Below are 55,005 nucleotides of genomic sequence, written 5' to 3'. Positions count from 1 at the left end.
GCGTCGGCGCGAAGAACGGCTCCAGCACCGCGCGCATGCCGGCAGGCCCGGTCACCGTGCCGATGGGCGGCGGGTTGGTGTATTCGCAGGTCTCGGCCACGTACTGGAGCGCCGTATCGTAATCGAGCGGCTCCATCGCCTTCATGAAGGCCTTGATTGTCTCGAGTGGGGTCATGGGTTCTCTCCTTGTCCTAGATGAGACCATGAACCGGCCAGGGAAGGCTGCCAATTACGCGGGAGGTTATTGCAGGAGGTATTCGCCCTGCGCGGGCGGTAGCGGCAGGTTGCGGAATAGCGCTTCGGTCTCGGCGTCGGCGGGAAACAGCGTCTCGATCCGCAGTTCGTCGGTCGTCACATCCTGCGCCGTGCCGAAAGTGGCGATCACCGCGAACAGGGCGATCCGCTGATCGCCCACCGCCAGCTTGAACGGCACCACGGGCAGCAGTGCGCTGTCCATCGCGGACCACAGCACCTCGGGCTCCTGAAACGGCGCGAGTTCATCGAGCACGGCCAGCATGTCGGCGCCGCCCAGCGCATGCGCCTCGCGCGTCGCGCGCTGCCACAGCAGGGGGCCGACTGCCGCCCAGTTCGTCACCAGCGAACGGATGCCCTGCGGGTGGAAGAACAGGCGCATGAGATTGCGCTCGCCCCCTGCTTCCGCGCCCGCCACACGCTCCCAGATATCGGCGCCGAGCAGCGCAGTGAGCGCGTCGAACGGCCGATTGGCGATCAGCACGTTCCATGCCCGGTCGAGCGCCAGCGCCGGGTAAGGCTCGTGCGCGCCGAGCATCATGCGCACCGCGCCCATGACCTGCGCCATCTGCGGATCATCCAGCGTGCGCGCGGCGTAGAGCGGCGCGAAGCCCGCCGCCGTGAGCCACAGGTTGCGTGTCCGCAGCGGAACGTCGAGCGCCTCGCTCAGTTGCAGGATCATCGCCCGGCTGGGATTGGACCGTGCGGATTCAAGGAAGCTGATATGGCGCTGCGAAACGCCCGAAGTCAGCGCGAGGTCGAGCTGCGACCAGCGCCGTTTCTGCCGCCACTCCCGCAACAGGCGCGCGAATCCATCAAGGCACATATCCATGCGCGCTAGTGTCGCAGCCCGGCGGGGCCGCTTCAATAACCCCGGAGGTAATTGATTTGCCGCTGCCACCTCTGCCACCAGACCGCCAGATACGAGGAGATCATCTGCATGAGCCCTTTCTGGCAAGCCTGGTTCCAGTTCTGGCTGGTTTCGATGGTGCTGTTCGCGCTGCTTGTGGCGGGCGGCGCGCTACCCGCCACCGATGCGCCGCTGCGAATGGGGCTGGCGCTGATCAGCATGGGGCCGCCGACCGATCTCACCCCCGCCGGCCGGTTCATGATCGGGGTCCTCGGCGGCGTGTTCCTGGGCTGGATGGTGATGCTCTGGCTGGTCATCCGGCAGGCCATCACGATGGGGCCCGCCGGGCAGCCGCTGTGGCAGGCCGCCACGATCGGCATGCTGGCGTGGTATGCGCTCGACAGCACGCTTTCGGTGCTGACCGGCTTCGGTCTCAATGTCGTGCCCAACACCTTGGCGCTGGCCATGTTCCTGATCGGCATCGCGGGGAGCAAGGCGCTCGCCCCCGACGCGAGAGGGTGATCAGTTCGGCTTGGGGGTGGCGACTGGCTTCGGCCGGGGACGCGGCGCCGGATCAGCCTGCTTGCCGGTGGCGCGGCTGAGGAAATCGTCTCCGGCAGCTGGCGGGCCTTCGGGCACCGGAACGCCCTGCTCACCGCCCGGCAAGGCGCCATCGGCCACCGGCGGCTTGGGCTGGGTCCCCGGCTCGATGATGTTGCCATCGGGATCGGCATAGAAATAGCCATCCGGATTGGCCTGCATCACCTCGTCATCGGGCTCCAGCTGCCACTGCGGCATCTTGAGATCGGTATCGAACTTCTCGGGCGGGCGCTTGGCGGTAGCGATCTTCATGTAGGCGGCAAAGGCGCGCGCGGGCGCGGTGCCGCCCTGCAGCCCGGGCACCGGATGCGCATCGTCGCGGCCCATCCACACGCCGGTGGTGATCCCGCTCGAGAAGCCGAGGAACCAGCCGTCCTTGTTAGAACTCGTCGTGCCGGTCTTGCCTGCGACCGGGCGCCCGATCTGCGCGGCGCGGCCGGTGCCGATGCTCACGGCAGACTGCAGCAGGTCGGTGATCCCCGCCGCCACGAAGTTGGGCACCAGTTGCTGCGCCGGATCAGGCCGATGGCTGTAGAGCACTTCACCCTCGGTCGAGGTGATCTTGCGAATGCCGTAAGGCGTCACTGCCGTGCCCTTGGCCTGCACTGCGGCGAAGGCGCGCACCATGTCGATCACGCGCACGTCGGACGAGCCCAGCACCATCGAGGGCAGCGTGTTGATCGGCGTGGTGATGCCGAAGCGGCGCGCCATGTTGGCTACTGCGCCGAAGCCAACTTCGTTGCCGAGTTGCGCTGCCACAGTATTCTTCGAATAAGCAAAGGCGCTGCGCACATCGATCTCGCCGGCATAGGTTCCGCCCGAATTGCGCGGGCTCCAGCCGTCGATCGTCACCGGCTCGTCCTTGACCTTGGCATCCGGGGTGTACCCGGCTTCCAGTGCGGCGAGGTAGACGAACAGCTTCCAAGCCGAACCCGGCTGGCGCACCGCGTTGACTGCGCGGTTGTAGTTCGAGGTCACGTAGTCGGTGCCGCCGACCATCGCCAGCACCGCCCCGTCGCGGTCAAGGCTGACAAGCGCCCCCTGTGCGCCCTTGGGCACGTTTGCCTGGATCGAATCGGTCGCCGCATGCTGCGCGGCAGGATCGAGCGTGGTCCACACCTCGATTGGCTGGTCGTTGTCGGGCAGCAGCAGATCGAGCTGCGGCAGCACCCAGTCGGTGAAGTAGCGCGCCGAATTCTGGCCCTGCTCCTCGGCAAGCTTGACCGTCTTGAAATCGGTCGCAGCCGCTTCTGCCGGGGTGATCTTGCCGGCTTCCTGCATTGTCTGCACGACGACCTTGGCGCGGCCGACGGCTGCTGCGGCATCGGCGGTGGGCGAATAGTGCGAGGGCGCCTTGACGAGGCCGGCAATGATCGCCGCTTCGGCGAGGCTCAGCTGCTCGCCCGAGTGGCCGAAGAACTTGCGCGCGGCGGAATCGACGCCATAGGCGCCGCCGCCGAAATAGACCTTGTTGAGGTAAAGCTCGAGCACCTGATCCTTGGTGAACTTCTGCTCGATCGCCATGGCCAGCAGCGCCTCGCGGATCTTGCGATCGAAGGTGCGGCTGTTGTTGAGGAAGATGTTGCGCGCCAACTGCTGCGTGATCGTCGAGCCGCCCTGCCGCCAGTGCCCGCTCTGGATGCGCACCACGACCGAGCGGATGATGCCGATGGGATCAACGCCCCAGTGGTCGCGGAAGCGCCGGTCTTCGACCGAGATCATCGCGTCCTTCAGCGTCTGCGGAATGCGCTCATAGGGCACCCAGCGCCCATAGCTCGGCCCGAGCGTGACGATCTCGGACCCGTCACTCGCGCGGACCACGATGGTCTGCCCGGTCTGGGTCGATTTCATCCGCTCGTAGCTCGGCAGCGAACGCTCGGTGACGAAGACCGCCACAGCCAGCGCCATCGCGCCCAGCAGGGTCAGTGCCGTGCCCCAGATGAGCAGGCGGCGCAGCCAGCGGCGGAGGAACGAAGGCTCCTGCGGATCGCGCTGCCGCCGTGAGGAGGAGCGCTCCGGTTCGGAGCGGCCCTGCTTCGAGCGGTTGGGGGAATCCCGTCTGGCCATCAGCTTTGCGTCAGCTCCCTCATGCAGCCCGGCCCCTCGTTGCGGCGGGCATGCGTCCTCGCGGCGCGTGATGCATAGGCGATTCGGAACACAGGGTTAACCCGGAAGGTGCGATTGCACCGGGGACAATCCGAATGCGGCCTTTTCAGTCTTCGGGCGTGAATTCGAGCGAGGCGCTGTTCATGCAATAGCGTAGACCGGTCGGCCCGGGGCCATCGGGGAAGACATGGCCGAGATGCCCATCGCAGCGCGCACAGCGCACTTCGGTGCGGATCATGCCGTGGCTCACGTCGCGGTGCTCGTCGACCGCCTCGGGATCGACCGGCGCGGTGAAGCTCGGCCAGCCCGAGCCGCTGTCATACTTGGTGCCGGATTCGAACAGCGGCGCGCCGCAGCCGGCACAGTGATACTGGCCGGTGAGCTTGTTCTTCTCGTACTTGCCGGTGAAGGCCCGCTCGGTGCCGCCCTGGCGCAGGACCTGGTACTGCTCGGGCGAAAGCCGCGCGCGCCACTCGGCGTCGGTCAGGTTCATCTTGTCGGGCATGGATCGGATCGTCCTGTCTCGGGGAGGAAAACGGGGTTTGAGGCGAATATGGGAACCGCCTGCGCAGTCGGCAAGCGGGCCATCAAGGCATGTGCCCTGCACCGGGCACGATCAGTGCAGATGTTCGACCAGCAGCACGGTGCCATCGGCCCCGGTCACCCGCATCCGTGTGCCGGGCTGCGCATCGGGTCCGCGTGCCAGCCATTCGGTATCCCCGTGGCGCACGCGTCCGCTGCCGCCCTCGATCACATGGGTGACGACCACGCTCTGGCCGATGATCTGCCCGCCCCGGTCGTTGAGCATAGGATCGGCGCTAGCAACCGGATGGCGCAGCACCCAGCGCCGCCCTGCCGCCAGCGCAAGCGCGCAGAGTACCGCGAACAGGATGATCTCGGCCTCGATCCCCACCGGCATCACCGCAGCGACCAAGCCGGTCAGGAGCGCTGCCGCTGCCAGCCAGATCAGGAAATAGCCCGGCGCCACGATCTCGGCGATGGCCAGCGCCACGCCCAGCGCCATCCAACCCCAGTGAAGGCCGAAAAGGTCGGTCAGCGCGGCCACTGGTTCAGCCCTGCACCGGCGGCGGAGGCGGCGCGACGCGCGGCACGCGCGGTCCGGCTGGCGGTTGCGGCGGCGATCCCGGCTTGCCCACCGCATCGCTGATCAGATCGCCGATCCCGCCCAGCGCACCGACAAGCTGCGTCGCCTCGATCGGGAACAGGATCGTCTTGGCATTGGGCGAAGTGGCGAATTCCTTCACCGCCTCGACGTATTTCTGCGCAACGAAGTAGTTGAGCGCCTGCGTGCCGGACGAGGCGATCGCGTCAGAAACCACCGCGGTCGCCCGCGCCTCAGCCTCGGCAGAGCGCTCGCGCGCTTCTGCATCGCGGAAAGCGGCTTCCTTGCGCCCCTCCGCTTCGAGGATCTGCGCCTGCTTCTGCCCCTCGGCCTTGAGGATTTCCGATGCGCGCGATCCTTCCGCCTCGAGGATCTGCGCGCGCTTCTCGCGCTCGGCCTTCATCTGGCGGGCCATCGCGTTGGAAATGTCGGCCGGCGGGCGGATGTCCTTGATCTCGACCCGCGTGATCTTGAGGCCCCAGGGCGAGGTCGCATGATCCACTACGTTGAGCAGCCGCGCGTTGATCTCGTCGCGCTTCGAGAGGGTCTCGTCGAGGTCCATCGAACCCATCACCGTGCGCAGGTTCGTCGTCGTCAGTTGCATGATCGCGACATAGAGGTTGGAAACCTCGTAAGCCGCCTTGCCCGCATCGAGCACCTGGAAGAACACGATCGCATCGACGCCGACCATCGCGTTGTCGCGGGTGATGATTTCCTGGCCCGGAATGTCGAGCACCTGCTCCATCATGTTCACCTTGTGACCGACCCGGTCGATGAACGGCACGATGAAGTGCAAGCCCGGCTGGGCGGCAAGCGAATAGCGGCCCAGCCGCTCGATCGTGTAGACATGGCCCTGCCGGACCACCCGGATCCCCATGGCCAGATAGACCACCGCAAGCCCCACGATCAGGATCAGCACCGCTTCCACGCCATGTCCCCCAAGCTTGTCTGTGCTGCGCAACCTATCGCAAACGCAGCGCTTTAGTAGTGCGATTTCGCATCCGGCGCACCGAGATCGTAGCAATGCGCGATGTCGTAATTGTCCACGCCGCCAGGCCGGTCGGCGGCCTCTTGTCGGATCGCATCGCGTGCCGCCTCGATGGCCGCATCAGCGCCGTCGCCGCTTTTGCCGCCGGCGATGAAGCCATTGCGCGCGCGCGCGGTCAGCACTTGCGTCAGGGTCTGGAGATCGCGTGCCGCCGCGCTATCCGGCCCTTTGGCATGCTCTTCTTCCCACGCCAGCGTGAGGATTGCGGCGCATTGCGCAAGGTCCGGCGTCTGCAGGGGCGGCACAGCGGCATCAAGCCGGGCAAGGCAGGGCCCCACTTCGGCCGCCAGCTCGCGATCCGGATCGGCGGCGGCGCGGCGCTGCATCCCGGTCACTTCAGCCACCAGCAGATCGCGCACGGCGGCCTGCGTCATCCCACCCTGCTCCACCGCCCGCGCACCCACATCGGCGAAGAAGCGCTTGCCGCGCACTGCCATCGGCGGCAGCGCGAGGGCCGCCGCACTCCCGCGCGCCTGTTCGGAGGCGGCAATTGCGAAAGCTGCAGCGCAATGCAGGTCGGCCCGCAGCGCCGTGTCGGGCGCAGCCGCTGTGGTGGGCGGTGCAGCCGCCAGCGGCGCGGTGACGAGCGCGAGGATCAGCGCGGCGGCGGAAATGAAACGCAGCATCATCCGCAACATAGGGACAGGCCCGCCAGCCGTCAGCCACTAATCAGCCGGACACAAAAAAACGGCTGCGGACAGTCCAGGGAGACTGTGCCGCAGCCGTGTAAGGGGCGCGCTTCAGGGTGTGGGTAGAAGGCGCGCTGAAGAGACGGGTAATGGGTCGGTTCAGGCCTTGGGCGTGTTGCAGCGGGCCATGTCTTCCGTGGCCAGTTCGCCCTTGGGCGTGGCAAAGCGGTTGATCGTGCCGACCTTTGCGGCCAGCTTGGTGCAGACGACCACCGGGCGGGCAGTGTCCTGACCTGCCGAGCAGGTGTCACCAGCGCAGTTCCACAGCACATCGCCCAGCATGAGCTTGGCAGGCTTGGCGACTGGCGCGGCGAGCGTCACCGAGTAATAGGCATTGCTGTCGGCAGCGCGGGCCGGGGTTGCTGTCACCGCGAAGCTGGCGGCGGTGCCGACGAGCGCGAGAAAGGCCGGAAGCAGCTGGCGGACTGCGCTGTTGCGGATGGCGTTCATGTTACGTCCCCTTGGTCTGTCAGAGTCTGGTTGAACCCCCGTGATTGACAGGGGCCTGCTCGGAAACTGCTGGGGTGGTGGTCCGGACAGCCATTTGCCCAGTTCGGGCAAGGCTGATCCGGACCGCCGGGTGGAGAGGATGCGATTTCCGTTGCGAATCGATACCTACTTCAATAGGTTTCGAGTTGCAACTAGAAACTTACATTGCCCTGCAGAATGAGGTATGTCACAAAGCGTCATGGGAAAACTTCGCGAATCCCTCGCCGATCTCGCCGTCTGTGGCCTCCCCTGTGCTCTGGAGGCGATGGGTGAACGATGGTCCTTCATGATCTTGAGGGCCGCCTTTAACGGGGTGTGCCACTTCGAGGAGTTCCTCGATTCGCTCGGGATCGCCCGCAACATTCTCTCCAACCGGCTCTCCCGGCTGGTTGAAGCGGGCATCCTCAAGCGCGAGCATTGCGCGGATGACCGGCGCCGCATCGAATACCGGCTGACGCCCAAGGGCATGGACTTGCTCCCCGCCATGCTGGCGCTGCGCCAGTGGGGCGAAAAGTGGGAAATGAACGTGCCCGCCAATCCCGTGCTGTGCGATGCCCGCGACGGGATGCCGATCCTGCCCATTACCATCCGTGCGCACGATGATCGCGTGCTGGGAGGCGCCGATCTGCTGTGGCGCGAATGGTCGGAAATCGAAGCGGCCCGGATAGAGGCTGACTTGCGCCTGCGCGCCGCAACCTGATCCAAAAAAGCGGGCCGCCGCCAGAACCGGTCCCGGGGGCAGGATCCTTGGTTTGGCAGCGACCCGTAACGTCGGCAGCGGCTGGGACTGGATGCCGGCTGCATCATACGTTTGGCAGAACCGATATCGTTCAGCGTGCAGCGACCTTCACGGTGCTGGAGTGTGCGCCGCGATCCGCCATGGCGCGCTGCGCGGACTGGATCGCATTGCGATAGCAGCGGCGCGATTCCATCGCTTCGGCGAGCGGGTGCGGACCAGCGTTGTTCTCGCAGACGGCCGCGGCAGCGCGGCGCAGGCGGGCGTCGAACTTCGATTGGCCTGCCGCGGTCGAGAGATCGAGATCGGCGTATTTCACCATCCGGTGCTGCACGAGCACTTCGGGATTGGCCGAAGTCTGCGCGGGCGACTGGGCCAGAGCGGGTTGGGCGGCAAGCACCAGGCCGGCAAGGCCAGTTGCGATCAGAGCGTTCTTGAACATGGCAGTTTCCTTAGCTTGGGTTGCAATGGTTGCCTTGCCGCTGCGGGCGGTTTGGCGGGGAGCGGTGGTTGGGCTGGCCGGTCCGTGTCTGGGAGCCTTGCCACCGCCGCATGACAATTCTGCTAGGTGATTCGGGTGAGCGGCGCGCGGCACGGTCGACCGAGCCTTCCATCATGCCGACAAACCGTCTGCGCGCCCGACCAACCGCCGATATCGCTCCACGAGCGACACATGCGCTGCTCCGCCGCGTGACAGGACGGTGCTGGCCGCCTATCCTGCGCTCCGAATGGCGATTCTGATTATCTTCCTGCTCGGCGTCGGCAATTTCGCATTGCACCGGGCGATCATGGACAGCGGCCATCCCCTGCTCGACCAGTTGCCCTGGTTCTATCACGCGCTCAGCAGCCGCCTGTCGCTCGTCGTGGAGTTCCTGATGCTGCTCGGCGGGCTGCTGCTGGCCTCGGAGGGACATGCGTGGGGCGCGCTGGCCTATCTTGCCTACAGCCTGCTCAATGCCATTTCAGCGTGGCTGATCCTCTCCGGCAAGGTTTAGGCGGCCATGATCCGGTTGTTCCACCTCAGCGACGTACATTTCGGGCTGGAGGATACGGCCGCCCTCGCCTGGGTGGCGGATTGCGTGGCGCGCGAGCGGCCCGATGCGGTCGCGATCACCGGCGATCTGACCATGCGGGCACGCCACCGCGAATTCGCCGCCGCAGCGGATTGGATTCGCGGCTTGGGCGTTCCCGTCACGGTCGAAGTGGGCAACCACGACCTGCCCTATTTCAACCTCGCCGAGCGCTTCCTCGATCCCTATCGCCGCTTTCGCGCACTGCAGGGCGCAGTGAACCACGGCATCTCGTTACCCGGTGTCGCCATCGTCCCGCTCAAGACAACCGCGCGCGCGCAGCTGCGGCTCAACTGGTCCAAGGGTCGGGTCGCCAGACGCAGCCTTGAAGCCTGCCTCGGCGCCATCGATGCCCTGCCTTCCGGCACCCGAGCGATTGTCGCCTGCCATCACCCGCTGGTCGAGACGGGAACGCGTGGCAAGGCCCTCACCCGGGGCGGCACCAGCGCGCTTTCGGCCCTGGCGAAGCGCGGCGTGCTCGCGGTGATCTCCGGCCACGTGCATGATGCTTTCGATATCCTGCACCCCACCGCGTACGGCCCTGTGCGCATGATCGGCGCTGGCACCCTCTCGCAGCGCCTGCGCGCAACGCCCGCCGGCTTCAACGAGCTGATTGTTGATGAAGGTGGTCTCACCGTGCGGGCACGCCATGATCAGCCCGTGACAACTACGGGTTTAGACTTATAATTAAAGTTATAGTCTGATACATTCAGTTTGGCCGTGTTGAAACCGAGTCTCTTCACCTCGGCGAAGCCAGAACTTTACCGGACCCTGCGCCTTTAGCCTGAAAGTGCCTGTTTTTCCGGCACCAAACGGTGTTGCTGCATTAACACGTCGCAGTGCTGCAACAGCAACCTTGTAACGCTTATCATAAGGTCAAGCTGAGGAGCTGGCGTTCGAAGCGCCGCGCGCTGACTCAGTAACCCCGCAAAACCTCACCGATCAACCCATCACTATGGACATATATGACATCCTATAGTTCGATAGGGCCATGGCCAGCGCCCCACACTGGCCGTTCGATCGCCACGCTCATGCAGTTGGAGGCATCATTGCCCAGTCTTGCCTCCCTCTCCGATGATCGGCCTTCCATGCAGCTCGCCTCCTGCCAAATCCGCTACCTGACAATGAACGACCTGCACCGCGAAGTCCGCGATGTGTGGTTGCACAGCGCGTTCGATACGATCGAGCAGCACACCTTCGTCGATCTCGATACCCGCTTTCTTTCGATTGCCGAACAGGACTACGAAACGCTGATCATCGGCGGCAACGATCCGGTGCGCGCAGCGCGGTTCCTGCGGATCAATCGCCCGATCCTTGCGCGCAAGGTCAAGATCGCGCTGATGCACGGCAGTCTTGCGGGCAAGCGCGCAAAGGCGCTCAACGCCGGCTTTGACGATGTGTTCGACAGCGCCAGGATGAGCCCGGAAGAAGCCACAGCGCGCTGCGGTGCGATCCTTTCGCGCTATCGGGCAGCGGCGCACCAGGCGCGTGCCGAGCAGGAACTGGCGAGTTCGCTGGAGCGCATCGCGCACCTCCACCTCCTCGGCAAACGCGAGCGCCAGTTGCTCACGCTTCTCGCCAATCGGCTTGGCGAGCCGGTCTCGCACTACAAGCTCCGCACCGAGCTCAGCCATGGCAACGACGAGATGTCGTACAACTATCTCAAAGTGCTCGCCTCGAACCTGCGCGCAAAGCTCAAAGCGCCCTACGTGCTCGTGCCGGGCGGGCAGGGCTCCTACAAGATCACCAGCCTTTAGAAGGCCTTGGCAAAAGCGCCGCCGGGCTGTCATTGACAATCCGGCGGCCGCAGCCCATATAAGCCTCGCTATCGTCGCCTGCGACGGATTATCACGCACCGGATCTTGCAGCCGGGCCGAATTCTCCCCTCTCACGCCACCAGCACCGGTTGCATCGTCTGTAGCCGCGTATTCTGTTTTCGTGAAAGGGGCCCTTATGCCCGCTACCAGTCCTCGTCTTTCTCCCGCTGCTCCTGCTCATCAGAAGGGCAACTGAGCCATGGCGAAAGAAGACGTGATGACCCTCGACGGCCAGATCGACGAGATCCTGCCAGACGGCCGCTTCGGCGTCATGCTCGAGAACGAACACCGCATCATCGCCTATACGGCGGGGAAGATGCGCAAGTTTCGCATCCGCTCGATCGTGGGAGACCGCGTGAAGGTGGAAATGACACCCTACGACCTGACCAAGGGCCGTATCGTGTTTCGCGAGAAGGTCGCCAGCAGCGGCGGTGGCGCGTTCAAGAAGCGGCGCTGACACTCCGCTTCAGACCCGCGGCCGATCCGGCGCATTGGCGCGCGATGGCCTCGCATACTCTCAATATATCGGCGCGCCCTGCGCGCCGGGCAACCTATCGGCGCGTTCTGCGCGCCAGACAACACATCGGCGCGCCGTGTGCGCCAGGGATTTTCATGACACCGATTTTGAACACAACGCACGCCTACACCATCAGCCACAGCTTCCTGCCCGCCCACAGGGTTTCCCGGATGGACCGCAAGGCAGCGCCGACCAGGCGCACTTCGCCCGTACTGACAGCGCAGGAACTGCAGAAGCTCGTCCGCCAAATGGTCGACTGACCGCCGGTCCGACGCAGACACGAAAAAGGCCCCTCTGGCCGCGCGGGAATGCGCTGCCGGAGGGGCCTTTTTCGTTGCAGCCTGATCTTACTTGGCGGCTTCGCTCGCCTCGGGCGCAGCAGCGCTGGCGTCCGCTGCCGGAGCGCTGGCATCGCCAGCCGGTGCCGCTGCGGCTTCGGCGGCGGGAAGCGGCAGATTGCTGCCCTGCGAGTTGAGGTACAAAATCACGTCGGCACGCTGCTGCGGATCGCCGATCCCGGCGAACGACATCTTGGTGCCGGTCGCGTACTTGGCGGGCGAGGTCAGCCATTCATCGAGGCTGGCGAAGTCCCATTTGCCGCCCTTGGCCTTGAGCGCATCGGAGAAAGCATAGCCGCCGCGACCGGCCGCCTGGGCTTCACCCACCACGCCCCAGAGATTCGGGCCGATGCCGTTGGCCCCGCCCTGCGCGATCGTGTGGCAAGCCTTGCACTTGGCAAAAGTGGCTTCGCCCTTGGCGACATCGCCCTTGGCAAGGCGGTTCGCGATCGGTTCGGCAGCCGCCGCACCAGCGCCGGCTTCGGCTTCGACGCCCTCGATCACATAGCCCATCTTTTCGGGGCGATGGTCCTTGTCGGCCAGGAAGTAGTGACCCGAAAGGCTCGAAAGCCCCAGTGCAACGATGCCGCCGAACAAGGTCCAACCGGCAATGGTATTGAAACGATCGTCCATTCCGAGCCCCATATGGAGTTTGCACGGCCCGCGTGCCGCGTGAATTTTCGCCGCCGCTCTAGTCACGCCCCCGCGCGCGCGCAAGAGCGATTGCAATAGGTTGGAACACAAGAATCGCATGCGTCCATGATCTTGGAAGCTGCAGAAGCGCCTTGCCGCGCCCATCGCGGGGCCTTAAGCGCCTCGGTCGATGGCCAGTTACCCCGCCCCCGCCGCCCGCCTCGTTGCTGAAATGACCGAGGCCGCCGCCGCCGATCCGGCGCGCACGGTTGCGTTTCAGGGCGCGCCGGGTGCCAATTCGCACCGCGCCGCGCTTGAAGCGCTGCCGCACTGCCTGCCGCTGCCGTGCTTCTCGTTCGAGGATGCGCTCGAGGCGGTGAGGGACGGCCGCGCCGGCCAGGCGATCATCCCGATCGAGAATTCGCAACACGGTCGTGTCGCCGATATCCACTTTCTCCTGCCCGAAAGCGGCCTGTCGATCGTCGGCGAGCACTTCATGCCGATCCACGCCTGCCTGATGGGCCTCGGCACCGGGCCCTTCACCAGCGCCTACAGCCACCCGCAGGCCCTTGGCCAGTCGCGCCACTACCTGCGGACACGGGGCATCGTGCCGATGTCTCATGCCGATACGGCGGGCGCTGCCGCCTACGTCGCCGAACTAGGCGATCCCGCCATCGCCGCCATAGCCCCGCGCATCGCTGCCGAACTCTATGGCCTCACGCTCGTCGAGGAAAACATCGAGGACGCGCACGACAACATGACCCGTTTCGTCATGCTGGCGCGCGAGCCGCTTGAACTCGGCACGATCACCGGTCCTGCGATCACCACCTTCATCTTCGAAGTACGCAACATCCCCGCCGCGCTCTACAAGGCGCTGGGCGGCTTCGCGACCAACGGCGTCAACATGACCAAGTTGGAAAGCTACCAGCGCGGCGCGAGCTTTTCCGCCACCGCCTTCTTCGCCGATATCGTTGGCGCGCCGGGCGAACCGCCGGTCGATCGTGCGTTCGAAGAGCTCACCTTCTTCGCCAAGGATCTGCGCATTCTCGGCACCTATCCGCTGGAACGCGTGCGCGGCTGACGTCCCGATCCGGGATCGAACACCAGACCGGCGCGATAATCGCTTGCTCCCGGCGGGCAGGGCATGCGACGACTTGTGCCGTGGCAGGAGCACCGGGACCGGACAGCGCCAATGCAGGCGAACGCGCCTGGGAAGCTGCACGCGCGATGCGCGAGATCCAGTACGCCCCGCTGCCGACCAACAAGATCCCCAAGAGCGAGCCGCCCGAATGGCTCGAGGCGCTCTTCCGCTTCCTCGGCAAGCTGATCGAGCCGCTGGGCCGCTGGCTTGGCGCGGGTTGGAGCGCTGTCGAGGTCGTGCTGGTGCTGCTTGCCGTGATCGGCGCGGCGTGGATCGGCTGGACGCTCTTCCAGCGCTGGCGGCTCACCCTTGCGCTTGCCGCACCGGTCGCCGCCAAGCCGGTGATCGACCGCGCAGCCGCGCTTGCTCTGCTCGAAGATGCCGATGCGCTGGCAGCCCAGGGCCGGTTTGACGAGGCGGTCCATCTCCTGCTCCAGCGCAGCGTTCATCACATCGCAGCCGCCCGGCCCGATTGGCTTTCCCCCTCCAGCACTGCGCGCGAGATCGGCCTGATCCCCGGCCTGCCTGCGGCCGCGCGGCAGGCCTTCACGCTCATCGCGCGCGAGGTGGAGCGCAGCCTCTATGCCCTGCGTGCGTTGGTGGCGGATGATTGGCACCGCGCCCGCGAAGCCTATGCCGCCTTCGCGTTGCAGAATCTGGAGGCAGGCCGGTGAAGGATGCCACCTTCGGCCGGGGCACCACACTGGGCGTGGTGCTGATCGGCGCTCTCGCCTTCGTCACCGTGCTCTATTGGCTCGGAACCGGCGGCGGGGCGACGAACAACGGCGGCGGGCATGCCGCGGGGCGCGGGCTGAATGGCTATGCCGGCCTTGCCGCGATGCTCGAGGCGGACGACATCACCGTCCACCGCGCGCGCAGCAAGGACGCGATCCGGCAGCCCGGCCTGCTCGTGCTGACGCCGCCGGCCGAGGCCAAGGGCAGCGATATCGCCGAGATCATCGCCGCGCGGCGCACGATCGGCCCGACGCTTGTCGTAACCCCCAAGTGGATGACCTACCCCGACTTCACGAGCCCGCTGACGCGGCGCGGCTGGACGCGGATCGACGGAACCCGCCCGCCCGAATGGAAGGGCTATCACGACGATGTCAGCCTCGATTTCGTGCCCGGCGCGGCACACGGGTGGACCGGCTCCGGCGCGTTCTCCGCGCTGCATGGCCGCCTGCCTGATGACCGCAAGGTGCAGTCCGGCACCGGCCCCGGCCTCGAAGCGCTGGTGGAAACGCCGGGCGGGCGCGTCCTTGCCGGCTATCTCAGCGGGGATGGCAGCAACCCCGCGCTGGAGCGCTGGATCGGCATGGAGCGTCATGCCGACGGCGATCCGGACGAAGCGGACGCCAGCAACGATTTTACCCGTAGCTTCCCGGTGGTGCTGGTGTTCGAGCCCGACCTGCTCGACAACTGGGGCCTCGCGGACAAGCAGACCGGCCTCCTTGCCCGCCGCCTGATCTTCGCCGCTGCCGGTGGCCGCCCGAACGAAGTGACCTTCGATCTCACGCTCAATGGCCTCGGCGCGAGCCGCAACCTCCTCACGCTTGCCTTCGAGCCGCCGTTCCTCGCCGCCACGCTGTGCTTCCTGATGGCGCTGCTGGCAGCCGGCTGGCGCAGCTTCAACCGCTTCGGGCCGGCACGCGTGGCCGGGCGCGAGATCCCGCTCGGCAAGACCGTGCTGGTGCGCAACACGGCTGGCCTGATTCGCCGCGCCGGACGGCTGCGCCTGATCGCCGGGCCCTATGGCGATGCCGCGCGCGAACGGCTGGTCCTTGCACTCGGCCTGCCGCGCGGCCGCCCGCCGGAGGAAACCGATGCGGCGATCGATCGCTTGCAAGCCCGCCTCGATACGACCGGACCGCGCTGGTCCGAACTTGCCGCACGCCTGCGCGCGGCCCGCCGCAGCACCGACGTGGTGCAGCGCGCGGCTGCCCTGCAACGCCTTGAAAGGGACCTGACCGAATGACTCTCGAAGACGTCCGCGCTCTGGCCGCCACTATCCGCGCCGAAGTGGCCAAGGCCGTGGTGGGGCAGGACAGCGTCGTCGATCACCTGCTGATCGCGCTGCTGGCCGGTGGCCACGTGCTGCTAGAAGGGCCGCCGGGCACCGCCAAGACCTTGCTTGCGCAGACCTTTGCCACCACTCTGGGGCTCGATTTCGGGCGTATCCAGTTCACGCCGGATCTCATGCCCGGCGATATCCTCGGCTCCAACCTGTTCAACTTCCAGACCAGCCAGTTCACCCTCACGCGCGGTCCGATCTTCCACGAACTGCTGCTGGGCGACGAGATCAACCGCACCCCGCCCAAGACGCAGGCCGCGCTGCTTGAAGCGATGCAGGAACGCCGCGTCACGCTCGATGGCGAGACTTATGCGCTGTCAGACCGTTTCATGGTCGTCGCCACGCAGAACCCGATCGAGAGCCAGGGCGTCTATCCGCTCCCCGAAGCGCAGCTCGATCGCTTTCTGTTCAAGCTGCTCGTCGATTACCCCAGCGCCGAGGAAGAAGCCCAGATCGTCACCCGTTACGGCGCCGGGCGCGGCGCGCCTAGCCCGGCGGCGCTGGGGGTGAGCGCGGTCACCGCAGGTGATGCGATCGGTCAGGCGGTCGCCGCCGTTACCACCGTCACGATGTCGGAAACCGTGGTCGATTACATTGTCCGCCTTGTTCGGGCGACGCGTGAGAGCGCCGATCTTGCCGCCGGGGCCAGCCCGCGTGCAGCGGTGGTCCTCGCTGGTGCCGCCCGCGCCCGCGCCGCGCTCGACGGGCGCGATTATGTCATCCCCGATGACGTGAAGGCCCTCGCCATCGCCGTGCTGCGCCACCGCATGCTGCTCAGCCCCGCTGCCGAGATCGAGGGCCGCGCCGCCGAGAGCATTGTCGCGGATCTCATCCAGCGCACCGAAGCGCCGAGATAGCCCTTGGCGCTGCGCTGGCCCTTCCCGGTATTCTACCCTTCGGCGCGCACGGCGGTGCTGCTTGCGCTCGCGGCGCCGCTGGCCGTGGTGCTCGCCGCCGCCGCGCCGCAGGCATGGATCGCCGCGCCCGCGCTTGGCGGCGCGCTGCTCGTGATGGTCCTACTCGATGCCTTGCTGGCTCCTGCGCTAGTGGACCTGCGTGTTATCGTGCCGCAGGATGGCGAAGTGGGCGAACCGCTGCGCCTCACCGTGCTCGCCGATTTTCGCATCGATGTGCCGCGCGCCGCGCCGATGGCCGCGCTGGCGCTCGACCCTCGGCTTGCCCCCGGTGGACGGCTGGTGGCGCCGCTCCGGCGTGACGGCGGCGTGTGGAGCGCCGAGATCGAAACCACACCCACCCGGCGCGGCACCGGGCGAGTCGACGCGGTGTGGCTGCGCTGGGATGGCCCGCTCGGCCTCGCCTCGCGCCAGGTCCGCCGCGAACTTGATGCCGCGATCCGCATCCGCCCCAATATCGCCCCGGTGCGCAGCCCTGCGCTGCAACTGTTTCTGCGCGATGCCCAGTTCGGCATGGTTGCTCGTCGCATCCGGGGTGAGGGCACCGAGTTCGAGGCGCTCGCCGAATATGAGGCGGGCATGGACCGCCGCCGCATCGACTGGAAGTCTTCCGCGCGCCACGCCCGGCTCTTCGCCAAGGAGTATGAGACCGAGCGCAACAACCAGATCGTCTTCGCCTTCGATTGCGGGCAAACGATGTGCGAACCCATCGCCGGCCTTCCCCGTATCGACCGCGCCGTCACCGCCGCGCTCACCACCGCATGGATCGCGTTGGGCGCGCAGGATCGGGTCGCGGTCTATGGCTTTGCCCAGCGGCCGCAGGTCCTCAGCCCCTTCGTCACTGCCCCGCGCGATTTTGCCCGCCTGCAGGAAGCCGCTGCCGCGCTCGACTACAGCGCCGAGCAGCCCAACTTCACCCTCGCGCTCTCCACGCTCGCCGCGCGGCTGCGGCGGCGCTCCCTGATCGTGGTTTTCTCCGAATTCACCGATCCCACCAGCGCCGAACTCATGATCGAATCGATGCGCCGTCTGGTCGAGCGACACCGTGTCATCTTCGTTGTCATGGCCGATGCCGAACTGGCCGAGTTTGTCAGTGCGCCGGTCCGCAGCGCGCAGGATGCGGCAATGGCCGTCACCGCCACCACCTTGCAGCACCAGCGCACGCTAGTGCTCCAGCGCCTGCGCCGTGCGGGCATTCTCGTGGTCGAAGCGCCCCACCAGCATATCGGCAATCGCCTGCTCGATGCCTATCTCGCGGTAAAGCGCGCGGGGAGCCTCGGATGAACGAGCCCGCAAACGCCTCTCTCCTCGGCAGGCTCGGTGGCTGGTTCAGTCCCGCCGCCAGCGCGGACATCGCTGCCGCGACAAGCGCCGCGCTGCGCTCGGACCGCTTCCGGCTCGAGCGCGAGGGCGAATGGAAGCGGCTCGAAGCCATCGTCTCGCGCATCGAGCGCGGGCGGCTGCGCGGTGTCTCGGATGAAGACCTCCTCGCGCTCCCCGCGCTCTATCGCACCGCCGTCTCCAGCCTCGCCGTTGCGCGCGAAACCTCACTCGATGCCGAAACGCTGCTCTGGCTTGAAGGGTTGACCCGCCGCGCGTGGTTCATCGTCTATGGCCCGCGCGCAGGGCTGGGCGATTGGCTGCTGCGCTTCTTCGGCGGCGGCTGGGGGGCCAGCGTACGCGCGCTGCGCAGCGAGATCCTGATCGCGCTGGCGCTGATGGTGGCCGGCACGATCGTCGGCTGGCTGCTCGTCGCCAGCGATCCCGATTGGTACTACGCGCTGATCCCCGGCGGCATGGCCGATGCCCGCGTCCCGGGCGCGAGCCGTGCGGTGCTCCTGCGCACCTTGTTCGGCCAGCAGGACCAGCACGGCCTCGCCGTGTTTGCCGCTGCGCTGTTTTCCAACAACGCACAAGTCGCGATCCTCGCCTTCGCGCTTGGCTTCGCGTTCGGCCTGCCCTCCGCGCTGCTGCTGATCCAGAACACCACGATGCTGGGCGCGCTGCTCTGGCTCTATCACGGGCAGGGCCTGACTCTGGAAATCATCGGCTGGCTTTCGGTCCATGGGACGACCGAGCTCTACGCGATCCTGCTGGCCGGTGCGGCGGGGCTTCATATCGGCCGCGCGATGGCCTTTCCCGGCGAAGCGTCCGTGCTCGATGCCGCCGCTGCCGCCGGGCGGCGCAGCGCACAGGTCATGGTCGGCGTGGTCCTGATGCTGATCGTCGCGGGCCTGCTCGAGGGTTTCGCCCGCCAACTGATCGACAACACCGCCGGCCGCCTCATCGTCGGCACTTTCATGCTGGTGCTCTGGACTGTCTATTTCTTCGTCTGGCGCGGCGCGGGGAAATCGGCCTGATGGCGCGCCGCCAGCCCCGCAACCGCAATCGCACGGTGATAACGCCCGAAGGCGTTGCGCTCCCTCTCGTGCTCGCCTCGCGCGGTTCGCGGGCCGCAGCGCTGTTCATCGATCTCATCCTGATCGTCACCGCGATGACCGTCACCACGCTTACGCTGATCTGGATTGCTGGCGGCGTCGGCATCAAGATCGGCGAAGTCGACGCGGATGGCCCCAAATCGCGCGCCGTGCAGGCGCTGGCGATCGTGTGGATCATCGCGATGTTCCTGTTCCGCAATGCCTGGTTCCTGTTCTTCGAACTCGGCCCGCGCGGCGCGACGCCGGGCAAGCGCGTGACCGGTATCCGCATCGCCGCCCGCGGCACCGAGCGGCTGACCACTGAAGCCGTAATCGCCCGCAATATCGTGCGCGATATCGAGCTGTTCATGCCGATCGTGTTTATCAGCAGCGCCATCGCGTCGGGCAGCGATACCGACGTCGCCGGCTGGGCGGGCGCCATCTGGTGCGCGATCTTCCTGCTGTTCCCGTTCTTCAACCGCGATTCCCTGCGCTGCGGCGATGTGATCGCCGGCACCTGGGTGGTCGAGGCGCAGAACCGCAAGCTGGGCCAGGCACTCTCGGTCAGCGCACCGGCCGCGGCCGCCGATCAGGCGTTCACGTTCACCTCCGCAGAACTCGCGGTCTATGGCGAGTACGAACTCCAGACGCTCGAACGGGTGCTGCGCGAGGACAAGGGTTCGGCGCTCGACGATGTCGCCGATGCGATCAGCCGCAAGATCGGACGCCCCTACCCCTACCGCGCCGAACGGGTCTTCCTCGAATCCTACTATATCCAGCTCCGCGCCCAGCTGGAGCAGGGCCTGCGCCTTGGCCGCCGCAAGGCGGACAAGTACGCCGCCTAGGACCTACTCTCCGCCGAAGATGCCCAATTCGCGCAGGCCCGCGCTATCGGCCCGCCCGCGAAACATGCCCGGCGTGGTGAAAGCAAACCCGGTCTCGCCGCCCGGCGTGGCATAGATCACGCCGCCAACCCCGCCCATCGCGCCAACTTCGCCGAGCACGGCCTCGGTCGCCGCCTGCGGACCTTCGCCGCCGAGCCGCATCCGCGCGCAAATCTCGTGCGCCACGGCTGCGCGGATGAACTGTTCGCCCGAACCGGTGCAGCTGATTGCGGCCGCCCGGTCATCGGCATAGGTCCCTGCACCGATGAGCGGCGAATCCCCGATCCGCCCCCAGCGCTTGCCAGTGAGGCCGCCGGTCGAAGTCGCCGCCGCGACATGCCCGCTCGCGTCCACCGCCACCGCGCCCACCGTGCCGTACTTGAGCCCCGCATCGAACCAGCCGAGCTTCTTCGCCTTGAGCTCCTGCAACTGCTGCCAGCGCGCCTCGGTGGCGAACCAGTCCGGATCGACCTGCGGCACGCCCTGCTCGCGCGCAAACTCTTCGGCCCCCGCGCCGCTCAGAAACACGTGCGGGCTCTTATCCATAACCGCGCGCGCCAGCTGCACCGGATTGCGCGTATGCGTCACCCCGCAGACTGCGCCCGCGCCCCGCGTAGCGCCCTCCATCACTGCAGCATCAAGCTCGTTGGTGCCGTGGTATGTGAACACCGCCCCGCGACCCGCGTTGAAGTGCGGATCATCCTCCAGCGCCGAAACCGCCGCGCAGACCGCATCCAGCGCGGTGCCACCGGAGGCGAGCACATCGCGCCCGGCATCGAGCGCCACGCCCAGCGCCGCTTCGTGCGCGGCGACGCCTGCGGCATCCATCGTCTCGGGCGTCATCGCTCCGGCCCCGCCATGAATGGCGATGGCCCAGTGGCTTTTGCCAGCCTCAGTTTTGCTTGTATCAGTCATGCCCAGCGCGATAGCAGATCAGACCGGCAAGGCCAGCGGGGGGCGCATGATCGAAGGTCTGGAGATCACCGAAGACGACCTCTCGGGCGCGGACGTACAGGCGCTGGTGGCCTACCACCTCGGCGGGATGCACGCCGAAAGCCCCGCCTGCAAAGTCCACGCCTTGCCGCTCGACAAGCTGCGCCAGCCCGGCGTCACCTTCTACACCGCCCGCATCCACGGCACGCTCGCGGCCATGGGTGCGATCAAGCATCTCGACGAAACCCACGGCGAACTCAAATCAATGCGCGCCGCGCCGGAATGGCGGGGGAAGGGCGTGGGTGAGGCGATGCTGGTGCATCTGCTCGGAGTGGCGAGGGCACGCGGCTATTCGCGCGTGAGTTTGGAGACAGGGCGAACCGAGGCCTTTGCACCTGCGGTGGCGCTGTACCGGAAGTATGGCTTCCAGGAATGCGGAGCCTTCGCGGAGTATGTGGTGGATGAATTCAGCTGGTGCCTATCGCTGGCGCTCTCACCGGCCTGAAAACGAAAAAGGCCCCGCCGGAGCAGGGCCTTCTTGTACTCAACGCAAACCGTCTGCTCAGAGCTTGCCGGTCAGTTCCGGCACCAGCGTGAACAGATCGCCGACGAGGCCAATGTCCGCGACCTGGAAGATCGGGGCGTCCTCGTCCTTGTTGATGGCGATGATGGTCTTCGAATCCTTCATGCCAGCCAGATGCTGGATCGCGCCCGAGATGCCGACCGCGATGTAGACTTCCGGCGCCACGATCTTGCCGGTCTGGCCGACCTGGTAGTCGTTGGGCACATAGCCTGCGTCCACCGCCGCGCGCGATGCGCCCACACCGGCGCCGAGCTTGTCGGCCAGCGGGATGATCACACTCTGGAAGGTTTCCGCGTCCTTCAGCGCGCGGCCACCCGAGACGATGATCTTGGCCGAGGTCAGTTCCGGACGCTCGCTCTTGGCGATTTCCGAGCCGAGGAAGCTCGACGTGCCGGCATCGCCCGCGGCACCAACGGCTTCCACAGCCGCCGAACCGCCAGTGGCGTCCGCCTTGGCAAAGGCCGTGCCGCGCACGGTGACAACCAGCTTGGCATCGGTCGATTCGACCGTCGCGATGGCGTTGCCGGCGTAGATCGGGCGGGTGAAGGTCTTGGGGCCTTCGACCGAAAGGATGTCGGAGACCTGCATCACATCGAGAAGCGCGGCGACACGCGGTGCGATGTTCTTGCCGGTGGTCGTGGCGGGCGCGACGAACACGTCGTAATCGGCCATCAGGCCAGCGACGAGAGGTGCGACGTTTTCGGCGAGCGCATGGGCATAAGCCGCGTCATCGGCCTTGAGCACCTTGCTCACACCGGCGATCTGCGCGGCAGCGGCGGCCGCGGCATCACAGCCCGAACCAGCGACCAGCGCAGTGACTTCACCGATCTGTGCGGCAGCGGTGACGACGGCGAGCGTGGCGTCCTTGACCGAGGCGTTGTCGTGTTCGACCCAAACGAGTGTCTTGGACATCAGGCGACTCCCATTTCCTTGAGCTTGGCAACCAGCGCATCGACGTCAGGCACCTTGATGCCCGCGCTGCGCACCGGCGGTTCGGTGACCTTGAGCGTCTTGAGACGCGGCGCGATATCGACGCCGTAATCTTCCGGCGTCTTGCTCGCGAGCGGCTTCGACTTCGCCTTCATGATGTTCGGCAGCGAGGCGTAGCGCGGCTCGTTGAGGCGCAGGTCGGTGGTGACGATCGCGGGCAGCGCCAGCTTCACCGTCTCCAGACCGCCGTCGATCTCACGCTTCACGACGATGCTGTCACCCTCGACCGCAACTTCGTTGGCAAACGTGCCCTGCGGACGGCCGAGCAGCGCGGCGACCATCTGGCCAACCTGGTTGGCGTCGTCATCGATCGCCTGCTTGCCGGTGATGATCAGGCCCGGCTGTTCCTCGTCGGCAATCGCCTTGATGATCTTGGCCACCGCCAGCGGCTCGACTTCGGTTTCGCTGACCACGAGGATCGCGCGGTCCGCACCCATGGCGAGCGCGGTGCGCAGCGTTTCCTGCGCCTTGGCCGGGCCGACCGAAACCGCCACGATCTCGGTGACCACGCCCTTTTCCTTGAGGCGAATGGCTTCCTCGACCGCGATCTCGTCGAACGGGTTCATGCTCATCTTGACGTTGGCAAGGTCGACACCCGTGCCATCCGCCTTCACGCGCGGCTTCACGTTGTAGTCGATCACCCGCTTTACGCAGACCAGGGCTTTCATCGTGTCAGGCCTTTCTTGAACTTGTGGCGCGCGCATAATTGGCGCTTACGTAAACGTCAACCTCACCCCATTGCCCATGCAGGAAAGTGAGCAAGGGCATCAGGTGCGCTTCTACTCCATTTCGAGGATGATCGCATCCACCGCAAGGCTTTCCCCCTGCGCAGCGTTCACCGCCTTCACCTTGCCCGATTTTTCGGCGCGCAGGATGTTTTCCATCTTCATCGCCTCGACGACCGCGAGCGGCTGTCCGGCCTCGACCGTATCGCCCACGCCGACATGCAGCGCCACGAGCAGCCCGGGCATCGGGCAGACGAGGTACTTCGACATATCGGGCGCGACCTTGGCGATCATGTGCTTCGTCAGCGGCGCGATTCGCGCGGGCAGCACGCGCACATCGTGGCTCGCCCCGCGTGTCGTCAGCTTGAAGCCCGCCGCGCGCATGGCAACCTTCACCGTCAGCGGCTTGCCAGCGACTTCGGCCATCACCACCCGGTCGCCCGGCGTGTATTCGAGCGCGAGGTCGACTTCCGCGCCGTCGACGGTGATCGCTTCTTCATCCACCGTCACGGCATAATCCGTCTCGCCGATCCGCACCGCCCATTCGGACGGCGGATCGAGCGTAACTCCCAGCTGCCCATCGACCTGCCGCGCCCGGTCCGACCGCGCCGTGGCGAGGAACCCCGCCAGCGCCGCGAGCGACCGCTTGGTCTCGTCAGACGTCGCCGCTCCGTGGAAGCCGTCCGGGTATTCCTCGGCGATGAAGCCAGTGGTGAGCTCGCCCGACCGGAAGCGCGGGTGCTGCATGATCGCGGAGACGAAATCGATATTGTGGCCCAGCCCCTCGATCTCGAAGGCATCGAGCGCCTCGATCTGCCGGTCTGCTGCCTCGTCGCGCGTTTCACCCCATGTCACCAGCTTGGCGATCATCGGATCGTAGAACATCGAAACCTCGCCGCCTTCATAGACGCCGTCGTCCACGCGCACGCCGTCCACGCCGCGGCGGCCATTTGCCGCGCCGTCATCGGTCCAGCCTTCCACCGGCGGATCATAGCGCACCAGCCGCCCGGTGCTGGGCAGGAACCCGCGATAGGGATCCTCGGCATAGACGCGGTTCTCGATCGCCCAGCCGTCGATGCCGATATCGTCCTGCGTGAAGGCCAGCTTCTCGCCCGCCGCCACGCGGATCATCTGCTCGACCAGGTCGATGCCGGTGATCGCTTCGGTAACCGGGTGCTCCACCTGCAGGCGGGTGTTCATTTCGAGGAAGTAGAAGCTCTCGCCGCTCGGGTCCGCGCCCGAGACGATCAGTTCCACCGTACCCGCCGAATAGTAGCCCACCGCGCGGGAGAGGGCGACGCACTGCTCGCCCATCGCTTTCCGCATCTTCGGCGTCACGAAGGGCGAGGGCGCTTCCTCGACCACCTTCTGGTGCCGCCGCTGGATCGAGCATTCCCGCTCGTTGAGGTAGAGGATGTTGCCGTGCTGGTCGCCGAGGATCTGGATCTCGATGTGGCGCGGGTTCAGGATGAACTTCTCGATGAACACGCGGTCGTCGCCGAACGAGTTCAACCCCTCGCGCTTCACCGCCTCGAAGCCCTCGCGCACGTCCTTTTCGGAGTACGCCAGCCGCATGCCCTTGCCGCCGCCACCGGCCGAGGCCTTCATCATCACCGGATAGCCGATCTCGTCCGAGATACGCACGGCGTGCTCGGTATCCTCGATCTCGCCCACGAAGCCGGGGACGACATTGACCCCCGCCGCCTTTGCCAGCTTCTTCGATTCGATCTTGTCACCCATCGCGGCAATCGCATTCACGGGCGGCCCGATGAACGCGATGCCGTTCTTGGCCAGTTCTTCGGCAAAGCTCGTGCGTTCAGACAGGAACCCGTAACCCGGATGCACCGCCTCTGCGCCGGTCTGCTTGCATGCCGCGATGATCTTGTCCGCGATCAAGTAGCTCTGCGCGGCAGGCGAAGGCCCGATATGCACCGCCTCATCCGCCATCTTCACAAACGGCGCGCGCGCATCGGCATCCGAATAAACCGCCACGGTCTGGATACCCATCCGGCGCGCGGTCTTGATCACACGGCAGGCAATTTCGCCACGGTTGGCGATGAGGATTTTCTTGAACATTGGGATTACTCCGCCGCTGCCAGTTCTTCGCCCGCAGGCGGCATATTGTGACCCAGCAGGCGGAGCATATCCGCCGCTGCCTCAACCACATTGGTGCCCGGGCCGTAGATGCCCTGCACCCCGGCCTCGCGCAGGAAATCGTAGTCCTGCGGGGGGATCACGCCGCCCGCGACGACCTTGATATCGCTGTGGCCCGCTTCGCGCAGGTGGCGGATCAGTTCGGGGATCAGCGTCTTGTGGCCTGCCGCCAGCGACGACGCGCCGACTGCATCGACCTCGTTCTCCAGCGCCAGCTTGGCGGCTTCCTCGGGCGTCTGGAACAGCGGGCTGCTGGTCACGTCGAAGCCCATGTCGCCGAACGCCGAGGCGATCACGTTCGCGCCGCGATCATGCCCGTCCTGGCCCATCTTCGAGACGAGCATCCTGGGCGCACGGCCCAAGCGGCGCGTCACGGCTTCGACGCCGTCGAGCACCTGCTGGTAGCGAGAGTCGCCTGCATAATAGGCGCTGTAGACTCCCTTCACCGGAGTGGGATGCGTGCCATGGCGACCGAACACGATTTCCATCGCATCCGAAATCTCGCCCAGCGTCGCGCGGTGCCTTGCGGCTTCGACCGCGAGTTCGAGCAGGTTGCCGCCGGTCTTCGCGCCTTCGGTCAGCGCATTGAGCGCCGCGCGGCACTTGGTTTCGTCGCGCGTCTCGCGCACCCACTTCAGCCGCGCGATCTGGCCTTCGCGCACCGCCATGTTGTCGACTTCCAGCGTATCGAGCTGGTCTTCGCTGGCGAGGCGGTACTTGTTGACGCCGACGATCACGTCATCGCCCTTGTCCACCCGCGCCTGACGACCCGCCGCGGCTTCCTCGATCATCGCCTTGGGCCAGCCCGCCGCGACGGCCTTGGCCATGCCGCCTTCGCTTTCCACGCGCTCGATGATCTCCCACGCCTTGTCGACCAGTTCCTGCGTCAGCGCCTCGATGTAGTACGAGCCCCCCAGCGGATCGACCACCTTGGTCATCCCGGTCTCTTCCTGGATGACGATCTGCGTGTTGCGGGCAATGCGCGCGGAAAAGTCGGTCGGCAGCGCGATGGCTTCATCGAGCGCGTTGGTGTGGAGCGACTGCGTGCCGCCCAGCATCGCGGCCATCGCCTCGATCGTGGTGCGGATCACGTTGTTGTAGGGGTCCTGCTCCTGCAAGCTCACGCCCGAGGTCTGGCAGTGCGTGCGCAGCATCTTGCTCCGCTCGTCCTGCGCGCCCAGCTGCGTCATCACCCGGTGCCACAGCACGCGCGCGGCGCGCAGCTTGGCCACTTCCATGAAGAAGTTCATGCCGATGGCGAAGAAGAACGAAAGGCGCCCGGCAAACTTGTCGATATCAAGGCCCGAGGCGACGCCGTACTTCACGTATTCCATGCCGTCGGCGATGGTGAACGCCAGCTCCTGCACCTGCGTCGCGCCGGCTTCCTGCATGTGATAGCCGGAGATCGAGATCGAATTGAACTTCGGCATCTCGCGGCTGGTATAGCCGAAAATGTCCGAGATGATCCGCATGCTTGGCTCGGGCGGATAGATATAGGTGTTGCGGACCATGAACTCCTTGAGGATGTCGTTCTGGATGGTCCCGTCGAGCGCGGCGCGCGGCACGCCCTGCTCCTCGCCCGCCACGATGAAGAACGCGAGAATGGGGATCACCGCGCCGTTCATGGTCATCGAGACGGACATCTGATCGAGCGGAATCCCGTCGAACAGGATCTTCATGTCCTCGACCGAATCGATCGCCACGCCCGCCTTGCCGACATCGCCGACGACGCGCGGATGGTCGCTGTCATAGCCACGGTGCGTCGCCAGATCGAACGCGACGGACAGGCCCTTCTGCCCCGCCGCCAGATTGCGGCGATAGAATGCGTTCGATTCCTCGGCAGTGGAGAAGCCCGCATATTGCCGGATCGTCCAGGGCCGCCCTGCATACATCGAGGCGCGCACCCCGCGCGTGAACGGCGCGAAGCCGGGCAGGCCCGGATCGACCGGCGCATCGTCTGCCGTGTAGAGCGGCTTGACCGCGATGCCTTCGGGGGTCTGCCAGGTCAGGTCCTTACCCTTGACCTCCTTGGCCGCCGCCTTCTGCCAGTCTTCGATATTCGCCATCGCTCTATCCTCAATGCCCTCTCCCCGGTCGGGGAGAGGATACGCAGGCTTGGCAGCTTGCTGCCTAGCCGAAGTTGGAGAGGGGCCTCGGGCGCTTGCCGTGCGCGCCATTCCCCCCTCCCAACCCTCCCCCCTGAAGGGGAGAGGGCTTTTAGCTCAGTGCCCCCCAGCAGGCACTTCCATGATCTCGGTCAGCACCCCGCCCATGTCCTTGGGGTGGACGAAGAAGATCAGCGTCCCATGCGCGCCGATGCGGGGTTCGCCCAGCACGCGCTTGCCCAGCGCCTCGAACGCCGCCTTGGCCGCGTGGATATCAGGCACTTCGTAGCACATGTGGTGCTGCCCCCCCGCCGGGTTCTTGGCGAGGAAGGCGGCGATCCCGGCATTGCCCGGCAGCGGCTCGATCAGCTCGATCTGCGTGCCGTTCAGCGCCCCATCCGCGCCGGGCGTATCGACGAAGCACACCTTCACCCCCTGCTCGGGCAGGTCGAACGGCTCGTGAATCTTCGTCGCGCCCATCACATCGCGCCAGAACACCACGCTGTCCGCAATCGAAGGCGTCGCGACGCCGATGTGGTTCAGCCTGCCAAGCTTCATGATCAAACCCTCTCGATCACCATGGCGATGCCCTGACCGCCGCCGATGCACATCGTGATCAGGCCGTACTGGCCCCCGGTGCGCTGCAGCTCGTAAGCCGCCTTGATCGTCAGGATCGCGCCCGTCGCGCCGATGGGGTGGCCGAGCGAAATGCCCGAGCCGTTGGGATTGGTCTTGGCCGGATCGAAGCCCAGCTCCTTCGCCACGCCGCAGGCCTGCGCCGCGAAGGCCTCGTTGCTCTCGATCACGTCGATCTGATCCAGCGTCAGCCCCGCGCGCTTCAGCGCCACCGGCACGGCCTTCACCGGGCCGAGACCCATCACATTCGGCTCCACGCCTGCATGGCCCCAGCTAAGGATCTTGGCGATGGGCTTCAGCCCATGCTCGGCCACCGCTTCGCCGCTCGCCAGCACGACCGCACCTGCGCCGTCGTTGATGCCGCTGGCGTTGCCGGCGGTCACTGTGCCGTCCTTCTTGAACACCGGGCGCAGGCTGGCCATCGATTCTAGGCTGGCATCGGCGCGGAAATGCTCGTCAGTGTCGAACACGGTCGTGCCCTTGCGGGTCTTGATCTCGACCGGGACGATCTGCTCCTTGAAGTAGCCCGCCGCCGTCGCCGCCGCCGCGCGCTTGTGGCTTTCGACTGCCAGCGCATCCTGCGTTTCGCGCGTGATCTGGTGGCGCTCGGCCACGTTCTCCGCCGTCACGCCCATATGGATGTTCTCGAACGGATCGTGCAGCGCGCCGAGCATGGCGTCCATCATCACCTGATCGCCCATTTTCTGCCCGTTCCGCGCCGTCAGCACCATATGCGGCGCGTTCGACATGACCTCGCAGCCCCCGCCGACGGCGATCTGCTGCTCGCCCAGCGCAATCCCCTGCGCGGCAGAGACAATCGCCTGCAGGCCCGAACCGCACAGCCGGTTCACGTTCATCGCCGGGCTTTCGATGGGTACGCCCGCGTTCACCGCCGCGACGCGGCTGACATAGGCGTCCTTCGGCTGCGTCGGCACGACAGTGCCGATTACCACGTTCTCGACCTTGTCCGCGCTGATCCCCGCGCGGGCAATCGCCTCCTTGATCACGATGGTGCCCAGATCCGCCGGGCGGAACGAGGCGAGGCTGCCGCCAAACGTGCCAATGGCCGTGCGCGCGCCGGAAACGATGAAGATGTCAGTCATGTAGAAATTTCCTCAGGCCACCGCTCACAGCGGAATATTGTCGTGCTTCTTCCAGGGGTTCTCGAGGCTCTTGTTCCGCAGCTTGCGCAGCCCCAGCGCAATGCGCCGCCGCGTCGAATGCGGGTGGATCACCTCGTCGATGAAGCCCTTGCTCGCCGCCACGAACGGGTTGGCGAAGCGGTCCTCGTATTCCTTGGTCTTTTGCGCCTGCTCTTCGGTCGAAAGCCCGCGGAAGATGATCTCCACCGCGCCCTTTGCGCCCATCACCGCGATTTCGGCGGTCGGCCAGGCGTAGTTCAAATCGCCGCGCAGATGCTTGGAGGCCATCACGTCATAGGCGCCGCCATAGGCCTTGCGCGTGATCACGGTGATCTTGGGCACGGTCGCCTCGGCATAAGCGAACAGCAGCTTGGCACCGTGCTTGATGATCCCGCCCAGTTCCTGCGCGGTGCCCGGCAGGAAGCCCGGCACATCGACGAACGTGATGATCGGAATTTCGAACGCATCGCAGAAGCGCACGAAGCGCGCGGCCTTCTTCGAGGAATTGATATCGAGCACGCCCGCCAGCACCATCGGCTGGTTAGCCACCACGCCCACGGTCTTGCCCTCGATCCGCCCGAAGCCGCAGAGGATATTGCCCGCGTGCTTGGGCTGGATTTCGAAGAACTCGCCTTCGTCCAGCGTCTTGGCGATCACCTCGTGCATGTCATAGGGCTGGTTGGCCGAGGCGGGGATGATCGTGTCGAGGCTCGGCTCCAGCCGGTCCCACGCATCCGCCGTCGGCCGCTCGGGCACGCCGGCGCGGTTGGTCAGCGGCAGGTAATCGAAGAACTCGCGCGCCATGAGCAGCGCTTCGATATCGTTCTCGCAGGCGAGATCGGCCACCGAGGTCTTGGTCGAATGCGTCACCGCGCCGCCCAGTTCCTCCTGGGTCACGATCTCGTTGGTCACCGTCTTGACCACGTCCGGGCCGGTGACGAACATGTACGAGCTGTCCTTCACCATGAAGATGAAGTCGGTCATCGCGGGCGAATAGACCGCGCCGCCCGCGCAAGGCCCCATGATGAGGGAAAGCTGCGGCACGACGCCTGAGGCGAGCACGTTACGCTGGAAGATCTCGGCATAGCCGCCAAGGCTCGCGACGCCTTCCTGAATACGCGCGCCGCCGCTGTCGTTGATTCCGATCACTGGCGCGCCCACTTTCAGCGCCGTGTCCATGATCTTGCAGATCTTCATCGCGTGGCGCTCTGAAACCGCGCCGCCGAACACGGTGAAGTCCTGGCTGAACACATAGACCAGCCGCCCGTTGATCGTGCCCGATCCGGTGACGACACCATCACCCGGAATGGTGTGCTCGGGCATGCCAAAGTCGACGCAGTTGTGCTCGACGTAAGCATCGATCTCTTCGAAGCTGCCCTCGTCGAGCAGGATATCGAGCCGCTCGCGCGCGGTCAGCTTGCCCTTGGCGTGCTGGGCATCGATGCGGCGCTGGCCGCCCCCCATGCGGGCCGCCTCGCGGCGCTTTTCCATTTCGGCGATATTGGCAGACATGCGGGAGCATTCCTCGACTGCAAGCGTTCAAGGCGCTGGCGGATGCCGCATCGCAGCGCGCCTGTCCAATGCAATTCAGCAAAGTTGCAAAGCCCAACTTTGCAAACTAGGCTTGCAACTCCATGCCTCTCTCCAACCCCGCTCACCCTGAGCCTGTCGAAGGGTGCTGGCGCTACCGCTGGGCATGATGCTTCGACAGGCTCAGCACGAGCGGGTGTGGGGATGGATCGGGAGGAAAAGCAGACCCATGGCAAACCGCCGCATCTTTGCAGGACAGGCCCTGCGCACCTTGCGCCAGCGGCGCGGGTTGCGTCAGGCAGAGATGGCCACTGCGCTCGGCATCAGCGCGCCCTATCTCTCACAGCTCGAAACCGATGAGCGCCACCTCACCCCCGCGCTGGCAGAGCGTCTGCGCGCCGCCTTCCCGATCGATTGGGCCGATTTCGCGCCGCCCGATGCCGATGCCCTCGCGGAGTCGCTACGCGACGCCTTGGCCGATCCGCAACTGTCCGGCACGATCCCGGCAGAGCAGGTCGAGCGGCTGGCGCGCCAGTTCCCCGCCTTCGCGGAGAGTTTCGTCGCGCTCCACGGCCTCTTCGCCAAGGGCCGCCAGCGCCTCGAAATGCTCGACGAAGCGATCGGAGCAGACCTTGGTGGCTCCGAGATCGCGGGCGGCCGCCTGCCGTGGGAGGAAGTGCGCGACTGGTTCCACCTCGCCAACAATTACGTCGATCGCATCGACCGCGATGCTGAAGCGCTGGCCCACGAAATCGCCGGCGACGAGGCAAGTCCGCGCATCCGCACGATGCAGCAATGGCTGCGCCGTGAAGGCGTGACCATCGAATGGGCTAGCGGCGCCGCGCTGCGCCGATTCGATGCGGCAAAGCGCCACCTCCAGCTCGATTCCGCGCAGCCCAACGAATCGAGCCGGTTCCAGCTGGCCTATCAGGTCGCCGCGCTGGCCCTCTCGGATCAGATCGCGGCCATCGTCGCCTCCGCGCCGCTGCAGACAGAAGCCGCGCGCCACCTCCTCACTGTCGGCCTCGGCAACTACGCCGCCGGCGCGCTGCTCATGCCCTACGAGCGCTTCCGCAGCGCCGCGCGCACGCTTCGCCATGATATCGACCGCCTGCGCCAGCTCTTCCACACCAGCTTCGAACAGTGCTGCCACCGCCTCTCCACCTTGCAACGCCCGCAGGCGCGCGGCATCCCGGTGTTTTTCGCGCGGGTGGACATGGCGGGCAACATCACCAAGCGCCACTCCGCCACGCGCCTCCAGTTTGGCCGCTTCGGCGGCGCGTGCCCCTTGTGGATCGTCCACGAAGCGGTCGCCATCCCGGACCGCATCCACGTCCAGCTTGCCGAGATGCCCGATGGCATCCGCTACGTCTCGATCGCCAAGGGCCTCGTGAAACCCAGCGGCAGCTACTACCGCCAGCCCCGCCGCTATGCCGTGGTCCTCGGCTGCGAAGCCGCCCTCTCCGACGAATTCGTCTACGCCGACGGTCTCAATCTCACCAACGAGGACGCCGTCACCCGAATCGGTATCTCCTGCCGCATCTGCCCGCGCGATACCTGCGACCAGCGCGCCTTCCCCCCAAGCGACAAGGCCATCGCGGTCGATCCCAGCCAACGCGATCTGGTGCCTTACCGGATCGTGGAGGGGTAGCTCACTCCTGCCCGCGCACCCGCACCACGATCTCGATAACCGCCCACACCAGCATGACGATGCCCACGTAGAACAGGAAAAACGGGATCAGGTTGGTCACCGGCGCGGCGAATTTCAGGCCGCGACTGTCCTTGAACAGCGCGTCGAACAGCGAGGCGATGGGGAAGCACCACGCTGTCAGAACCAGCATCCGCGCAATACGCCGCGCCGTGGCCAAGGGCAGGGCCATCGCCGGTTGCAGCGCCGCCACCAGCCACAGCATCAGCCCGTTGAGCACACCTTCCATGTGGCTCATGCGCCAAGCCTTGTCGCTGCCGGGCAATTGCAGCGCGATCTTGCCCGGGATCGGCCAGAGCTCGATGCTGCCGATGAGGTAGAACACGAAGCCGAACCCCGCGACGAACCCCAGCAGCATCACATAGCCGCCCTGCACGATCAGCATGCGCTGCACGCCGCGCAGTTCCGAACCTTCCATCATCCATCCCCCTTCAGAACGGCACCGGCATCGCGGCGCTCTGCGTGTCGATCAGCGGCATCGGCGCGCCCCGATCCCCGGCCCGTTCCCCGGCACGCGCATGCGCCGCGATCCATTCGCGCACCCACGGATGATCCTTCATCCCACGCGGATCATGGCCCGGCACCAGCGAACGCAGCAACGCGGGCCCCGCGCCCAGCAGAAACCGCGCCGCCCACCACCACACCTTGAGCCGCGAGCCGGGCCGCCGCCAGCGTCCATCCGCCAGCAGCAGCGCGCGGTAGCACCGGCGGCTCCAGCGGATCACATCGAGCGACCCATGCAGCACGCCGAACGCCCGCCGCCAGTACCCCGGCGAGACCGCCTCATAGACATCGTGCGCCACCAGCTTGTGCTCGGTTTCCTCGACCATGTGCCACAGGATGAACGAGGTGACCTGGCGGTCCGCGCCGCGAAACAGCTTCACCCGGTTGCCCACCAGCCATTCTGTCAGCCCCAGCGTCATCGCCTCGAACCCCGCCGCGTAGGCGAGGCGCACCGCCAGCGGGCGCTGCAAGAGCCGCGCATAGGCCTGCGCCATTTCCGCTTCTACATCGGCGAGGCTGGCATAGCCTTGGGCCAGGATCACATCGTTGAACCGCCGATGCGTGCGGTAGTGCTGCGTCTCCTGCATGCAGAAGTCGCGCGCCTCGCGCCGCACCGCAGGGTTTTCGATCTGCTTCGCCGCCTCGCCCAGCGTGGCCACCAGAAATGGCTCAAGATGCGGCATCACGAACGATGCGCCGTTGATCATCTGCGCAAATTCGGGCGCATGCGGGATCCAGTGCGCCGGCGTATCCTCGGCAAAGGCAAAGGCGCCCTGCCGCACCGTGATCGGTGTGATCGCGCCAGCATGCCCGCGTGCGCCCGCATTGGTGTCGCCCATCACCCGCTCCCTTGCGCCGGATCGACTCTATAACGATGTTATAAACCCGGCATACTACTGGAATTTCAAAGCGCAAGCGCCCATGCAAAACACGATGCCGAATCGGAGGACTGTCACCACAGAGCCCCCGCGCGAAGATCTCGCCGCGCGCCTGCTCGCTGAGGCCGAAGCACTCATCCGCCGTGACGGACCAGACGGCATTGCCCTGCGCGAACTCGCCCGCGCCTGCGGTTCCTCGACCATGGCAATCTACACGCTCTATGGCGGCAAGCCGGGGCTGATGCAGGCGCTCTACGCGGTCGGCTTCGCGCGGCTCCACGCTTACGCCCTCTCAGCCGAGCACCGCGATGCCCCCTTGCGCTGGATGGTCCGCCAGATGCTCGCCTATCGCCGCTTCGCGCTCGATCATACCGGGCTCTACCGGCTGATGTTCGGCGGCGAGAAGCGCTTCTCTCCTACCGGCCGCCACAGCCGCTTCGCCTCGCTCGCCGTGCCGGTAGAGGATGCCTACCCCGCCTTCGCCGCGCTGGTCGATGCCGTCGGCACGTGCCTCGCCCACCACCGCGCCAAGGCGCCCGATCCTGCCGAAGTGCAGGACCTAGCCTTCCTCGTCTGGGGTCAGATGCATGGCCTCGTCAGCCTCGAAATCGCTGGCTACGCCGATCCTGACGACGCGCTCGCACGCTACCAGTCCGCCGTGCGCTTTATCTGCACCCACTGCGGGGCGGATCGCGCCGACTTGGATGCTGAACTGGCCGCTAGCAACTAACCACCGCCCGCGTCATTGCGCGCCAACGAAAAAGGCCGGAGGTTTCCCCCCGACCTCTTCGTAAAACCAAAGTGCGAAAAGGCTCAGCCCTTCAGCACTTCCGCCAGCGTCTCACCCAAGAGCGAGGGCGACGGCGAAACGCTGATGCCTGCTTCTTCCATCGCGGCGATCTTGCTTTCCGCATCGCCCTTGCCGCCCGAAACGATCGCGCCGGCGTGGCCCATGCGGCGGCCCGGAGGCGCCGAGCGGCCCGCGATGAAACCGGCCATCGGCTTCTTGCGGCCCTTCTTGGCTTCGTCGATCAGGAACTGTGCGGCCATTTCCTCGGCGTCGCCGCCGATTTCGCCGATCATGATGATCGACTTGGTCTCGTCGTCCGCCAGGAACAGCTCGAGCACATCGATGAAGTTGGTGCCGTTCACCGGATCGCCGCCGATGCCGACAGCGGTCGTCTGGCCCAGGCCGATGTTGGTGGTCTGGAACACCGCTTCATACGTCAGCGTACCCGAACGCGAGACGACGCCGACCGAGCCCTGCTTGAAGATCGAGCCCGGCATGATGCCGATCTTGCATTCGTTCGGGGTCAGCACGCCGGGGCAGTTCGGGCCGATCAGGCGCGACTTCGAGCCCTGCAGCGCGCGCTTCACGCGCACCATGTCGAGCACCGGGATGCCCTCGGTAATGCACACGATCAGTTCCATCTGCGCGTCGATCGCCTCAAGGATCGCATCCGCAGCGCCCGGAGGCGGAACGTAGATGCAGCTCGCGGTCGCGCCGGTAGCGGCCTTGGCTTCGGCCACGGTGTCATACTGCGGCAGGCCGATGTGGCTGGTGCCACCCTTGCCCGGGGTGACGCCCGCGACCATCTGCGTGCCGTAATCGAGCGCGGCCTGCGTGTGGAACGCGCCGGTCTTGCCGGTCATGCCCTGCGTGATGACCTTGGTGTGCTTGTTGACGAGAATCGACATGGTTCAGGAAACCTTCCGGACTGCGGCCACGATCTTCTGCGCGGCATCGCCAAGGTCGTTGGCGGGGACAATGGGGAGACCCGAATTGGCAAGAATGTCCTTGCCCTGCTGCACGTTGGTGCCTTCAAGGCGCACGACCAGCGGAACCTGCAGGTTCACTTCCTTCGCCGCAGCCACGATGCCGTCGGCGATGATGTCGCACTTCATGATCCCGCCGAAGATGTTGACGAGAATGCCCTTCACCGCCGGATCGGACAGGATCAACTTGAATGCCGCCGTCACCTTCTCGGTTGTCGCGCCGCCGCCCACGTCGAGGAAGTTCGCGGGGAATTCGCCGTTGAGCTTGATGATGTCCATCGTCGCCATGGCGAGGCCCGCGCCGTTGACCATGCAGCCGATGTTGCCGTCGAGCTTGATGTAGGCGAGGTCGTACTTGCTGGCCTCGATCTCGGCCGGATCTTCCTCGGTCTCGTCACGCAGCGCGACGACATCGGGGTGGCGATAGAGCGCGTTCGAATCGAAGCTCATCTTGGTGTCGAGGACGAGCAGGTTGCCGTCGTTCGTTTCCACCAGCGGGTTGATTTCGAGCATGTCGCAATCAAGCGCCATGAACGCGGTGTAGAGCTGCTTGGCGATCGTGGCGGCCTGCTTGTTGAGCTCGCCCGTCAGCTTCAGTGCATAGCCCACGGCGCGGCCGTGGTGCGGCATGAAGCCCTGTGCCGGATCGATCGTGATCGTGGCGATTTTCTCAGGTGTGCTGTGCGCAACCTCTTCGATATCCATGCCGCCTTCGGTCGAGACGATCATGGCAACGCGGCCGGTGCCCCGGTCCACCACCATCGAGAGGTAGTATTCCTTGGCGATATCAACGCCGTCGGTCACGTAAAGGCGGTTCACCTGCTTGCCCGCCGCGCCGGTCTGCACCGTCACCAGCGTATTGCCGAGCATTTCCCTGGCAAACGCTTCGACTTCTTCGACCGACTTGGCCAGCCGTACGCCGCCCTTGGCATCGGGGCCGAGTTCCTTGAACTTGCCCTTGCCGCGCCCGCCTGCGTGGATCTGCGCCTTCACCACATAGAGCGGCCCGGGCAGCTGCTTCGCGGCGGCAACCGCTTCTTCCACGGTCAGGGCAGCAATGCCCGCCGGAATGCCGACGCCGAAACGGCTGAGCAATTCCTTGGCCTGATATTCATGAACGTTCATGCGTGATCCCCGCAAAGAGAGAATGAGAGCTAGCGGTTTGAACCCGGCAGGTCGCGCTGCCTTAAGCACACGGCTAAGGGCTTGAAAAGGGTTCGTGGCACCCAATTGCGCCTGCATGGATGCATTCTCCGCCTGCGCGGCCTCGCCTTCGCCGAATACGAATGCACAGCCGGGTCCGCGCCCACAGCGCCCCCTTGCGCTCACGCCGCCAAACCCGCATCCCGAAAGCCAATGATCGACTTCGACCGCTTCCGCCACATCATGGCCGAAGCCGGACGCCTGGCGCTTGCCAGCTGGCCCGGCCACGGCCACGCGCTCGATGTGTGGGACAAGTCTCCGAACAACCCCGTCTCCGCCGCCGATCTCGCCGTTGATGGCTATCTCAAGCAGGAACTCGGGGCGCTGCTCCCCTCCGCCGGCTGGCTCTCCGAGGAAACCGTCGATGATCCGTCCCGGCTCGACAAAGGGCTGTGCTGGCTGGTCGATCCCATCGACGGTACGCGCGACTTCGTACGCGGACGGCCCGGCTGGGCTGTATCGGTCGCGCTCATTTCCGAAGGGCGCCCCCTGATCGGCGCACTCGATGCGCCCGCGCGCGGCGAATACTGGCAGGCCATCGCCGGGCAGGGCGCAACCCGCAACGAAGCGCCCCTGACCGCCAGCAATCGCCAGTCGCTTGCCGGTGCGCGCGTCCCCGCCGATGCGCTGCCCCGCGCGGACCACGACCTCATCCTCGTCGACAAGCCCAATTCGATCGCGCTGCGCATCGCGATGGTCGCCGCCGATGAGGCCGATCTCCTCGCCACGCTGCGCTGGGGCTACGAATGGGATATCGGCGCCGCCGCCCTCATCGCCCGCGAAGCCGGCGCTGCTGTCAGCGACGCATTCGGCGCCCCGCTCGCCTACAACAAGCGCGACCCACGCGCCTTCGGCCTCCTCGCCGCAGCACCTGCGATCCACGCGGCGGCGGTGGACCGCCTCGCCGAACGCGCAAGCCGCATGGCGTAGGACCCTATCTCTACCGCCGCCATCGTGCTGGCCTGGCTCTGATCAGGCGGCCGCATCCATGGCCCTCGCATTTTCTCTCCTTTCTCACTAACTCCCCTCCCATGACTCCTGACCGCCTCGACCGCTTCGCCCGCCACATTGTCCTTCCCGAAGTGGGCGGCGCGGGGCAGGCGAAGCTCGTGCAGAGCCATGTCGTGCTGGTCGGGCTTGGCGGCATTGGCAGCCCCGCCTTGCAGTATCTGGCGGGAGCGGGGATCGGGCGGCTGACCCTGATCGACGACGATGTGGTCGATGCCTCGAACCTCCAGCGGCAGACCATCTTTGCGACCGGTGACATTGGCCGGCCCAAGGCCGAGGCGGCGGCGGAGTGGCTCCAGGCCTTTGACCCGGCGCTGGCAGGCACGGCGCATGTCACGCGGCTGACTCGCGGCAATGCGGCAGAGCTGATCGCGGGTGCCGACGTCGTGCTCGATGGCTGCGACAACTTTGCGACGCGGCTGGCGGTTTCGGATGCCTGTGTCGCGGCAGGTGTGCCGCTGACGAGTGCGGCCTTGGGCCGGTTCCAGGGGCAGGTGGCGAATTTCGCCGGGCACCGCGCGGGCCATGCCTGCTATCGCTGCTTTGTCGGCGATGCGTTCGATGCGGAGGACTGCGACACTTGCGCCGATACCGGGGTACTGGGGGCGATGGTCGGCATGGTGGGAGCATTTGGCGCGATGGCGGCCTTGCGGGTGCTGCTGGAGGGCGTTTCGACGCTGGGCGATCCGCAATGGGGGCAGGTCCATGTGCTCGACGGGCTGAAGCCCGCGCTGCGCACGATGCGGATTGCCAATGACCCGGAGTGCGGGGCCTGCGGGTCAGCGCCCTAGCTCACACTCAACTTTCCCGTCGCCCCGTGCTTGACACGGGGCTTGGCTGCCTTTGCCGCCAAGGAAAGCCTAGGCCCGTGTCAAGCACGGGCCGACGACAGCTTTTTTGAGCTAGGAGCCGGAGTTTAGGACTACGTTGCCAGCAGCTCCGCCACCCATGCTGGCACGATCTCGCTGGCGGGGCCGAGGCGGGTCTCTTCAAACCACGAGGATCCGGCTGAGCGTTCGAGATTGAGTTCGAGCGTGGCGGCGCCAAGCTCGCGGGCGGTCCGCACGAAGCCGGCGGCGGGATAGACCGCGCCCGAGGTGCCGATCGAGACGAACAGATCGGCTTCGGAGAGCGCGGCGAATATTTCGTCCATGCGATAGGGCACTTCGCCGAACCACACGACGTCCGGGCGTAGCGCGGTGACACTGCAGGCAGGGCAGGGCGGGCGGTGGATCAGCGGGCCGGTCCACGACATGCGCGTGTCGCAGGCTGTGCACCACACAGTAAGGTGCTCACCGTGCATGTGGATCACCGAGAGCGAGCCGCCCCGCTCGTGCAGATCATCGACATTCTGGGTGACGAGAGTGACGCTGCCGCCGGGCACTTTCTTCGGCCATTCGCGCTCCAGCCGGCCCAAGGCGTGGTGGGCGGGGTTGGGCTGCTTGGTCTGGATGGCTTCGCGGCGCATGTCGTAGAAGCGCAGCACGAGATCGGGATCGCGCACGAAGCCTTCGGGCGTAGCGACGTCCTCGACGCGGTGCTTTTCCCAAAGGCCTCCGGCTGAGCGGAACGTATCGATTCCGCTTTCGGCGGAGACGCCCGCGCCGGTCAGGATGACGATGTTGCGAATGGTCTGCATCGCGGCCATGAAGCACGCGAGACACGAGGTGAGCAATGGCTAGAGTGGGCATTATCGGCAGCGCAGGTCGCATGGGGAAAGCACTGTCCGAGGCGATCGTTGCCGCCGGGCACGAAGTCTCGGGCGGCATCGATCAGGGCGGTGATCCCGTCGCACTGGCACAGGCCTCCGACGTGCTGGTCGATTTTTCGGCCCCGGCGGCGTTGGAGTTCAATCTCGATGCGGCGATCCATGCCGGGATCCCGATCGTGGTCGGCACGACCGGGCTCGCCGAGCGGCACCACTGGCTGGTCGATGCAGCGGCCGTTTCCGTGCCCGTGCTGCAGACCGGCAATACCTCGCTCGGCGTGACCCTGCTGGCGCATCTGGTGCGCGAGGCGGCGATGCGGCTGGGCGAGGACTGGGACATCGAGATCGTCGAGACGCACCACCGCATGAAAGTCGATGCGCCTTCGGGCACGGCGCTGCTGCTGGGCGAGGCGGCGGCGGCGGGCCGGGGCGTGCGGCTGCAGGAGGAAGCGGTGTCCGGGCGTGACGGGGTGACCGGCGCGCGCAAGGAAGGCACCATCGGCTTTGCAGCGCTGCGCGGCGGCACTGTGGCGGGCGATCACACCGTGCATTTCCTCGCCGACAACGAACGCATCGCGCTCTCGCACCTCGCCGAGAACCGCGCGATCTTCGCGCGCGGCGCGGTGCGCGCGGGCCTGTGGCTGCTCGGCAAGGAACCGGGGCGCTATGCGATGCACGAGGTGCTGGGGCTTTGAAGAAGGACCATGTCTTCGAGTTCTTCCGGCGGCTGGCCGAAGCCAATCCCGCGCCTGAAACCGAGCTCGAATACGGCAATGTCTATCAGCTGCTGGTGGCGGTGACGCTTTCGGCGCAGGCGACCGATGTCGGCGTCAACAAGGCGACGCGCGCGCTGTTTGCCAGGGTGAAGACCCCGGCGCAGATGCTGGAGCTGGGCGAAGAGGGCCTGAAGGCGCACATCAAGACCATCGGCCTGTTCAACAGCAAGGCGAAGAACGTGATCGCCATGGCCGAGATCCTCGTGCGCGAGCATGGCGGCGAAGTGCCGAACGACCGCGACGCGCTGACCCTGCTGCCGGGCGTGGGGCGCAAGACCGCCAATGTCGTGCTCAACTGCGCCTTCGGGGCGGAGACCTTCGCGGTCGATACGCATATCTTCCGCGTGGGCAACCGCACCGGTCTGGCCAAGGGCAAGACCCCGCTGGCGGTGGAGAAGCAGCTCGAGAAGAAAGTGCCGCAGCCGTTCCGCGTGGGGGCGCATCATTGGCTGATCCTGCACGGGCGCTATGTCTGCAAGGCGCGCAGCCCGGAATGCTGGCGCTGCGAAGTGGTTGACCTTTGCGGCTTCAAGGAGAAGATTCTCGAGAAGGGGGTGAAACCCGCGACTACGCCAGCGACTCGGGGGGGCGGAGCGCGCAAAGCCAAGGAGAAGAAGCCGTGAGTGCTTTGAGGATCGCCGCCTTGCTTACCCTGACCACGACAGCTGCCCTGTCGCTAAGTGCCTGCGCGCCCGGCGCCGGGGCTAAGTGGGCCGCCAACGGCCATGCCGCCGACATTCCTGCCGCGACGCCGACCGGCAAGGCCGTCAGCTGCATCCCGATTACCGCGATCCGGGAAAGCCGGGTGCGCGACGACTGGACCATCGATTTCCGCACCGGCGGCGACACCTGGTATCGCAGCAGCCTGCCCTACCGGTGCAGCAATCTGGGCTTCGAGCGTGCGTTCTCCTACTCGACCTCGCTCTCGCAGCTGTGCAACGTCGATATCATCACCGTCTTCCGCAACGGCGGTGGCCCGACCGGTCCGCTGGGTTCCTGCGGGCTGGGGATGTTCCAGCCGGTGAAGCTGGCGAAGGAAGCCCGGAAGTAGGCTTCACACCTCCGGATCGAGGTGCAGCCCCCGGCGGCCGTGCTCCGGCGTGTCGTGCGGGGGCACCGGCTCGGGCGCATCAGGGTCCAGCGGCACTTGCAGCATGCCTTCCCACTTGGTGATCACCGAGGTCGCCACGGCATTGCCGACGACGTTGGTGGCCGTGCGGCCCATGTCGAGGAAGGTATCGACGCCGAGCAGCAGCGCGACGCCTTCCACCGGCAGGCCGAACTGGGTGAGCGTCGCCGCGATCACGACAAGGCTCGCGCGCGGGACGCTGGCGATGCCCTTGGAGGTGATCATCAGCGTGAGCAGCATGGCCACCTGTTGCCCGGCAGAGAGCGGGATGTTGTAGGCCTGCGCGATGAACAGCGTGGCGAAGCTCGTGTACATCATCGAGCCATCGAGATTGAAGCTGTAGCCGAGCGGCAGCATGAACCCCGAAATGCGGCGCGGCACGCCGAAGCGGTCGAGCTGCTCGAACAGCTTGGGCAGTGCGCTTTCCGAACTGGCGGTGGAGAAGGCGAGCAGGATCGGCTCGCGGATATAGCGCGCGAGCAGCAGCACGCGTTTGCCGAGGAAGATCGCGCCCATGCCCAGCAGCAGGGTCCACAGGATCAGCAGCCCGAAGTAGAACTCGGCGACGAAAGCACCGTAGGTCACGATGATGCCGAGCCCGCGCGTGGCGATCACCGAGGCCATCGCGCCGAACACGCCCAGCGGTGCGGCGCGCATGACATAACCGGTGATCGTGAGCATGAGCGTCGCCAGCGCCTCGCAGCCGCGCACCAGCGGCGCGCCTTCCTCGCCCATCGCTGAAAGCCCGAGTCCGGCGAAGATCGAGAAGACGAGGATCTGCAGCACGTTGTTGTTGGCCATCGCGTCGAGCGCGCTGGTCGGGAACACCGAAAGCAGGAAGTGGCGCAAGGTCAGATCTGCCGTGGCGAGATCGGAGACCGGCGTCGAGGACGTGATATTGAGCCCGGCGCCCGGCTGGAACAGATTGACGAGCAGCAGGCCGAGCCCGATCGAAATGAGGCTCGCCGTGATGAACCAGGCGAGCGCCCGCCCGCCGATCCGGCCCAGCGCGGCGCTATCGCCCATGCTGGCGATGCCCGTCACCAGCGTTGCCAGGATCAGCGGCGCGATGATCATCTTGATGAGGTGGAGGAACACCTCGGGCAGCAGCTTGAGGAGATCGGCGATCTCCGCGAGGTGCTTGTCGCCCGCCGGATAGGAAACGTTGAGCGCGTAGCCCACGCCGATACCGGCGAAGAGGGCGATCAGGATGTAGAGGGTCAGGCGCGTGCCCAAGTTTTCGGCTCCCCGTGTGCTTATTTGCCGTTTGCTTTGGCGTGCGAGACTAGCGGGGTCGTGGCATTAGGCAAGGCGTTGGCCAGTCAGCCCCCGCACTGCGCCCGGTGCATCAGCTTCTGATCGGCCAGCACCAACGCCATCATCGCCTCGACTACCGGAACGCCGCGAATGCCGACGCAGGGGTCGTGCCGGCCCTTGGTGAAGAGCTCGGTCGCCTCGCCTTCCCGTGTGATCGTGGGAACGGGCGTGAGGATCGACGAGGTGGGCTTGAAGGCGACGCGCACGTGGACCGGCTGACCGGTGGAGATGCCGCCCGCGATGCCGCCCGCGTGATTGGCGAGGAATTCGGGCGCTTCTTCTCCCGATCCGGTTTTTGGGGGCCGCATCGGATCGGCATTGCCTTCACCGGTGTTGGCCGCGGCGGCAAAGCCATCGCCGATCTCGACACCCTTGACCGCATTGATGCCCATCATCGCGTGGGCCAGCTCGGCATCAAGCTTGGCATAGAGCGGCGCGCCCCAGCCTGCGGGGACGCCACTGGCGGTGCATTCGACGACGGCGCCGAGCGAGGAACCGGCCTTGCGGGCATTGTCCACCAGGGCTTCCCAGCGTGCGGCGGCCTTGGCATCAGGGCAGAAGAACGGGTTGCGCGTGATCTCTGCCGCATCGAAGTTGGCCGGATCGATGGCATCGCCGCCGATGGCGCTGACCCAGCCGAGCACTGTCACTTCCGGAATGACGAGGCGCGCCACTGCACCCGCTGCCACGCGCGCCGCAGTCTCGCGCGCGCTGGAGCGTCCGCCGCCGCGATAGTCACGGAATCCGTACTTGGCGTCATAGGCATAGTCGGCATGGCCGGGGCGATAGGCCTTGGCGACATCGCCGTAGTCCTTTGAGCGCTGGTCCACGTTCTCGATCATCAGGCTGATCGGGGTGCCGGTGGTGCGCCCTTCGAACACGCCGGAAAGGATGCGGACCTGATCCGGCTCCTGCCGCTGCGTGGTGAAGCGCGATTGTCCGGGGCGCCGCGCATCGAGGAAGGGCTGGATGTCTGCCTCGCTCAGCGGCAGGCCCGGCGGGCAGCCATCGACGACCGCGCCGAGGGCGGGTCCGTGGCTTTCCCCCCAGGTGGTGAAGCGGAATGAGTGGCCGAAAGTGTTGAAGCTCATGGGGCAGGCCTTTGCGCAAATTGTTGCAAAAGTCACGCCCGGTGCGCCAAAGGGGCGCCATGTTCCTCGTCGTCTTCCGCAACCGCAAGCGCGCCGACATTGATGCCGCTGCCTATTCCGCTGATGCCGATGCCATGGAGGTGCTCGCCGCAGCGCAGCCCGGGTACATTTCCTTCAAAAGCTACACCGCCGAGGACGGCGAAGTCGTCGCGATCAGCGAATGGGTGGACGAAGCGGCGGCGCTGGCATGGCGGCGGGTGGCCGAACACTCCGAAATGCAGGCCAAGGGCCGCGAGGCCTACTACGAGGACTACACGCTGTTTGCGGGCACGCCGAACCGGGTGCACCGCTTTTCGAGGACCAAGGCATGACGATCACGCTCTACGGCATCCCCAATTGCGACACTGTGAAGAAGGCGCGCACCTGGCTGGACGCAAAAGGGATCGCCTACACCTTTCACGACTACAAGAAGCAGGGCGCAGACCCTGCGAGAATCGCGGGCTGGATCGCTGCGGCGGGGCGCGACAAGGTGGTGAACCGTGCGGGGACGACGTTCCGCAAGCTCTCTGAAGCGGATCAGGCCGCGCTGGGCGGAGAGGGTGCGCCGGACGTGCTGGCGGCCAATACCTCGGTGATCAAGCGGCCGATCGTGGAGCATCCGGGCGGGCTGCTGGTGGGATTCAAGGAAGCGGAGTGGAGCTCCATTCTGGGCTGAATTGACATGAAAAGACATGCGGGTTGCGCTGTTCAGCTGAGCTCCTCCGTGTTATCTACATCAATGTGAATACTGCCGCGCCTTTCGCCTTTGCGATCACCGTCGATCCTTCGGACATCGATTTCATGGGGCACGTCAACAACGCGTCCTACCTCAAATGGGTGCAGGATGCCGTCGTCGGCCACTGGCGCGCGTTTGCCCCGGCGCAGGCGATTGCCGACCATGTGTGGGTCGCGACCAATCACAACATCACGTACCGGCGGCCGACGTTCCTCAACGATCCGGTGATCGCGCATGTGATTCTGGAGCGGGTGCAGGGCGCGCGGGCGTTCTACGAAACGATTATCAAGCGCGGCGAGGATGTGCTCGCCGAAGTGAAATCAAGCTGGTGCTGCCTCGATGCCGCCACCTTGCGCCCGGCGCGGCTGGCGCGTGAACTGGTCGAGAAGTTTCTGCCTGCTTCGGTAGACTGAGCGCGGCCAACCCCCGCTTCGTCATTCCCGCGCAGGCGGGAATCCAGCGAACCATAGCGCTGCGCCGCTCTGGATCCCCGCCTTCGCGGGGATGACGAGGGATAAACTTCAGCGCAGCTTCGCGATTTCCAGACCGTCCGCCTTGGCGCGAATCTTGATCGATTCCTCGCTGCGGGTCAGCGCCTTGGCGAGGCCTTTCAGCGCCATGCCCTTCTTGGCGAGCATGTGCAGCTTCTGCACCTCATCGGTGGTCCAGGCCTGCTTGTGGCGTTCGAAGACTTTTCCGGTCGCCATCAGACTTGCACCCCTTCAATTCTACGTGCGGTGACAATGTAGTTGAGCGAAAGGTCGTCCGAAAGGTGGAGGCCTTTCAGCGGGCTCCACGAAATGCCCCTGGGGTTGCCCATCGCGAACCCGGCTTCGGCGAGCAGATCGCTGAGCTCCAGCGGCGTGATGAAATCGTCCCAATGGTGCGTGCCCTTGGGCACCATGCCGACCGTTTCCGCCGCACCGACCAGCAACAGGCGCGAGGCGGCGGTGCGGTTGGGGGTGGAGATGACCAGCAGGCCGCCGTCCGCAACCGTCGCCGCGAGGCCCGCGATGAAGGCGGCTTTGTCTGCCACATGCTCGATCACCTCCATCGAGGTGACAAGATCGAAGCCGGTGAGCCCGAGTTCCGCCAGTTCGCCATGGCGATAGTCGATGGCAAGGCCGCCACCTTCCGCGTGGGCTTTCGCTGCCGAGATATTTTCTTCCGCCGCGTCCACTGCCGTGACGCTTGCGCCCATCCGCGCCAGCGGTTCCGCCAGCAGTCCGGCGCCGCAGCCGACATCGAGCGCGCGGCGCCCCGCAAGTGGGCGCAGGCCTTTCGGATCGGCGGCGAGGTGCGAATCGATAGCATCGCGCAGGAAGCCGAGCCGCACCGGGTTGAGCTTGTGCAGCATGGCCGAGCTGCCCTTGGGATCCCACCATTCGGCGGCCAGCTTGCCGAAATGGGCGGCTTCCTCGGGCCTGATGGTTGCTGCGCCCGTCGTTGCTTGGGAGGTTGCATTGCTCATGCTGCGACTCTAAAGCGCCGCGTCCGCGCGGTCGAGAGGCCGCGGGGGAAACCTTTTTTGTTGCTGCGGGGGATAGAGCGTGGCCCGGATCGTGATGAAATTCGGCGGCACTTCGATGGCCGGGACCGAGCGCATCCGCCGCGTGGCCGGCATCGTCAAGCGCCAGCAGGAAGCGGGGCACGAAGTTGCCGTCGTCGTCTCGGCCATGGCGGGCGAGACCGACCGACTGGTGACGTTCTGCCGCGAGGCCAACGCCCTCTATGACCGCGCCGAATACGACGTGGTTGTCGCGGCGGGGGAGCAGGTCACTGCCGGCCTCCTCGCGCTCCATCTTCAGGCGCTGGGCTGCAAGGCGCGCTCGTGGCTCGGCTGGCAGCTGCCGGTGCGCACCGACGATGCCCATGCTGCAGCGCGGATCGAGGATATCGAATCGGGCGCGCTGCTCGCCTCCATGGCGGCGGGTGAGATTGCGGTGATCCCGGGCTTTCAGGGCCTCGACCCCCAGGCCCGAGTGACCACGCTGGGCCGGGGCGGATCGGATACCTCGGCGGTCGCGGTGGCGGCGGCGGTGCACGCGGACCGCTGCGATATCTACACCGATGTCGACGGCGTCTACACCACCGATCCGCGCATCGTGGCGAAGGCGCGCAAGTTGAAATACGTGACTTACGAGGAAATGCTCGAGCTCGCCTCGGTCGGCTCCAAGGTGCTGCAGACGCGCTCGGTCAGCCTCGCGATGAAGGAAGGCGTGCGCGTGCAGGTGCTCTCCTCGTTCATCGATGAAAGTGCGCCGCCAGCCGACAGCATTCCCGGCACGATGATCGTGAGCGACGAAGAATTGGAAGGAACCGACATGGAACGCCAGCTGATCACCGGCATTGCCGCCGACAAGAACGAGGCCAAGGTGACGCTGACCCGCGTGCCCGACCGTCCGGGTGCGGTGGCCGCGATCTTCGGCCCGCTCGCCGAGGCGAACATCAACGTCGACATGATCATCCAGAACATCGCCAAGGACAAGGGCGAGACTGACGTGACCTTCACCTGTCCGCAAGCGGACCTCGCCCGCACGCAGGCGCTGATCGAGGAGCGCAAGGAAGCGATCGGCTACTACCGCATGATCGCGGACAGCAAGGTCGCGAAGGTCTCGGTGGTCGGCGTCGGCATGCGCAGCCACGCGGGCGTCGCCTCGACCATGTTCAAGGCGCTGGCGGACCGGGGCATCAACATCCAGGCGATCTCGACCAGCGAGATCAAGGTCTCGGTGCTGATCGACGCGGACGAAGTGGAACTCGCCGTGCGCGTGCTGCACACCGCTTACGAGCTCGACGCGGCCTGAAAAGTCCCGCCTCCCGGCGCCGTTGCGAAGCCGGAAGGCGGGGTGCGACCCGGGACCGGGCCTTGGTGGACCGGCTCTCGGCTTTCTCGAAAATACCTGATGCCGCCTTTCTGCGTGCTGTACGGCGATCGGGCAAACGACAAACTTTGCGCACTGAAATCGAGGCGGCCGATCAGGCTGCAAACTTCCCGCCTTGTTGCCGCCACGAAGCAGCCCTAAAGGCGCTCGTTTGCAGGCTGCGCTAGACGAGACGTTTCGAATGACCGCATTTCCCAAGACCCACGCCCTCATGGCGCGCGGTGCAGAGTTTCTTGGTACCGAGCATGCCGTGCTGTGCGGCGCGATGAGCTGGGTTTCCGAGCGCAATCTCGTGGCCGCAATCAGCAATGCCGGCGGTTTCGGCGTGATTGCCTGCGGGGCGATGACCCCCGAACTCCTCGATGCCGAGATCACGGCGACAGCGGCGCTTACTGCCAAGCCCTTTGGCGTGAACCTCATCACGATGCATCCGCGCCTGTTCGATCTGATCGAGGTGTGCAGCCGCCACAAGGTGGGCCACGTCGTGCTCGCGGGCGGGATTCCGCCCAAGGGTTCGGTTGAGGCGATCAAGGTGTTCGGCGCCAAGGTCATTGTGTTTGCACCCACTTTGGCACTCGCCAAGAAGCTGTTCCGTTCGGGCGCCGATGCGCTGGTGATCGAGGGTTCCGAAGCCGGCGGGCATATCGGCCCGGTCTCGACCTCGGTGCTGGCGCAGGAGTTCCTGCCTGCGCTGGCGGCTGAACATGTGGTGTTCGTGGCCGGCGGGATCGGCCGCGGCGAGATGATCGCCAGCTACCTCGAAATGGGCGCGAGCGGAGTGCAGCTTGGCACCCGCTTTGCCTGCGCCAGCGAATCCATCGCGCATCCGGCGTTCAAGGCGGCGTTCTTCCGCGCCAATGCGCGCGATGCGGTGGCCAGCGTGCAGATCGATCCGCGCCTCCCCGTCATCCCGGTGCGCGCGCTGCGCAACAAGGGCAGCGAGGAATTCAACGCCAAGCAGATCGAAGTCGCGCGGCGACTTGATGAAGGCGTGGTCGACATGGGGCAGGCGCAGCTGGAGATCGAGCATTTCTGGGCTGGCGCGCTGCGCCGCGCGGTGATCGACGGCGATGTCGAACGCGGCTCGGTCATGGCCGGGCAGTCTGTCGGCATGGTGACTAAGGAAGAGCCGGTCGCCGCGATCATGGCCGAACTGATGACGGAGTGCGAGGCGGCGCTGACGCGCAGTTGAGCGCAGATCGAAGAAGGTGAACGCTGTGCCGCCCCCTTCCGCGAACCGCGCCTCCATCGGCTTCGTCTTCGCCATTGTGCTGATCGACATGCTGGGCTTCGGCATTGCGCTGCCGGTGCTGCCCGGGCTGATTATGTCCCTCGCGCATGTGCCGATTTCCGTGGCGGCAGAATATGCCGGCTGGCTCGGTGCGGGCTATGCCGTGATGCAATTCGTGTTCGCGCCGGTGATCGGGAACCTGTCTGACCGGTTCGGGCGGCGGCCGGTGCTGCTCGCCGCGATTCTGGCGATGGGGCTGGACTACCTGCTGCAGGCCATGGCCCCGGCCTTCTGGTGGCTGATCATCGGGCGCCTCGTCGCTGGCGCGACGGGCGCGAGCTTCTCCGCCGCCTATGCCTATGTCGCCGATGTCACCCCGCCCGAAAAGCGCGCGGCGAGCTTTGGCCTGATGGGCATGGCCTTCGGGATCGGCTTCGTGGTCGGCCCGGCGCTCGGCGGGGTGCTGGGCTCGATCGATCAGCGCCTGCCGTTCGAGGCGGCGGCGGTGCTGGCGCTGGCCAACTTCGCGTTCGGCCTCGTGTTCCTGAAGGAATCGCTTCCGCCCGAAAGCCGCCGCCCGTTTGACTGGCGTCGCGCCAATGCGCTCGCCTCGTTGCGCGCGCTGCGCAAGCAGAGCACGACCGTGCTGTGGTTTGTCGGCGCGCTGGCCGTGTGGCAGCTGGCCTATATCGTCTACCCTTCGACCTGGGCCTACTTCGCGATTGCGGCCTATGGCTTTTCGACGCGCGATGTCGGGCTGGCGCTGGCGATGGTGGGGATCACCAGCGCGCTGGTGCAGGGTTTCGGGCTCAGGCTGGTGATGCCGAAGCTGGGCGAGCGGCGGACGGTGATGCTGGGCGTCGCCTCGCTGGCGGCGGCGGCGGTTCTCTATACGATCGCGACCACGACCTGGGTGGTCTATCTCGCGATTGCCGTTGGCGCACTCTCCGGCATGGTCCAGCCCTCGATCGCGGCGATGAACAGCAAGGCGGTTGATGCAAAGAGCCAGGGCGAATTGCAGGGCGCGACCCAGTCGATCAATTCGATCGCGGCCATCATCGGCCCGCCGCTCTACACGCAGACTCTGGCGCACTTCAGTGGCCCGGCTGCGATCCTCAACCTGCCGGGCGTTACCATGCTGCTGGCCGCGGCCATTTCCGTGGTGGCGATGCTGCTGTTTCTCAAAGGCGCGAGCCTTCTGACGAAGACCGCTCAGCCTTCCAGTTCAACGTCCCAGTAGAGCCAGTCGCGCCAGCTATCGTGGAGGTGGCCGGGCGGGAACAGGCGTCCGCGTTCCTGCAGGTGCCATGAGGTCGGCCGGATCGGTTCGGTGATCAGGCGCATCGCGGCTTGCGCCGGGGTGCGGCCCCCTTTGTGCATGTTGCACGGCGCGCAAGCGGCGACGACGTTCTCCCATGTCGTGCGCCCGCCAAGGCGGCGCGGCACCACATGGTCGAAGGTCAGCTGATCCGGGCAGCCGCAGTACTGGCACTGGAACTTGTCACGCAGGAACAGGTTGAAGCGCGTGAAGGCGGGAAACTCGCTGGGGCGCACATATTGCCGGAGCGCGATCACCGAAGGAATCTTCATGTCGAGCGAGGCGCTGTGGACCTCGCGGTCGTAGGTGGCGACGATATCGACGCGTTCGAGGAACACCGCCTTGATCGCGGTCTGCCATGGCCAGAGGCTTAGGGGATAGTAGCTGAGCGGGGTATAGTCCGCATTGAGCACGAGCGCCGGGCAGTTTGAAAGATGGCGATCATGGCCCAATAGCGCGGTATCACCGCCGTGGGGCTTGGCTTCTGCCGCCCGCTCGATCAGCGCCCTGTGAAGCATGCTCCCAACCGGCCCTTTCGCTCCCTGGCGCCCGAAGCCTCACCCGGAGGCGAAGCAAGGCGCCTTCGGGGTGCGATGTGAGGGATGCGGATGACCGCTTCGTGACGCATGGGCAGAAAAGACCACAGCCCTCTCGCGTGCGTCAAGAGGACGTGCGCATTCCTGTCCACAGGTGCATAAGCCTGTGGACAGGATGGGGGCAATTCCCGCTAAAGCGAGCAATTACAGCGGCGTGATCCGCATGGCACCTACACGGAAAACTCCCCGTCGCCCCGTGCTTGACACGGGGCTTGGCTAACCTTTGCTGCCAAGGAAAGCCCAGGCCCGTGTCAAGCACGGGCCGACGGAAGCCTTTTGAGAAATGAGCCGAACTTCAAATCCGCGATGTTACTTGGTGTAGGCCTTGACCAGCTCATAGAGATAAGCGCGGCCGGTCATCAGCGACTTGATCTCGATCCGTTCGTTGAGGCCGTGGACGCCGTTGCCGTCCGGATTGCCCCAGCTGCCCGGCACGCCATAGGTCGGGATACCCACCGCGCCGAGGAACACCGCGTCGGTCGCGCCGGTCGACATCGTCGGCACCACCGGCACGCCGGGGAAGTACTTGGCAGCAAGCTTTTCCATCGGGCCGATGATCGCCGGATCCATCGGCGGGGTCTTGGCAATGGGCCGCAGGGGCGGAGCGAGGGTCACCGTCACCCCGGCATCGGCGACAACGGCCTGCAGTTCCTTCTGCACTTCCTCGACCGAGTGGCCGGGGAAGATGCGGCAATTGACGTTGGCCCCGGAGCGCTGCGGTAGCGCGTTGTTGGCATGGCCGCCGTCGATCAGTGTGGCGACGCAGGTGGTGCGCAGCATCGAGTGGAACGTGCGGTCGGTATTGAGCACGGCCTCGGCTGCGGTGTCTGCCGGGTTGGCGGCAATCGCCTGCATCGCCTTGCCGAGATCATCATTCCGCGCGGCGCCCGCCTTGGCGAAGAAGGCGCGCGTAGTGTCGGAAAGCTCGAGCTTGAAATCGTAGTTCTGCAGCTTCACCAGCGCGGCGGCGAGCTGATAGATCGCGTTGTCGCGCACCGGGATCGAGCTGTGGCCGCCCGGATTGCGCGTTTCGAAGCGATAGTTCTGCACGCCCTTCTCGCCGACCTGGATCGATTCCACGACGAGCTTGCCGCCTTCGGAGACGCCCTTGCCATTGGTGCGCCCGCCGCCGCCTTCATTGAGCGCATAGGCCGCGTCGATCAGATCGCGCTTATTGTTCGCCAGCCATTCGGCGCCGTTGAAGGCGTAAGTCGTCTCCTCGCCGCAAGTGAGCGCGAGCTTCACTGTGCGCCTGGGCTTGAAGCCCTCCTGCTTGAAGCGGATCAGGGTGTCGGTCCACGCGGCTGCCATCGCCTTGTCGTCAACCGTGCCGCGCGCATAGAAATACCCGTTCTCCTCGATCAGCGTGAAGGGATCGCGCACCCAGTCCTCGCGCTTGGCTTCCACCACATCGAGGTGAGCAAGGAGGAGGATCGGCTTCTCGGTCTTCGAGGTGCCGGGCATCACGGCGACGAGGCCGCCTTCCTTCGGCTTCTCCGGCGTGGCGAACAGGGTCAGCTGATCATCGGTGAAACCGGCCGCCTTGAGCCGCGCCGCCATGCGCTCTGCCGCCAAGGTGCAGCTGCCCGACGAAAGTGTCGTGTTGGTTTCGACGAGCTCCTTGTAGAGGCTGCGGAAGGCCTCCTCGCCGCCATAGGGATCGGTCTTTGCAGCAGGCGCGGCAAGCGCCGGAGAGGAGAGCAGGGCGGCTGAAATCACGCCGGTCAGCAGCTTGCGCATGGGCGACAAGTCCTTTGTCTGGAAGGTGGTTGTGCGTGTTTCAGCACGATTGACGCCCCTCCACCAGTCCCCCGCCATTTTCGACTTTTGTCGGCGGGTGAAATGGGGCTCTCCCTTGTGCAAAACAGGGCGGATTCGCTTGGGAAATCGGCCTTTAATGCCTATGTCCGCAGGATGGCCAGTACGAACGAAAACATCCCCAACGCCAACGAATATGGCGCCGATTCCATCAAGGTCCTGCGCGGGCTCGATGCGGTGCGAAAGCGCCCCGGCATGTACATCGGCGATACCGACGACGGCTCGGGCCTGCACCACATGGTGTTCGAGGTTTCGGACAACGCGATCGACGAGGCGCTGGCCGGGCACTGCGATCTGGTGCTGATCGAATTGAACCCGGATGGTTCGGTTTCGGTGGAAGACAATGGCCGCGGCATCCCCACCGGCATCCACGCCGAGGAATGCGTTTCCGCCGCCGAAGTGATCATGACCCAACTCCACGCGGGCGGGAAGTTCGAGAACACCAGCGACGACAACGCCTACAAGGTTTCGGGCGGGCTACATGGCGTCGGCGTCTCGGTGGTCGCCGCACCATTAAAAAGACAAGAACTGACGATCTGGCGCGACGGCGAGGAGCACTGGATGCGCTTCGAGCATGGCGATGCGGTTGCGCCGCTGAAGGTCAACGGCCCCGCCCCGGACAACGGCAAGGGCGGCGTCAAGAAGGGCACCCGCGTGACCTTCTTCGCCAGCCACGACACCTTCAAGAACGTCACCGAGTTCGATTTCGACAAGCTCGAGCACCGCTACCGCGAGCTTGCCTTCCTCAATTCGGGCGTGCGCATCCTGCTGCGCGACAAGCGGCACGAGGACGTGAAGGAGCACGATCTCTATTACGTCGGCGGCATCGCGGCCTTCGTGAAGTACCTCGATCGCAACAAGCAGCCCCTGATGCCCGAACCCATCGCCATCGGGGCGGAGCGCGACGGCATCGGCATCGATGTCGCGCTGCAGTGGAACGACAGCTATTACGAGAACGTCCTCACCTTCACCAACAACATCCCCCAGCGCGATGGCGGCACCCACCTCGCGGCCTTCCGCGCGGCGCTGACGCGGACGCTGAACGGCTATGCCGACCGTTCGGGGATGCTGAAGAAGGAGAAGGTTTCGCTCACCGGCGATGACATGCGCGAGGGGCTGACCGCGATCGTTTCGGTCAAGCTGCCGGATCCGAAGTTCTCCTCGCAGACGAAGGACAAGCTGGTCTCCTCCGAAGTGCGCCAGCCCTTGGAGGCGCTGATGGCCGACAAGATGAGCGAATGGCTCGAGGAAAACCCCGCCCACGCCCGTGCCGTGATCCAGAAGGTGATCGACGCTGCCGCTGCGCGCGAGGCCGCCAAGAAGGCGCGCGAGCTCACGCGGCGCAAGGGCGCGATGGATATCGCCAGCCTGCCGGGCAAGCTGGCGGACTGCCAGGAGCGCGATCCCGCCAAGTGCGAGCTGTTCCTTGTCGAGGGCGATTCGGCAGGCGGCTCGGCCAAGCAGGGGCGTGACCGGCACTTCCAGGCGATCCTGCCGCTCAAGGGCAAGATCCTCAACGTCGAGCGCGCGCGGTTCGACCGGATCATCGGCTCGAAGGAAGTCGGCACGCTGATCCAGGCGATGGGCACCGGCATCCGCGACGAGTTCAACCTGGCCAAGCTGCGCTATCACAAGATCGTGATCATGACCGACGCCGACGTCGACGGCGCGCATATCCGCACCTTGCTGCTCACGTTCTTCCACCGCCAGATGCCCGAAATCATCCGCGAGGGGCACCTCTTCATCGCGCAGCCGCCGCTCTACAAGGTGGCGAAGGGCAGGAGCGAGGTCTACCTCAAGGACGGCCCGGCGCTGGACCGCTATCTGGTCGAGGCGGGGCTGGCTGGGCGCTTGCTGGAAACGGCGGGCGGTGCGCGCAGCGGGGCGGATCTGGCGGGCCTCGTCGATCACGCGCTGCGCTTCCGCAACCTGATGGCCTTTGCGCCCAAGCGCTATGATCCGACGATCATCGAGGCGCTGGCGCTGGCCGGCGCGCTGGAGCCGGAAATGACCGCAGCCGAGCGCGAGGCGGCGCTGGCCGCCAGCGTGCGCTGGATGGACCGCGGCGAGCATGATGCGCGCTGGATCGCCGAAGTGGCGCCCGATGGCGGCTATCGCATCCAGCGCGTGTGGCGCGGGGTGACCGACCAGCACACCATCGAGCCCGGCTTCCTCTCGAGCGCCGAGGCGCGCAAGCTGGCCCGGCTCGCCGGCGAACAGGCCGAAGTCTATGCCATGCCGGCGCGGCTGGTGCGCACCAGCGCTGCGGTTGCCGAGCCCGAGCCCGAGGCCGTGCTGGAAGAGCAGGAGGGCGAGGCCGAAGCACCCGCGCCGGTGCGGCCTGCCACGAAGGAAAGCGCCGGGATCACACGGCCTTCCGAACTGCTGGCGCAAGTGCTGGCGGCAGGGCGCAAGGGGCTCTCGATCTCGCGCTACAAGGGCCTCGGCGAAATGAACGCCGATCAGCTGTGGGAGACGACGCTCGATCCGACGCAGCGTTCGCTGCTGCAGGTGAAGATGGAAGACGCCGACGTGACCGACGAGATCTTCACTCGCCTGATGGGCGACGTGGTCGAGCCGCGGCGCGACTTCATTCAGGAAAACGCGCTCAACGTGGCGAACCTGGACGTCTGATGGCGGGCGCGACCCTGGCCGAAATCCCGTGGGATCAGGCCGCGACGATGATCGATCTGGAGGGGCGCGTGCCGATCATCGGCACTGTGCGCGAGTGTGCGTTGCACTTCACTTTGTACAAGCCGCACGCGCGGGAGAATGCGCGGCTGCTGCTGAC

The 55,005-nt window shown here is 66.0% G+C and carries 58 protein-coding genes (1 of these 58 only partly in view); 29 read left to right on the top strand and 29 right to left on the bottom strand.

Annotated elements, in window-relative coordinates:
• Together Q0071_RS14500 and Q0071_RS14495 are read right to left on the bottom strand one after the other, a co-directional pair.
• Nucleotides 1-175 carry the beginning of a limonene-1,2-epoxide hydrolase family protein gene (locus Q0071_RS14500; protein WP_298170870.1) on the bottom strand. Its footprint begins 200 nt before the window's first position, so 175 of the gene's 375 nt are visible here — the first part of the coding sequence; it begins with the start codon at nt 173-175; its stop codon lies beyond the left edge, outside the window.
• 66 nt (nt 176-241) lie between these two features.
• The gene (locus tag Q0071_RS14495; protein ID WP_298170868.1) at nt 242-1,084 is read right to left on the bottom strand and encodes a helix-turn-helix transcriptional regulator; all 843 of its coding nucleotides are present in this window, start codon (nt 1,082-1,084) and stop codon (nt 242-244) included.
• A 108-nt stretch (nt 1,085-1,192) separates the two neighbouring features.
• On the opposite strand from Q0071_RS14495, the gene Q0071_RS14490 reads away from it, so the two are divergent.
• Entirely contained in the window at nt 1,193-1,624 is a 432-nt protein-coding gene (locus tag Q0071_RS14490) for a hypothetical protein (RefSeq protein ID WP_298170866.1), read from the top strand.
• Here Q0071_RS14490 and Q0071_RS14485 read toward each other — a convergent pair whose 3' ends face one another.
• From Q0071_RS14485 to Q0071_RS14460, 6 genes are all read right to left on the bottom strand, one after another.
• Nucleotides 1,625-3,769 (bottom strand): transglycosylase domain-containing protein, encoded by a 2,145-nt coding sequence (locus tag Q0071_RS14485; RefSeq protein ID WP_298170863.1) that lies wholly within the window; start codon nt 3,767-3,769, stop codon nt 1,625-1,627.
• Between the two features lie 145 nt (nt 3,770-3,914).
• The gene (gene msrB / locus Q0071_RS14480; protein WP_298170860.1) at nt 3,915-4,313 is read right to left on the bottom strand and encodes a peptide-methionine (R)-S-oxide reductase MsrB; all 399 of its coding nucleotides are present in this window, start codon (nt 4,311-4,313) and stop codon (nt 3,915-3,917) included.
• A gap of 111 nt (nt 4,314-4,424) precedes the next feature.
• Nucleotides 4,425-4,874, bottom strand: a complete 450-nt coding sequence (locus Q0071_RS14475) for an NfeD family protein (protein WP_298170857.1) — start codon at nt 4,872-4,874, stop codon at nt 4,425-4,427.
• Nucleotides 4,875-4,878: 4 nt separating this feature from the next.
• Nucleotides 4,879-5,808, bottom strand: coding sequence for an SPFH domain-containing protein (locus tag Q0071_RS14470; RefSeq protein WP_298170958.1), 930 nt, complete (start codon nt 5,806-5,808; stop codon nt 4,879-4,881).
• Between the two features lie 104 nt (nt 5,809-5,912).
• The gene (locus Q0071_RS14465) at nt 5,913-6,608 is read right to left on the bottom strand and encodes a hypothetical protein (RefSeq protein WP_298170856.1); all 696 of its coding nucleotides are present in this window, start codon (nt 6,606-6,608) and stop codon (nt 5,913-5,915) included.
• Nucleotides 6,609-6,767: 159 nt separating this feature from the next.
• Complete coding sequence (locus Q0071_RS14460; RefSeq protein ID WP_298170853.1) at nt 6,768-7,118, bottom strand: hypothetical protein; 351 nt, start codon at nt 7,116-7,118, stop codon at nt 6,768-6,770.
• A gap of 238 nt (nt 7,119-7,356) precedes the next feature.
• Between Q0071_RS14460 and Q0071_RS14455 the strand changes: the two genes are divergently transcribed.
• Nucleotides 7,357-7,857 (top strand): helix-turn-helix domain-containing protein, encoded by a 501-nt coding sequence (locus Q0071_RS14455; RefSeq protein WP_298170850.1) that lies wholly within the window; start codon nt 7,357-7,359, stop codon nt 7,855-7,857.
• A 130-nt stretch (nt 7,858-7,987) separates the two neighbouring features.
• Here the strand turns inward: Q0071_RS14455 and Q0071_RS14450 are convergent, their stop codons facing one another.
• Nucleotides 7,988-8,335: a UrcA family protein gene (locus tag Q0071_RS14450; RefSeq protein WP_298170847.1), complete on the bottom strand. Its 348-nt coding sequence runs from the start codon at nt 8,333-8,335 to the stop codon at nt 7,988-7,990.
• A 286-nt stretch (nt 8,336-8,621) separates the two neighbouring features.
• On the opposite strand from Q0071_RS14450, the gene Q0071_RS14445 reads away from it, so the two are divergent.
• The 5 genes from Q0071_RS14445 to Q0071_RS14425 all read left to right on the top strand — a co-directional run bounded on the left by Q0071_RS14445 (nt 8,622) and on the right by Q0071_RS14425 (nt 11,557).
• Nucleotides 8,622-8,888 (top strand): hypothetical protein, encoded by a 267-nt coding sequence (locus Q0071_RS14445; protein ID WP_298170844.1) that lies wholly within the window; start codon nt 8,622-8,624, stop codon nt 8,886-8,888.
• A gap of 6 nt (nt 8,889-8,894) precedes the next feature.
• Nucleotides 8,895-9,650, top strand: coding sequence for a metallophosphoesterase (locus Q0071_RS14440; protein WP_298170842.1), 756 nt, complete (start codon nt 8,895-8,897; stop codon nt 9,648-9,650).
• Nucleotides 9,651-10,087: 437 nt separating this feature from the next.
• Complete coding sequence (locus Q0071_RS14435) at nt 10,088-10,720, top strand: winged helix-turn-helix domain-containing protein (RefSeq protein ID WP_298170839.1); 633 nt, start codon at nt 10,088-10,090, stop codon at nt 10,718-10,720.
• Between the two features lie 259 nt (nt 10,721-10,979).
• Nucleotides 10,980-11,237 (top strand): translation initiation factor IF-1, encoded by a 258-nt coding sequence (gene infA / locus Q0071_RS14430; RefSeq protein WP_298170836.1) that lies wholly within the window; start codon nt 10,980-10,982, stop codon nt 11,235-11,237.
• Between the two features lie 155 nt (nt 11,238-11,392).
• Nucleotides 11,393-11,557 (top strand): hypothetical protein, encoded by a 165-nt coding sequence (locus tag Q0071_RS14425; RefSeq protein ID WP_298170833.1) that lies wholly within the window; start codon nt 11,393-11,395, stop codon nt 11,555-11,557.
• Nucleotides 11,558-11,644: 87 nt separating this feature from the next.
• On the opposite strand, the gene Q0071_RS14420 is transcribed toward Q0071_RS14425, so the two are convergent.
• Complete coding sequence (locus Q0071_RS14420) at nt 11,645-12,268, bottom strand: cytochrome c family protein (RefSeq protein ID WP_298170830.1); 624 nt, start codon at nt 12,266-12,268, stop codon at nt 11,645-11,647.
• Between the two features lie 190 nt (nt 12,269-12,458).
• Here Q0071_RS14420 and Q0071_RS14415 point away from each other — a divergent pair, with 190 nt between their 5' ends.
• The 7 genes from Q0071_RS14415 (at nt 12,459) to Q0071_RS14385 (ending at nt 19,656) form a co-directional block, all read left to right on the top strand.
• Complete coding sequence (locus tag Q0071_RS14415) at nt 12,459-13,349, top strand: prephenate dehydratase (RefSeq protein WP_298170827.1); 891 nt, start codon at nt 12,459-12,461, stop codon at nt 13,347-13,349.
• Between the two features lie 80 nt (nt 13,350-13,429).
• A complete protein-coding gene (locus Q0071_RS14410; RefSeq protein ID WP_298170824.1) occupies nt 13,430-14,083 on the top strand; it encodes a hypothetical protein in 654 nt (217 codons plus the stop codon).
• On the top strand, nt 14,080-15,384 hold the full coding sequence (locus Q0071_RS14405) for a DUF4350 domain-containing protein (RefSeq protein ID WP_298170821.1): 1,305 nt from the start codon (nt 14,080-14,082) through the stop codon (nt 15,382-15,384). The genes Q0071_RS14410 and Q0071_RS14405 overlap by 4 nt, the downstream gene beginning before the upstream one ends.
• Nucleotides 15,381-16,337 carry a MoxR family ATPase gene (locus tag Q0071_RS14400; protein WP_298170818.1) on the top strand — a complete coding sequence of 319 codons (957 nt, stop codon included), beginning with the start codon at nt 15,381-15,383 and terminating at the stop codon, nt 16,335-16,337. Before Q0071_RS14405 ends, Q0071_RS14400 begins: the two co-directional genes overlap by 4 nt.
• Nucleotides 16,338-16,340: 3 nt before the next feature.
• Nucleotides 16,341-17,678 (top strand): DUF58 domain-containing protein, encoded by a 1,338-nt coding sequence (locus Q0071_RS14395; RefSeq protein ID WP_298170812.1) that lies wholly within the window; start codon nt 16,341-16,343, stop codon nt 17,676-17,678.
• Nucleotides 17,675-18,754, top strand: coding sequence for a stage II sporulation protein M (locus Q0071_RS14390; RefSeq protein ID WP_298170807.1), 1,080 nt, complete (start codon nt 17,675-17,677; stop codon nt 18,752-18,754). The genes Q0071_RS14395 and Q0071_RS14390 overlap by 4 nt, the downstream gene beginning before the upstream one ends.
• Nucleotides 18,754-19,656, top strand: a complete 903-nt coding sequence (locus Q0071_RS14385) for an RDD family protein (RefSeq protein ID WP_298170804.1) — start codon at nt 18,754-18,756, stop codon at nt 19,654-19,656. The genes Q0071_RS14390 and Q0071_RS14385 overlap by 1 nt, the downstream gene beginning before the upstream one ends.
• 3 nt (nt 19,657-19,659) lie before the next feature.
• On the opposite strand, the gene Q0071_RS14380 is transcribed toward Q0071_RS14385, so the two are convergent.
• Nucleotides 19,660-20,610, bottom strand: a complete 951-nt coding sequence (locus Q0071_RS14380; RefSeq protein ID WP_298170801.1) for an isoaspartyl peptidase/L-asparaginase family protein — start codon at nt 20,608-20,610, stop codon at nt 19,660-19,662.
• 46 nt (nt 20,611-20,656) lie between these two features.
• Here Q0071_RS14380 and Q0071_RS14375 point away from each other — a divergent pair, with 46 nt between their 5' ends.
• Complete coding sequence (locus Q0071_RS14375) at nt 20,657-21,133, top strand: GNAT family N-acetyltransferase (protein WP_298170798.1); 477 nt, start codon at nt 20,657-20,659, stop codon at nt 21,131-21,133.
• A gap of 57 nt (nt 21,134-21,190) precedes the next feature.
• Here Q0071_RS14375 and Q0071_RS14370 read toward each other — a convergent pair whose 3' ends face one another.
• The 7 genes from Q0071_RS14370 to Q0071_RS14340 form a co-directional block, all read right to left on the bottom strand.
• Nucleotides 21,191-22,123 (bottom strand): electron transfer flavoprotein subunit alpha/FixB family protein, encoded by a 933-nt coding sequence (locus Q0071_RS14370; protein WP_298170795.1) that lies wholly within the window; start codon nt 22,121-22,123, stop codon nt 21,191-21,193.
• Nucleotides 22,123-22,869 (bottom strand): electron transfer flavoprotein subunit beta/FixA family protein, encoded by a 747-nt coding sequence (locus tag Q0071_RS14365; protein ID WP_298170793.1) that lies wholly within the window; start codon nt 22,867-22,869, stop codon nt 22,123-22,125. Before Q0071_RS14365 ends, Q0071_RS14370 begins: the two co-directional genes overlap by 1 nt.
• A 111-nt stretch (nt 22,870-22,980) precedes the next feature.
• The gene (locus Q0071_RS14360) at nt 22,981-25,002 is read right to left on the bottom strand and encodes an acetyl/propionyl/methylcrotonyl-CoA carboxylase subunit alpha (RefSeq protein WP_298170790.1); all 2,022 of its coding nucleotides are present in this window, start codon (nt 25,000-25,002) and stop codon (nt 22,981-22,983) included.
• A gap of 5 nt (nt 25,003-25,007) precedes the next feature.
• Entirely contained in the window at nt 25,008-27,146 is a 2,139-nt protein-coding gene (scpA, locus tag Q0071_RS14355; protein WP_298170787.1) for a methylmalonyl-CoA mutase, read from the bottom strand.
• Between the two features lie 156 nt (nt 27,147-27,302).
• A complete protein-coding gene (gene mce, locus Q0071_RS14350) occupies nt 27,303-27,743 on the bottom strand; it encodes a methylmalonyl-CoA epimerase (protein ID WP_298170784.1) in 441 nt (146 codons plus the stop codon).
• 2 nt (nt 27,744-27,745) lie between these two features.
• Nucleotides 27,746-28,924, bottom strand: a complete 1,179-nt coding sequence (locus tag Q0071_RS14345; RefSeq protein WP_298170781.1) for an acetyl-CoA C-acyltransferase family protein — start codon at nt 28,922-28,924, stop codon at nt 27,746-27,748.
• A 24-nt stretch (nt 28,925-28,948) separates the two neighbouring features.
• Entirely contained in the window at nt 28,949-30,475 is a 1,527-nt protein-coding gene (locus tag Q0071_RS14340) for an acyl-CoA carboxylase subunit beta (protein WP_298170778.1), read from the bottom strand.
• A gap of 247 nt (nt 30,476-30,722) precedes the next feature.
• Here Q0071_RS14340 and Q0071_RS14335 point away from each other — a divergent pair, with 247 nt between their 5' ends.
• Entirely contained in the window at nt 30,723-32,144 is a 1,422-nt protein-coding gene (locus Q0071_RS14335; protein ID WP_298170774.1) for a short-chain fatty acyl-CoA regulator family protein, read from the top strand.
• 1 nt (nt 32,145) lies between these two features.
• Here Q0071_RS14335 and Q0071_RS14330 read toward each other — a convergent pair whose 3' ends face one another.
• Both Q0071_RS14330 and Q0071_RS14325 read right to left on the bottom strand, forming a co-directional pair.
• Entirely contained in the window at nt 32,146-32,622 is a 477-nt protein-coding gene (locus Q0071_RS14330) for a hypothetical protein (RefSeq protein ID WP_298170772.1), read from the bottom strand.
• Between the two features lie 10 nt (nt 32,623-32,632).
• The gene (locus Q0071_RS14325; protein ID WP_298170769.1) at nt 32,633-33,544 is read right to left on the bottom strand and encodes a metal-dependent hydrolase; all 912 of its coding nucleotides are present in this window, start codon (nt 33,542-33,544) and stop codon (nt 32,633-32,635) included.
• A 94-nt stretch (nt 33,545-33,638) separates the two neighbouring features.
• Here Q0071_RS14325 and Q0071_RS14320 point away from each other — a divergent pair, with 94 nt between their 5' ends.
• On the top strand, nt 33,639-34,313 hold the full coding sequence (locus Q0071_RS14320) for a TetR-like C-terminal domain-containing protein (protein WP_298170767.1): 675 nt from the start codon (nt 33,639-33,641) through the stop codon (nt 34,311-34,313).
• An 83-nt stretch (nt 34,314-34,396) separates the two neighbouring features.
• Here the strand turns inward: Q0071_RS14320 and sucD are convergent, their stop codons facing one another.
• The gene (gene sucD / locus Q0071_RS14315) at nt 34,397-35,281 is read right to left on the bottom strand and encodes a succinate--CoA ligase subunit alpha (RefSeq protein WP_298170764.1); all 885 of its coding nucleotides are present in this window, start codon (nt 35,279-35,281) and stop codon (nt 34,397-34,399) included.
• A 3-nt stretch (nt 35,282-35,284) separates the two neighbouring features.
• A complete protein-coding gene (sucC, locus tag Q0071_RS14310) occupies nt 35,285-36,484 on the bottom strand; it encodes an ADP-forming succinate--CoA ligase subunit beta (RefSeq protein WP_298170762.1) in 1,200 nt (399 codons plus the stop codon).
• A 231-nt stretch (nt 36,485-36,715) separates the two neighbouring features.
• Here sucC and Q0071_RS14305 point away from each other — a divergent pair, with 231 nt between their 5' ends.
• On the top strand, nt 36,716-37,492 hold the full coding sequence (locus tag Q0071_RS14305) for a 3'(2'),5'-bisphosphate nucleotidase CysQ (RefSeq protein WP_298170756.1): 777 nt from the start codon (nt 36,716-36,718) through the stop codon (nt 37,490-37,492).
• A gap of 101 nt (nt 37,493-37,593) precedes the next feature.
• Nucleotides 37,594-38,361, top strand: a complete 768-nt coding sequence (locus Q0071_RS14300) for a HesA/MoeB/ThiF family protein (protein WP_298170753.1) — start codon at nt 37,594-37,596, stop codon at nt 38,359-38,361.
• 131 nt (nt 38,362-38,492) lie between these two features.
• On the opposite strand, the gene Q0071_RS14295 is transcribed toward Q0071_RS14300, so the two are convergent.
• Nucleotides 38,493-39,209, bottom strand: coding sequence for an NAD-dependent deacylase (locus tag Q0071_RS14295; protein ID WP_298170750.1), 717 nt, complete (start codon nt 39,207-39,209; stop codon nt 38,493-38,495).
• A 35-nt stretch (nt 39,210-39,244) separates the two neighbouring features.
• Between Q0071_RS14295 and dapB the strand changes: the two genes are divergently transcribed.
• Genes dapB through Q0071_RS14280 form a run of 3 tightly spaced genes read left to right on the top strand, consistent with a single transcriptional unit; the run spans nt 39,245 to nt 41,105 of the window.
• Entirely contained in the window at nt 39,245-39,973 is a 729-nt protein-coding gene (gene dapB / locus Q0071_RS14290) for a 4-hydroxy-tetrahydrodipicolinate reductase (RefSeq protein WP_298170747.1), read from the top strand.
• On the top strand, nt 39,970-40,677 hold the full coding sequence (nth, locus tag Q0071_RS14285; protein WP_298170745.1) for an endonuclease III: 708 nt from the start codon (nt 39,970-39,972) through the stop codon (nt 40,675-40,677). The genes dapB and nth overlap by 4 nt, the downstream gene beginning before the upstream one ends.
• Nucleotides 40,674-41,105, top strand: coding sequence for a hypothetical protein (locus Q0071_RS14280; RefSeq protein ID WP_298170742.1), 432 nt, complete (start codon nt 40,674-40,676; stop codon nt 41,103-41,105). Before nth ends, Q0071_RS14280 begins: the two co-directional genes overlap by 4 nt.
• 3 nt (nt 41,106-41,108) lie before the next feature.
• On the opposite strand, the gene Q0071_RS14275 is transcribed toward Q0071_RS14280, so the two are convergent.
• Both Q0071_RS14275 and aroC read right to left on the bottom strand, forming a co-directional pair.
• A complete protein-coding gene (locus Q0071_RS14275) occupies nt 41,109-42,419 on the bottom strand; it encodes a dicarboxylate/amino acid:cation symporter (protein WP_298170739.1) in 1,311 nt (436 codons plus the stop codon).
• An 86-nt stretch (nt 42,420-42,505) separates the two neighbouring features.
• The gene (gene aroC / locus Q0071_RS14270) at nt 42,506-43,591 is read right to left on the bottom strand and encodes a chorismate synthase (protein WP_298170736.1); all 1,086 of its coding nucleotides are present in this window, start codon (nt 43,589-43,591) and stop codon (nt 42,506-42,508) included.
• A gap of 59 nt (nt 43,592-43,650) precedes the next feature.
• Here aroC and Q0071_RS14265 point away from each other — a divergent pair, with 59 nt between their 5' ends.
• The 3 genes from Q0071_RS14265 to Q0071_RS14255 all read left to right on the top strand — a co-directional run bounded on the left by Q0071_RS14265 (nt 43,651) and on the right by Q0071_RS14255 (nt 44,779).
• The gene (locus tag Q0071_RS14265) at nt 43,651-43,962 is read left to right on the top strand and encodes an antibiotic biosynthesis monooxygenase (RefSeq protein WP_298170733.1); all 312 of its coding nucleotides are present in this window, start codon (nt 43,651-43,653) and stop codon (nt 43,960-43,962) included.
• Nucleotides 43,959-44,306 carry an arsenate reductase gene (locus tag Q0071_RS14260; RefSeq protein WP_298170730.1) on the top strand — a complete coding sequence of 116 codons (348 nt, stop codon included), beginning with the start codon at nt 43,959-43,961 and terminating at the stop codon, nt 44,304-44,306. Before Q0071_RS14265 ends, Q0071_RS14260 begins: the two co-directional genes overlap by 4 nt.
• 65 nt (nt 44,307-44,371) lie before the next feature.
• Nucleotides 44,372-44,779, top strand: a complete 408-nt coding sequence (locus Q0071_RS14255; RefSeq protein WP_298170718.1) for a thioesterase family protein — start codon at nt 44,372-44,374, stop codon at nt 44,777-44,779.
• 108 nt (nt 44,780-44,887) lie between these two features.
• Here the strand turns inward: Q0071_RS14255 and Q0071_RS14250 are convergent, their stop codons facing one another.
• Both Q0071_RS14250 and ubiG read right to left on the bottom strand, forming a co-directional pair.
• Nucleotides 44,888-45,073: a hypothetical protein gene (locus tag Q0071_RS14250; RefSeq protein WP_147159629.1), complete on the bottom strand. Its 186-nt coding sequence runs from the start codon at nt 45,071-45,073 to the stop codon at nt 44,888-44,890.
• On the bottom strand, nt 45,073-45,837 hold the full coding sequence (ubiG, locus tag Q0071_RS14245) for a bifunctional 2-polyprenyl-6-hydroxyphenol methylase/3-demethylubiquinol 3-O-methyltransferase UbiG (protein ID WP_298170700.1): 765 nt from the start codon (nt 45,835-45,837) through the stop codon (nt 45,073-45,075). The genes Q0071_RS14250 and ubiG overlap by 1 nt, the downstream gene beginning before the upstream one ends.
• 94 nt (nt 45,838-45,931) lie before the next feature.
• Here ubiG and Q0071_RS14240 point away from each other — a divergent pair, with 94 nt between their 5' ends.
• The 3 genes from Q0071_RS14240 to Q0071_RS14230 all read left to right on the top strand — a co-directional run bounded on the left by Q0071_RS14240 (nt 45,932) and on the right by Q0071_RS14230 (nt 49,722).
• Nucleotides 45,932-47,173, top strand: a complete 1,242-nt coding sequence (locus tag Q0071_RS14240) for an aspartate kinase (protein ID WP_298170955.1) — start codon at nt 45,932-45,934, stop codon at nt 47,171-47,173.
• Nucleotides 47,174-47,432: 259 nt separating this feature from the next.
• The gene (locus tag Q0071_RS14235; RefSeq protein ID WP_298170697.1) at nt 47,433-48,443 is read left to right on the top strand and encodes a nitronate monooxygenase; all 1,011 of its coding nucleotides are present in this window, start codon (nt 47,433-47,435) and stop codon (nt 48,441-48,443) included.
• 25 nt (nt 48,444-48,468) lie between these two features.
• A complete protein-coding gene (locus Q0071_RS14230) occupies nt 48,469-49,722 on the top strand; it encodes a TCR/Tet family MFS transporter (protein WP_298170694.1) in 1,254 nt (417 codons plus the stop codon).
• Here the strand turns inward: Q0071_RS14230 and Q0071_RS14225 are convergent.
• Both Q0071_RS14225 and Q0071_RS14220 read right to left on the bottom strand, forming a co-directional pair.
• Nucleotides 49,695-50,318, bottom strand: coding sequence for an HNH endonuclease (locus Q0071_RS14225; protein WP_298170691.1), 624 nt, complete (start codon nt 50,316-50,318; stop codon nt 49,695-49,697). The genes Q0071_RS14230 and Q0071_RS14225 overlap by 28 nt on opposite strands.
• 387 nt (nt 50,319-50,705) lie before the next feature.
• A complete protein-coding gene (locus tag Q0071_RS14220) occupies nt 50,706-52,136 on the bottom strand; it encodes a M20/M25/M40 family metallo-hydrolase (RefSeq protein WP_298170689.1) in 1,431 nt (476 codons plus the stop codon).
• A gap of 174 nt (nt 52,137-52,310) precedes the next feature.
• On the opposite strand from Q0071_RS14220, the gene gyrB reads away from it, so the two are divergent.
• Nucleotides 52,311-54,848, top strand: coding sequence for a DNA topoisomerase (ATP-hydrolyzing) subunit B (gene gyrB, locus Q0071_RS14215; RefSeq protein WP_298170686.1), 2,538 nt, complete (start codon nt 52,311-52,313; stop codon nt 54,846-54,848).
• The last annotated feature ends 157 nt before the right edge of the window (nt 54,849-55,005 follow it).

It is taken from the genome of Novosphingobium sp., from assembly GCF_027486195.1.
Taxonomy (GTDB): domain Bacteria; phylum Pseudomonadota; class Alphaproteobacteria; order Sphingomonadales; family Sphingomonadaceae; genus Novosphingobium.
This window is presented reverse-complemented; position numbering and strand designations above follow the sequence as displayed.

Coding starts and splice junctions, on each gene's coding strand:
- Q0071_RS14495 (WP_298170868.1), bottom strand. CDS start 1,084: ATGGATATGTGCCTTGATGGATTCGCGCGCCTGTTGCGGGAGTGGCGG.
- Q0071_RS14490 (WP_298170866.1), top strand. CDS start 1,193: ATGAGCCCTTTCTGGCAAGCCTGGTTCCAGTTCTGGCTGGTTTCGATG.
- Q0071_RS14485 (WP_298170863.1), bottom strand. CDS start 3,769: ATGGCCAGACGGGATTCCCCCAACCGCTCGAAGCAGGGCCGCTCCGAA.
- msrB (WP_298170860.1), bottom strand. CDS start 4,313: ATGCCCGACAAGATGAACCTGACCGACGCCGAGTGGCGCGCGCGGCTT.
- Q0071_RS14470 (WP_298170958.1), bottom strand. CDS start 5,808: ATGGGGATCCGGGTGGTCCGGCAGGGCCATGTCTACACGATCGAGCGG.
- Q0071_RS14465 (WP_298170856.1), bottom strand. CDS start 6,608: ATGATGCTGCGTTTCATTTCCGCCGCCGCGCTGATCCTCGCGCTCGTC.
- Q0071_RS14460 (WP_298170853.1), bottom strand. CDS start 7,118: ATGAACGCCATCCGCAACAGCGCAGTCCGCCAGCTGCTTCCGGCCTTT.
- Q0071_RS14455 (WP_298170850.1), top strand. CDS start 7,357: ATGGGAAAACTTCGCGAATCCCTCGCCGATCTCGCCGTCTGTGGCCTC.
- Q0071_RS14450 (WP_298170847.1), bottom strand. CDS start 8,335: ATGTTCAAGAACGCTCTGATCGCAACTGGCCTTGCCGGCCTGGTGCTT.
- Q0071_RS14445 (WP_298170844.1), top strand. CDS start 8,622: ATGGCGATTCTGATTATCTTCCTGCTCGGCGTCGGCAATTTCGCATTG.
- Q0071_RS14440 (WP_298170842.1), top strand. CDS start 8,895: ATGATCCGGTTGTTCCACCTCAGCGACGTACATTTCGGGCTGGAGGAT.
- Q0071_RS14435 (WP_298170839.1), top strand. CDS start 10,088: ATGAACGACCTGCACCGCGAAGTCCGCGATGTGTGGTTGCACAGCGCG.
- infA (WP_298170836.1), top strand. CDS start 10,980: ATGGCGAAAGAAGACGTGATGACCCTCGACGGCCAGATCGACGAGATC.
- Q0071_RS14425 (WP_298170833.1), top strand. CDS start 11,393: ATGACACCGATTTTGAACACAACGCACGCCTACACCATCAGCCACAGC.
- Q0071_RS14420 (WP_298170830.1), bottom strand. CDS start 12,268: ATGGACGATCGTTTCAATACCATTGCCGGTTGGACCTTGTTCGGCGGC.
- Q0071_RS14415 (WP_298170827.1), top strand. CDS start 12,459: ATGGCCAGTTACCCCGCCCCCGCCGCCCGCCTCGTTGCTGAAATGACC.
- Q0071_RS14400 (WP_298170818.1), top strand. CDS start 15,381: ATGACTCTCGAAGACGTCCGCGCTCTGGCCGCCACTATCCGCGCCGAA.
- Q0071_RS14390 (WP_298170807.1), top strand. CDS start 17,675: ATGAACGAGCCCGCAAACGCCTCTCTCCTCGGCAGGCTCGGTGGCTGG.
- Q0071_RS14385 (WP_298170804.1), top strand. CDS start 18,754: ATGGCGCGCCGCCAGCCCCGCAACCGCAATCGCACGGTGATAACGCCC.
- Q0071_RS14380 (WP_298170801.1), bottom strand. CDS start 20,610: ATGACTGATACAAGCAAAACTGAGGCTGGCAAAAGCCACTGGGCCATC.
- Q0071_RS14375 (WP_298170798.1), top strand. CDS start 20,657: ATGATCGAAGGTCTGGAGATCACCGAAGACGACCTCTCGGGCGCGGAC.
- Q0071_RS14370 (WP_298170795.1), bottom strand. CDS start 22,123: ATGTCCAAGACACTCGTTTGGGTCGAACACGACAACGCCTCGGTCAAG.
- Q0071_RS14365 (WP_298170793.1), bottom strand. CDS start 22,869: ATGAAAGCCCTGGTCTGCGTAAAGCGGGTGATCGACTACAACGTGAAG.
- Q0071_RS14360 (WP_298170790.1), bottom strand. CDS start 25,002: ATGTTCAAGAAAATCCTCATCGCCAACCGTGGCGAAATTGCCTGCCGT.
- scpA (WP_298170787.1), bottom strand. CDS start 27,146: ATGGCGAATATCGAAGACTGGCAGAAGGCGGCGGCCAAGGAGGTCAAG.
- mce (WP_298170784.1), bottom strand. CDS start 27,743: ATGAAGCTTGGCAGGCTGAACCACATCGGCGTCGCGACGCCTTCGATT.
- Q0071_RS14345 (WP_298170781.1), bottom strand. CDS start 28,924: ATGACTGACATCTTCATCGTTTCCGGCGCGCGCACGGCCATTGGCACG.
- Q0071_RS14340 (WP_298170778.1), bottom strand. CDS start 30,475: ATGTCTGCCAATATCGCCGAAATGGAAAAGCGCCGCGAGGCGGCCCGC.
- Q0071_RS14335 (WP_298170774.1), top strand. CDS start 30,723: ATGGCAAACCGCCGCATCTTTGCAGGACAGGCCCTGCGCACCTTGCGC.
- Q0071_RS14330 (WP_298170772.1), bottom strand. CDS start 32,622: ATGATGGAAGGTTCGGAACTGCGCGGCGTGCAGCGCATGCTGATCGTG.
- Q0071_RS14325 (WP_298170769.1), bottom strand. CDS start 33,544: ATGGGCGACACCAATGCGGGCGCACGCGGGCATGCTGGCGCGATCACA.
- Q0071_RS14320 (WP_298170767.1), top strand. CDS start 33,639: ATGCCGAATCGGAGGACTGTCACCACAGAGCCCCCGCGCGAAGATCTC.
- sucD (WP_298170764.1), bottom strand. CDS start 35,281: ATGTCGATTCTCGTCAACAAGCACACCAAGGTCATCACGCAGGGCATG.
- sucC (WP_298170762.1), bottom strand. CDS start 36,484: ATGAACGTTCATGAATATCAGGCCAAGGAATTGCTCAGCCGTTTCGGC.
- Q0071_RS14305 (WP_298170756.1), top strand. CDS start 36,716: ATGATCGACTTCGACCGCTTCCGCCACATCATGGCCGAAGCCGGACGC.
- Q0071_RS14300 (WP_298170753.1), top strand. CDS start 37,594: ATGACTCCTGACCGCCTCGACCGCTTCGCCCGCCACATTGTCCTTCCC.
- Q0071_RS14295 (WP_298170750.1), bottom strand. CDS start 39,209: ATGCAGACCATTCGCAACATCGTCATCCTGACCGGCGCGGGCGTCTCC.
- dapB (WP_298170747.1), top strand. CDS start 39,245: ATGGCTAGAGTGGGCATTATCGGCAGCGCAGGTCGCATGGGGAAAGCA.
- aroC (WP_298170736.1), bottom strand. CDS start 43,591: ATGAGCTTCAACACTTTCGGCCACTCATTCCGCTTCACCACCTGGGGG.
- Q0071_RS14265 (WP_298170733.1), top strand. CDS start 43,651: ATGTTCCTCGTCGTCTTCCGCAACCGCAAGCGCGCCGACATTGATGCC.
- Q0071_RS14260 (WP_298170730.1), top strand. CDS start 43,959: ATGACGATCACGCTCTACGGCATCCCCAATTGCGACACTGTGAAGAAG.
- Q0071_RS14250 (WP_147159629.1), bottom strand. CDS start 45,073: ATGGCGACCGGAAAAGTCTTCGAACGCCACAAGCAGGCCTGGACCACC.
- ubiG (WP_298170700.1), bottom strand. CDS start 45,837: ATGAGCAATGCAACCTCCCAAGCAACGACGGGCGCAGCAACCATCAGG.
- Q0071_RS14240 (WP_298170955.1), top strand. CDS start 45,932: ATGAAATTCGGCGGCACTTCGATGGCCGGGACCGAGCGCATCCGCCGC.
- Q0071_RS14235 (WP_298170697.1), top strand. CDS start 47,433: ATGACCGCATTTCCCAAGACCCACGCCCTCATGGCGCGCGGTGCAGAG.
- Q0071_RS14225 (WP_298170691.1), bottom strand. CDS start 50,318: ATGCTTCACAGGGCGCTGATCGAGCGGGCGGCAGAAGCCAAGCCCCAC.
- Q0071_RS14220 (WP_298170689.1), bottom strand. CDS start 52,136: ATGCGCAAGCTGCTGACCGGCGTGATTTCAGCCGCCCTGCTCTCCTCT.
- gyrB (WP_298170686.1), top strand. CDS start 52,311: ATGGCCAGTACGAACGAAAACATCCCCAACGCCAACGAATATGGCGCC.